The sequence below is a fragment of the Marseilla massiliensis genome (genome assembly GCF_016899955.1).
Taxonomy (GTDB): Bacteria; Bacteroidota; Bacteroidia; order Bacteroidales; family Bacteroidaceae; genus Prevotella; species Prevotella intestinigallinarum.
This window is the reverse complement of the sequence record NZ_JACJJL010000025.1, coordinates 1-56,241: the sequence shown is the minus strand read 5'-3', so window position 1 is coordinate 56,241 and position 56,241 is coordinate 1. Positions and strand designations below refer to the sequence as shown.

Here is a 56,241-nt window from a genome sequence, read left to right as displayed (position 1 = left end):
AGATGTGTATAAGAGACAGGGCTAAGGCTGCCGGGGTGAGAGCCGTGGGGGAAACCTTGGCATGCGCGCCACAGCTGCGGCATGTGGCTGCCACGGCGGCACTGCAAGCCGCGGCGGCCATGGCCCACGGCTGCGAATTTAAATTACACTTTATAAAAAAGGCCATATTGTCGGCCGAAACGGGCCGTGCTGCAACCCAAGACGGGCCGTTCCACAACGTGAAACCGGCCGTATTGCACAGCAAAAGCCGCCCTGCCCGGATGGCACACTGCAAACCAGGCAGTTGGCCAACGGGCGGGACGGCTTTCGGAAGGTGAAAAACATTTTACAGCCACGGGCGCGGCCACGGCCGGGCCGCCCCGCAGCTGTGGGTCAGAGCGGAGCGCACGCACGGGCCAGCCAGCTGCACTCGTCGGCGGTAAGCAACGGCGAGAGGCGCTCGTAGACCGTGGCGTGGTAGCCGTCGAGCCATTCGCGCTCGCCGGCGGTGAGCATTTCGACCACTATGGGCTCGCGGTCGATGGGGCACAGCGTCAGCGGCTCGAAGGCCAGGAAGCGGCCGCACTCGGTCTCGGCATGGGGAACGATGAGCAGTGTGTTCTCAGTGCGCACGCCGAAACGCCCTGCGAGGTATATTCCGGGCTCGTCGGTCACGGTCATGCCCGCACGCAACGGGGCCGGCTTCCACTCCATGCGTATCTGGTGGGGGCCCTCGTGCACGTTGAGGTACGAGCCCACCCCGTGGCCCGTGCCATGCAGGTAGTTGAGGCCCTCGCGCCATAGCGGCTCGCGGGCTATGGCGTCTATCTGCGTGCCCGAGGCCCCGTCGGGGAAGACGGCGCGCTCGAGGGCTATGTGGGCCTTGAGCACAAGGGTGTAGACTCGGCGCTGCTCGTCGGTGAGCGGGCCGAGGGCGATGGTACGGGTGATGTCGGTGGTGCCGTCGAGATACTGAGCGCCGCTGTCTACGAGCAGCAGCCCTTCGGGGCGCAAGGGGGCATCGGTGGCCGGTGTGGGCTCGTAGTGCACTATGGCACCGTGGTCGGCGTATGCCGAAATGGTGTCGAACGACGGCCCGCGGTACAGCTGCTGCCCGGCGCGCAAGGCCTCAAGGCGGGCCGCGGCGCTCATCTCGGTCTGGCCGCCGGCCTCGACAGCCGGGCGCAGCCAGCGCAGGAAGCGAACCATGGCCACGCCGTCGCGAAGCATGGCACGGCGGAAGCCCTCGATCTCGGCGCCGGTCTTCACGGCCTTCATGGCTGCCACGGGCGACGGCAGCCCTACCACCTCGACCCCGCGCACGGCGTTGAACAGCGTGTGGCAAGTGGCGGCGGGGTCCATGAGCAGGCTGTACTCGCCGTAGGCTCGCAAGGCCCGGGCCACGTCGGCATACGGGGCCACGCCCACACCGACAGAGGCAAGGTAGGCGGAAACCTCGGGCGAGAGTTTGGCCTGGTCGACGAAGAGCGTCGTGCGGTCGCCCTCCATCAGCAGGTAAGCCACGAAGACGGGGTTGCAGTGAACGTCGGTGCCGCGCAGGTTGAGCGTCCATGCAATGTCGTCGAGCGACGACATAAGCATGCCGCAGGCGTGGTCGGCGCGCAGGGCCGCGCGCAGCCTCGACAGCTTAGACACGGCCGTCTCGCCGGCCAGGCTCTCGGGGTAGATTTCAACGACACCGCGGGGCAACGGCGGGCGCGAAGTCCACACCGGCGCCAGGGCGTCGAAGTTGGTGCGCAGGGTGATGCCGCCCCGGCTGCGGAGCTCGGCGGCAAGGGCATCGACCATAGCGGCAGGCGCAGCCATGCCGTCGATGCCGGCCGCCGTGCCACCGCTCACGGCAAGCTTACGGGCTATCCACTCGGCAACGCCGGGAGTGCCGTCGACACGCTCGCGCATGAGCACATAGCCGGTGCCGCGAAGGGCCTCCTCGGCAGCTATGAAGTAACGCGAGTCGGTCCACAGGGCGGCAGCGTCCAATGTCACCACCGCCGTACCGGCCGAACCGCCAAAGCCACTCACCCACTCGCGGCACTTCCAGTGGTCGGGCACGTACTCGCCGCAATGAGGGTCGGTGCTGGGAAAGATGAAGGCGTCGAGCCGCTCGCGCCTCATCACCTCCCGCAACTCAGTCAATCTGTTTTCAATGTTATCATCCATCGCGTGAAATTGTAAATTAGACTTTACAAAGGTATTACTTTTCAGAATTAATAACAAATTAAAGCCCATATAAACACACAGCATACACTTTTTTTTCTTAACTTTGCGCTGAATTTGAGTGACCAGGAACGTTTAATCATTATATAATAAAGATTATGGCATTTTTAACTAACGAAAAACTGACAATCGTAGGCGCAGCCGGCATGATCGGCTCAAACATGGTTCAGACAGCCCTCACCATGGGCCTGACAAGTGACATCTGTCTTTACGATGTGTTCTCACCGGAAGGCGTTGCCGAGGAAATGCGCCAGAGCGGGTTCGGCGATGTGAAGATCACAGCCACCACCGACCCCGAGGAAGCATTCACCAATGCCAAGTACATCATATCATCCGGCGGAGCTCCACGCAAGGCCGGCATGACCCGCGAAGACCTCTTGAAAGGCAACTGCGAGATAGCCGAGGGTCTTGGCAAGAACATCAAGCAGTATTGCCCCGACGTTAAGCACGTGGTCATCATCTTCAACCCGGCCGACCTCACCGGACTCGTTACACTGCTGTACTCCGGCCTGAAACCATCGCAGGTGACAACGCTGGCCGCCCTCGACTCAACACGCTTGCAGAGCGCCCTGGCAAAGAAGTTCAACGTGATGCAGAGCGAGGTTAAGGGATGCGCCACCTACGGAGGCCACGGCGAGCAGATGGCTGTGTTCGGTTCACACGTGACCATCGACGGCCGCAAGCTGACCGACATCATCGGCACCGACGAGTTCCCCAAGGCTGAGTGGGAGCAGATGAAGAAAGACGTTACACAAGGCGGTGCCAAGATTATCGAGCTCCGCGGACGCTCTTCATTCCAGAGCCCTGCCTACCTGTCGGTAGAGATGATACGTGCCGTCATGGGCGGCGAGCCGTTCAAGTACCCTGTTGGCACATACGTAAGCAACGACAAGTACAACCACATCATGATGGCCATGGCCACCACGCTCGACACCACCGGTGCACACTATGAGGTTCCGCAGGGCACTGCCGAGGAGAACGCCAAGCTTGACGCAAGCTACGAGCACCTCTGCAAGATGCGCGACGAGCTGGTTACACTGAACATCGTTCCGGCCATCTCGGAGTGGAGCAAGGTTAACCCCAACCTGTAATCAACATCCAGCAAGATAAAACAACTAAAAAATGGCGCAGGCATCACATTGCCCGCGCCATTTTTTTTTGCCAACCGGCGCCCCCAATACGCCGCCCAAGTGCTCTAAGCCTCCTAAGCTTCCTAGGCTTCCTAGGCTTCCTAGGCTTCCTAAGCCTCCTAAGCTTCCTAAGCCTCCTAAGCCTCCTAAGCTTCCTAAAAATCCTAAGCTTCCTAAGCCCCCCATCCTCCCTAGTCTTCCTAAAATCCCCTCTTCACTTCCTCCCTTTTCGGCTCTGCAGCCTCACACGCGTCATCTCCTCCCTTATGCCACCCCGCTCAACGAAGTCGCATTTCAGCCTCTCTACCAAACCGCGCAGCAACACATCAGCCTGATAAATCAGCGTAATAGCAATGTTAGCGATGGCAGTATCGGTGCGCACAGCAATAGCCTTGCGATAAAAAGCGGAGTCATTGTGAGCCATGCAAGCCCTACGGCATTGCTCATATTTATCCGAGCCAGGCAACCATAAGTCAAGGTTGCGAACCCGCAGATAGTCCTTGTAGTCAAGTAGCAACTCCTGCAGACTGGCACGGGCCACATTCACAAGCTTAATGGCAGTCTCGCACGACGTCGCGCCGGCCTCAACGCCCTCAGCAATATTCTGCTTACCGCTGCGTGCAGCCTGCACCATCTGGTCGACAGTACGATCACCCCGGCCAAGAAAGCGATGTACAAAATAGTAAGTGACATCATATATACACTCACTCTTCTGATACGCCTTCAACCGGTCATAGTTTTGTGTCAGCGGAATAAAGTCACGCTTCGGGTCAATCATAGGCTTGTCATTTATCGGTAGGTATTTGAGTAATATCCGCGCACAGCAGACATCGAGATGCGCAAAGCGCCTTATAGCACAGAGGAAACATCCGGCCATATCAAGGAGCAAGCAACCCAACGCCCACTCAGCCGCCCCTCTCTCGCTCACAGGAGCCAAGGTAACGGGTGCCCCGCGCTTACAAACTACAAACAGCAGTCCTAAGCTTCCTAGGATTCCTAAGTCTCCTAAGAGCCCTAAGCCTCCTAAGCTCCCTAAAAGCCCCAGGCTTCCCAGGCCTCCTAAGCCTCCTACTCTACAGCTTCGCCATAAACCGCTCGCGGTCAACAATAAAGCGCAGGTGAGTTCCCTCGCCAATCACCTTGTCGCCCTGAAGAGCTATGACATTAAAGTAAAGCTTGCGGCCGTCTATCTTCTCGAGAGTGGCGCGAGCCCTCACCTCAGCCCCGACAGGCGACGGCGCAAGGTGTGAAGACGAAATCTGCCCGCCAACAGTAGTGCTACCCTCGGGCAACTCTGCTGCCACGGCAAGCATGGCAGCATTTTCCATCAATGCAAGCATGGCTGGTGTGGCTAATACCGGCATGTCGCCCGAACCAAGGGCGATGGCAGTGTTGGCGTCGCTGACGACCACACTGCTTGTGTGTGAAAGTCCTGTCTCTAACATAAGATAATATTCTAAGCAAACCCAAAATTAATAAATATCCCGAAAAGCGCAAAACAAAACGACACGCTTTTGAGGAAAATAAACTAATTTTGCAATATCAAACAAATAAACAACAACGCAAAAGAAATGGCACTGATAAAACCAATCAACGGACTGACACCCCATTGGGGTAAAGACTGCTACTTCAGCGAAAACGCCACCATCGTGGGCGAGGTGACCATGGGCGACGAGTGCTCCATCTGGTTTAACGCCGTGGTGCGTGGCGACGTGGCCCCCATAACCATCGGCCACCGCACCAACGTGCAAGACGGAGCCTGCATCCATGTGACCAACACCACAGGCCCAACTGTGATAGGCAACGATGTGACCATCGGCCACAACGCCACGGTGCATGCCTGCACCATCAACGACGGGGCCCTCATAGGCATGGGAGCCACACTGCTCGACGGATGCGAGGTGGGCCGCGGAGCCGTCGTGGCAGCCGGCGCCCTGGTTCTTCAGGGCACAAAGATAGGCGACCACGAACTGTGGGGCGGCGTACCGGCCAAGTTCATCAAGATGGCGCGCGAAGGACAGGCGGAAAGCTTCGCCCAACACTACGTGGAATACTCAAGGTGGTACCGCCCGGTGACGCCACAGCCCTGACAGGCTTGCGGCGCACACCAACAAGCACCGCCCATCACTTCAAGCCAAGCACTGTCCTGGCTGCATTGTTGTCGGGGTCTATCTCGAGAACCATCTCCCAGTAGACGCGGCCGCGGGCGCGCTGCTTGGCCACAAAGGTGTAGTAATAACCAAGGTAATGGCAGGCTGCCTTCATGCGCTCGTCGGCAAGGCTCGTGCGATCGGGCATAGCCTCGACAACGGCAATGAGACGTTGCGCATAAGGCACGCCAAGCCCCTTGGCCGACTCAGGGTCCTGGCCGTTGGCCAATGTAAGCTGGCGGTATAGGGCATAGTCGGCATTCGCAGGGAAACGCTCCGACATGACCGTCAGCACCGAGTCGGCACGGCGCCATGCCTCAGCGCGCCCCTCACCAGAAAGAGTGTCACCCTTCTCTATGTATATCTCAGCCAGCAGGTTAAGGTCGTAAGCAGAAAGCAGACTGTCTTTCTGGCGCTTGTCTATATAAGCCAAGCACGCAACCTCGGCCTTGTCGTAATCGCCAAGCTCCCTGTAGGCCTTCACAATCTCCTGCATGGCCGTGACCTTGTCTTTCTCTGTGGCATCGTCAAACGAAGCCACCTTGCCAAACATGTCTACAGCGTCGGCGTAACGCTGCTTGCCAAGGTAAGCATAACCGTAGTACAGATAGTCTTTCGACTGAATGTCGGCGGTGTCGGCATCATGAAACAGGAGACCGGCAAACTCCAGGGCCTCATCATATTTCTTCAAGTCGGTATAGTTCCAGAATGCCAGACGGTCAAGGGCCGCATTGCCCGGAAACCGGCCATGGCCATAAAGGGCCACGCCAAGGCTGCTGTCGAAATTGCCCAACAGGTAATGGTAGATGGCATAACTCACAAGGTCGTCGACATCCATGCTGTCCCTGTCGGCCTTGTCGTAAAAGCCGATGGCACGCCTCACGTCAGACCTCCGCTCGTAGGCCCGGGCAACAGCCAGCTCCACAGGGTAAGCGGGCAGGCAGTCGCGAATGGACGACATGGTCGAAACAGCCGCAGAAGAATCGGCATCGAGTGCCACGTCGAGGTAAGACAGGTAGCCGTCGGGCACAAACTTGTCGGCTGCGATGGCACGCCTGTACCAGTCGAGGGCTGCATCGCGGTTGCCCATGGTCAGCTGTATGTCGCCGCCGTGGATATATGCCGGCACATAAGAACGGTCGTTGGCTATGGCCAGGTTGATGTATTTATATGCGTTGGCACTGTCGCGCGTTACAAACGTGTAATACATCTGACCCTCAGGGCGCGAAAACGAATAATAAGCCTTCGCAATGCCGGTGATGACTTCGCTGTTGTTGTCAAACTTCTTGTATATCTTCTCTACGTACGGGTCAAGCACATTCTTGTAATGAGAGTATTTGCGCACCACGCTGTCTAAGGCTGCCATGGCGGCCTCGGGGTCGCTCTGGGCCGACAAAGGCAACGAAGCCGCAAACACGACTGCAGCCAATGATAATCTGAAGAACTTAATAATCATAACGCTTTGGAACAAACACGGAACTAAAAATCATACTGCAAACCGAGGTTTAACGTCTCGAGATGCTTTGTGCCAAGGAAGTTGATGCCGGGCAAGTCAAACTTGCGCCACACATAAAGGGTCGGAGAAAGATAGACACTCCAATTGGGCGTGACATGGGCAGTGAGGCGCACGCCTACGTTGGCGCCAAACACAGTCTTGTTGTCAACAGGCTTTGCCAGCGCAGTGCTGTGGCCCTCGGACAACGACTCTGACTGATGCAGCGAAGCCGACTCTCCCCAAAGCATAAACAGCGAGGGGCCGGCATATGCCACGGCACTGAATACGCGCCCGGGCATGTAGCCTCCCATAAGCTCGGTGAAATCGAGCGAATAGTCCAGCGACACTATGCCCATGCCATAGCGACGGCGCCATACGCCCGAACGCCACGTGCGACTGGAGTTGCCGGCGGCATCGGCAGGCGCATAATCGTAGAACCCTGTCTTGTGCAGTGTGGGCACCGACTCATAGTCAAACGATGCACGCACAGCCGACAAGCGGTCGATGCGGAACTCACCCCATAGCTGGGCGTTGAACCCCATGCCGGCGCCGTCGAGCGCCGAGCGCGTATATCTGAGGCTTGTCCCCATGCCGGCACCGACACTGAAGCGGCTGTCGAGCACCCCGCTGACACGGCGCGACTTAGGCAATCGGTTGGCCGTGGTCACGGTAAGGCCCATGTTAAGCGAGAACCCTGTGTCGGTACATCTCATGCTGCGCTCTGCGTCTGAATAAGGAATGTCGTACACATACCATGCACCACGCGGTTCCACAAAGAACTGAAGGCCGGGCGACAACTGTGCCCAGGCATGGGCGCCCAACGCCCACGAGCCGTAAAAACGGTTAAGGCGCTCGGATGGCTCGTAACGCAATACACGGCCAAGTTCTCCGCCGAACAGCACATAAAAGCCGAAACGGGAATCCCATGAGAACCGCTTGGAAAACCCAAGGGGATTGACAAGGGCATCGAGGCGGGCGCCACCGTAGAACTTGTGGTACAGTTCGTCGTACGAAGCGGTGCCACTCATCACCTCCGACTTTGACGACCGGGCCGAACGCAATGAAGCCGTAAGCCGTAGACCGAGCACCGGCGACAACCACTTGCCGACAGACACCGACGTCTCGTGACCCACAGAGACGCCTTCGTCACCCGACGCGTCCATGAAATGTGGCCCGGCCGACAGTTCCATGAACCACGGCTTTCGCCACGACGAAGGAGTAGAGTCGGGCTGCAGGGCACCGTCGCCGTGCAGCTCACGCGCCAGCTTGCGACGCAGTGACTCGGGTATGGTATTGCCAAGATAATAGACATAGCTTATGCCGGCGCCGTAGAAAAAGTCGTACTTACGCCAGTTGAGCGTCTCGCTGACATCCATCTGGTCGGTGCCAATGCCTACGTAAGGCTCGAATGTGATGAATGCCTGGGGCCCTGTGTAAAACTTAAACTGTATGCCGAAGTGACCTTCCAAAGACTTGCGCCAGCCCGGCTTGTAGCGCTGGCGTGACAACTGTGCGCCAAGGCCGATGACGGACGACACGTCGAGCGGGCGCGTCGGGGCATAGCCGTCAAAATAAGAAGACAAGCTGAAAAGGTAATCAAAGCGTCCGCCTCCCTTTGCCAACATGAGGTTGTTGCCCTGCTGGTAGCCTAAGTCGCCGTGTAGCATCAATCTCAATGTGTTCAGGCGGTCCAACCGCTTGCCCACTCCGAAATGCACCGACGCCAATGCGCCGAACCCATAGTCGTCGGTTGGCGGCACCATCTTCTCGACACCGATGCCTCCCTCAAGGAACACACGGCTGTACCATGGTGAGCTGAGCTCTGACCCACGGTCAAGGTAACGGCGTTCCATGACATAGTCGAGGGCATTGAAGCCTGTCCCCTTGCCACCGCGCCTCGATGCCACGGTGTCGGCGGCGGCGCCACTGCCGGCCACCGGCCCCGAAGCTTCGGAACCGACAGAGTCGGCCACGGTGCAGGGCAGCTTCCTTACGGCCGCAACGCCACAGCCATGGGCCGGCAAAAGCCCCGACACCGAGCCGGCCAACGCCATTGGGACAAAGCACGACCCAAATAGCATCACCACAGATACAGGAATATACATTAACTTCATCTTACTATTTTGTCTCCTCTGTTTGTTTGTCTTGAACGGCTGGCGCTTCAGCATCGCTGCCGGAAGAAGGCGCGCTGCCGAAGCCGGCTCCATTGCCGGCCGCCTTGCTGCGCGACGCTGCGTAAAGCATGTCGAACTTACGGCGGTAGGCGTCGGCCTTGTCGTCATCGTATGGATATTTCTCACGAATGTCGTCGCTAACGTTTCCCTCGTTGGCATAAAGGCTCTTGTACTTAGGCTCCAGGTCGAAGCTGTGCTGGAAATAAGCCAGGAAGAACGGCGTACGGTCGGTGCCGGCAGCCTCTTGCAACTTGGCATGCCTCTCAAGAGCCTCCGTGTATTTTACCGCTGCAGCGGGGTCGGTGTTCTGAAGTTTCATGAACTCTACGTCGGAAAGTTCCCTGAATCCGTCGTCGGCTATTCCCACGGGAGGCTCCTTGCCGGCCTCTTCGCTCCAAAGCAATCCCTTCAGATACCACTTCTTTGCATTCGAATCGTCCATCTTGTCGACCAAGGCCTCTGCCTCCTGTCGGGTCTTGTTAAGCTGAGAATGGAGCTCCGAAAAGATGATGGCCCTGTTGTCTGCGCTCGACTGCATGACATAAGCATAAGCCTCATTGCACATCTTTTCCTCCTCGGGGGTGCACTGCCCCTGTATATACTTGATGAAATAGCGCTCAAAGTGGATAAACTTTTCGAGCTTCGACGTTATTGAATCCTTGGGAGCCCAGTCTACAAGATACTGCGCAGTGTCGAGTTTCTGCTCCTGGAAATATATTATAGCCTGGTTGATGAGCATCTCGCGCAAGTTCTTGCGCACAGCCACGCCACCCTCATATTTGCTTGCTGGCACACGCCTGTCGGTGTAATCTATGAACGGGGCCAGTATTCTCGGGTCGGGCACGCCTCGCCTCATGCTGAGCAAAGCCATCCTGTTGGCCACGTACGGTGCGAAACGCAGCTTGTCGTATCCGGGCTGGGCGGTGATCTGGCGGTAAGCCATCTCCGTTATTGTGTCGAGTTCGGCCTTGTCCTTGACCGTAGCAAAGAGATTGTAATAATCTCCGTCAGAGAACCGTTTCTTCCCTGCGATGTAGTCGGGCTTGAAACTGTAATAAGCCTCGACAGCCTCGTCGGGAGTCATCACATGGTCGCGCTCGTATGAATAAGAGCACTTCATCATGCGCTGGCCCGCCAAGACGGGTTGAATGACAGAGGCGTAGAACGGCAAGTTGCGCAAAGCAAAGTTTACCCTGCGGCTGTCGGTCGTTGCGACAACGTTGCGAACCATCGACACAATGGCCGTGTCCGTGCCGTTGCCCTCGAGTTCGGCAACAACATCCTGCCACGTATACACCTTCACCGTCGGCGCCGGCAACTGCACGTCGGCGCCCGGGCCGAGGCCGCTCTTTATTATTGACAATGCACGGGCTGCACGCTTGCCTGCCAGCGCCTTGTTGCTCTCATAGATGCCATCGGGCGAGGCAGACCCCTCGACACGCACACGGAACAGCTTGTCGCCATACGACTTGAGCTCGTCGATGAGCTTGCGGAACTCAACGTCATTCAGCGAATCGGTAGTGAGCCTGTCGGTGCCAACCTCGAAAGTAAGCATAAGGTTGCGTGGCACTGTGGTAAACTGCGACTCGGCCTCAACCTTGAAGTCAGTTATGTCGAGTGGCGCCGAAGCCACAGACAGGTCGAGGAACTTGAACGGGCGGAAAGCCAGGCACGACCCCGTGCCCTCGCCACCATTATTATAATACTCACGATGGAAATCCTCGAGCACGCAGTAATAAGCCCCTTTGTAGGTCTTGTCCTTGTCGGGCTTCTTGAACGTCACAGTGGTGTCCATCGAAAAAGGCTCGCCATCGGCCAGCACCACGGCATCCTTGTAAGCAAAGGCCAGCGGGTCTTTGCCATAATAGTCAAAGCGCATGCGCCTGTCTTGCATCTTGTGGTATTCGCCGCCCTCATACACCATGGGCTCCAAGTAAGCTATGGTGTCTTCCGTCTGGCAGTCAATGGCCATGGGCTGTATGATGAGGCGCGAGTTGTCTTTGGTCCATCCTTCAGGCAACACTACGTTGACGCTAAACTGTGTCTCATAGCCGGTGTCCATGCTCGGCACCTTCTTGAATGTGGGCTTTATTATCCTACGGCGCCCGTCGACAATGATGTCGCGCAAGGCGCGCCGCATGCGCACCACGATGTCGTACCGCGTCTTGCCCTCAACAATCTCAAACACCTCGGCCTCTTCCTCGTCGCAGAACACCACGACGGCCTGGCCTGCCATGACCGAGAGGTCGAACGAGCCATTGGGGCGCGAGTCTTTCCACGAGGCCCCGCTGGCAACGATGGCATTGTCTATCTCTGCGCCCGTGGCACCGATGGCGTTTACGGCAGCCACGGCCTCCACAAGGCTGTTCTTCACCTTTATAGCCCGCTTCAACGACTTGAACGTGGCATACCTTACCTGCGAGTATGTCTTGCCGTTGTTGGTCAACTTGGCCACTTGGCACGACACATGCATGGGTGCATCCTGTGCGGCCGCATTGCCGACGCCAACGCACGACAGCACCATGGCGACAACGACAGCGTAGAATCTAAATACCTTTATCCCAAAAACCATGAAACTCATTTTAATATGTACACCACAGACACACCTATGCGCGTTGGCAGCAGGCAATAGCCGCTGGCGTTGGCCTGTGCCGTCCCGCCGTAGCTGTAGTCCTGGTCATAGTTGTCCGACTCAAAATACTCCTTCTGCCTGTAAGCCACCAATCCCACACCGGCGTGCAAATCGATGTTCACCCTGCTCGATAGTGGTATGACATAGCCAAACGTCAGGCCCAGGCCTACGGCATAACCGTCATACACCTTGCCCTTCCACGTGATGTCGTACTGGGTGCCCAATGCCCCGACGCCCACAAAATGGCGGTGCATGGGGCGCCCTGAGAAATAGTAACGCCACTCGGGCTGTATGCCGACAATCTTCATAGTCTTGCCCCAGGGGTTGTGGTTGCCAAAGAGGTTGAGACTGATGGAAGAGCGCTCGCACACCACCAGCTCGGCCCCTACGGACGGGGTCTGCAATGCATCCATCAACACATCTGTGCTCACTGCCACCATCTGCGCACGCGACGTGGTGCAGGCAAAAGCCATCAAGGCGGCAAAGACAAGTTTATTCATTTTTCTTTTTCAGTTATCTGTTTGTTATTTCCCGCCAGAGGGAACGCCGGCGGCCGGCATGATTTGCTCAGGCCTGGGGTAGTCACTGCCCCTGGGCCTCTACGATATCCATTATGCCGGCGCAGCGCCGGGCTTGCCTCGCGGCAGACAAGGTGTCGAGGCCCATGCCGACAACCAGTTTCACATTGTACGACTTGCCGGCCTCAAAGGCCCTGCCGCCGGGCAGCCCAACTTCTTGCGGGGCCCCATGGTACACGTTGCCCAGCCTGTCTCTCAGCGTCACGGCCACCTGGTAGCGGTGCTGTCCGGCCCCTGCCGGGGGCACCGGAAGCATGATGCCCTGTCCAACGGCCATCTCGACAGGCTTGCCGTCGGCCACCTGCATGAAGTAATCGCCATGCTCAAGCGGCCTGTCGCCTGTGTCGAGCAGCAAGAAGTCTTCCATCGCCGCTTTGTCGGCCCAGTCAAAAGACACCTTGCCATCTTCATTGCCGTCGGCCATGTCGGCCACCGTCAGCCGTGCCTCGGCCGGCACCCCTATCACCTTGACACTGTCTATAGCCATGTCGCAAACGGCATCAAACTGCCCGTCGGCGTCTGCCACGGGCTGGGCCGTAAACGTCAGGCGCATCAGCTTGTGCTCAAAATGCACCGATGGCACATTGCCCTCGTTGCCTGGCCGCCTGAAATAAATGGCGCTGAAAGCCTCCGGGTCGCTGCCCACGGCCTTGCCGTATATCAAGTCTTCCTTGCCCGTAAGCCTGATGACTGCCACACGAGTGGAGTCGGTTGCCTCTACGTTGCTGGTGCGAGGATGGTATGCATAGAACGAATAGCTGTAAACGCCATCGTTCGGATAGAAATATGGGCCGTCGGCAAATGCCATGTCCGTATGCGTGGCGTCGGGCGAGCGCCTGGCGTTGGCGGCCACGTTATCCAGCAGCACCGTGCTGCCACCCCACCCGCCGTCGGTGGCCCATGCCAAGCCGCCGTCGGCCGACACACCGGGCAAGACGCCGCTGGCCAAGGCAAACACTCCGATGCTGTCGGTCTCAAACAAGCCGTCGGCACCCGACTCTATGCTTGCGCGCGTCAGGCCCGCAGCGGCAAGGCTGACCGCCACGTCGCCCGGGTTGTGGCTGGTGCCGCCGCCTGCGGCCATGCCCTCATCGTTGCTGCACGATGAAAGCATGGCCACCACGGTCAGCGCCAAAGAGTAAAAACGTATGTTCATTTCAGTTGCAATGTTGTTTGTTGTAAGTGGGCCTGCAGGATAGCCGGTGGGGCACAGGCCCGGCCATCACCGTCACTCGCCCTGTGCGGCAAGAGACGCAGCACCGTCTATCGGGTCGAGGTAGATGTCTTCGCCCTCGGTCCATGGCGTCAGCGTTGCGTTGACGTTGACCTTCTCAAGGCCATACACCACAATCTTCACGTTATATGAGTTGCCGGCAAGGAAACCTGCTGCCGACGACGATGAAGACAGGCTTATCACATCCTTCACTATGAGTTCCTTGTCTTCCATCACAGGGCGGTCGCTGCCGTCTACCCCTGTCTGCACACGCTGCCTCAACGTGATCTTCACTTCATACGACCTGTCGGGAGCCACCAGCATGGCGTCGCCGGCCTGCACTTCGTTGCCGCTGTTGGATATCGAGTTCCACGTTGGCATCACCACATCCATCGGCTCGAGGTCTACATTGTCGGAAGCTCCCTCGGGGCGCTGCATGAGCACCAGCGTATCGACCTCGCTGTCAAACTGCAACGAACCAGCCGATGTCCTGTCGCCGCCGGCCTTTGCTATGGTCAGGCTTCCTGCCGACTTCGACAGCACTTCGATCTTTGTCACCCTCACGCATGTCTCCTGGCCGGCGGCCTCGCCTGCCTTGACGCACGATGCCTCGTTGCCGCCAATGATCTGGAAGTTGAGGCGTGTCAGCAAGTGACGGAACAGCAGGTTGGGGTTGACCCCGCGGTGTGCCGAATAAGAAGAGTAATACCTGTCGGGATACGACGACAGCAATGCCAGCTCCTCGTCGGAGGGCACGGCCACTGCACTCATGATGTCTTGCGTGCCGTCTATCTTCACCCCGATGACAATGCTGTCGGGGTTTGCCGGGTCGCTGCCCACGGCTGTGGGCACGGCCGGCGTACCTGTTGCATCGTCTATGCGGTAGGCGACGAAGTCAAACGAACCCGACGTAGGGTAATACTTCACCGACTGGTCGAAGGCAGTGGCAACGCCCGACTCGCCGGAGCCCGGCGCCCTGAAGTCGTAGTTTTCGTAAATGGCGGTATGCCCGTCAGACTCGGTGGCGGGCACCACCGTTCCCTTGTTGAACATATACAGCCTGAAGCTCTGCCCGGCCCAGTCGTTGTCGCCCTCGACGCCGCCGACCGTTCCCGTGCCGCGCGTGGCCACGGAACCGTGTGACGACACGCCAATCTTTATAGGCTCAAGGCCTGCCGAGTCGAGCGAACCTGATGTTTCAACATCATCTTGAGAGCAGCTGCACAACACTCCAGCAAAGGCGGCTGCAAATAAAATCGTTTTCTTCATAACGAGACTGTTTTAATAATTAAATAATATATTTATCATTACGAGTTGTCAATGGCTGGTCACCGTCAGACGGCAAAGCCCCGGCCGGTCATTCGAGCAGCACACCGTCGTCTTCCATCGGGTCGAGCACGATGTCTCCGCCATACTCCCATCCCTCGATGTTGGCCGACACCTTGATTTCCTGGAGCCCGTATACCACTATCTTCACAGAGTATACATAGCCCGGCCTGAAGATGTAAGCCCCCGTTTCGGGGTCTTTGAAGTAAGACGTCTCCTGGGCCTTGAGCAGGTAGCGCGATTTCAGGTCGCGCTGTTCGGTCTTGCCTCCGCCAACGTCGACAGTCTGAGTGTAATACAATGTCAGGGCATACTCCGAGTCGGGGGCAAGCATCAGGCTCTCTCCTATCTTCAGCCCGGGGCGCTCGTCCCACGGCAACGATGCCATGCTGCCGTCGTAGCTCACCACATATCCGTCTGAACTGAGCGGCGGGCACGGCGACACTCCGTCGGGCGACGCCTCCCTGAGTTCGAGCTCGCGCCTGTCGCTGTCAAACTCTATGCCTGTCTCGTCGGTGTTACGGGCTGCCACGGTAAGCCTGCCGCGATAGCGGCTCTCAACGCTGATGCCCTTGATGACCACGTTGTCGGCCGACTCGTCGCCGGGATAAGCCAGAAACTGCATGCGCGTTAGCCTGTGCTTCATGGCCATGACTGGGTAGACCCCGCGGTGGGCGGCAAACGTGCAGTAGTTGCCAATGTCCAGAATCTGCTCCTGGTCTGACTTTGTGATGGTAAGCTTTCCGTCTCTTATCTTCTCGTCAAGCACGTCTCTTGTCAGTTTTGGGGCCATTCCGCTCATGATGTCCTGCGAGCCGTCAATCTCCAGGTCATAGTATATCCTGTCGGCTTCGCGGTGTGTGTTTGCGGCCGTGGGCTCAAAGTCGTCGATGTGGTATACGAAGAAGTCGTAGCCAACGTCTTGGAACGCCGAGCTGAAATATAGCTTCTGCGTTGTTTGAGGCTCCAGCGTGCCGTTACGGTCGGCGGTCAGCTTGGTTGGCATACCGAAGTTGTAGTCTGCCCCGTCGAGCAAGCAGTCGGCAGCGGTGAGCCTGTCCTGGTCTGACGCCGTTCCGCCCGAAGACGTCTCGCGGTAGTCGGTATTGTGCACAATGTTGCCGTCGGCATCCTCGGCGGCTCGGAAAGCGTAGACGTAAAACAACGAGTTGGCCAGCTTCCCGGCATGTTCGTCGTCGAACACCCCGGTGCCCCTGGTGGCAATGATTGAGAAATAGTCTTGCTCGTTGACAAACATCATCAGCGGCACCCGGTCGTACACCTCGTCATTGCCTATAGTGCTGCCGTCGTTGTGTATAAGCGTCGGGTATGAGTCGGTGCAGGCTGCAAGCACCATCAGCGAGGCAGCCGCCGACATTACGCCCTTGAGCAAGGCGGTTGTCTTCGTTTTATGTAAAACATTCATCGTCATAATATTTCTTCGTTTTGTGGGTGGCGCGTCACCCGTTTTCACATTTTTGCATATTGACAAGGGCCCAAGGCCCGGCTACCGCGGCCATATCAGATGTCGACCACGATGTCTGAGCACGATATCCAGCTGTCTATGCCCCAGTCGTTGTCGGGGTTTTCTATTATGGTTTCGCCGTCTATTATCAGGTTGGCCTTGATGTTGAGCACCCCGTGTGAGGCTGTTCGCCTGACAAACGACATGTCGTCGGTATAGTCTATCAGCCGCGCGTCGCGCAGGGTGTTGTACAGGTTAATCTTGCCTTGCAGTTTCTTCACGAGTGTTTCGGCAGGGTCTGCGGGGTTGGTTGTGTGCACATATATTATTACCTGCATGATGCCCGGCCCCGTAGTCACGTCTGCCGACCTGCCCGGCACCAGCCCCGGCACGTTGATGTTGCCATGGCACCTCACGCTGCTTGCCGAATAGGTGTCGTCAATGTGGGCTCCCGATGCGTCGACGCAGTCCATGCGGAACATCATCTTGTATGTCTTTGATATGTCGAGGTCGCCGGTGACGAGCCTTATCCTGTAGGGCAGGCCCGAAATCTCGCCCATCACCGAGTCGACGATGAACGGCGCCGCCCCTTCTTTCTTCTGTATGTTGAAGTACAGGTCGATGTTCTGGGTCTTGGGCACCGGCCTGAAGTGGCACGACAGGTGGCGCCCCACGGATACCGGCGCCGCCACGGTGTCAAGCAGCACGGAGCGCATGTTGGGCTGTATGTAGCCTGAATACGGGTTGTAGTCTTGCCAGTCGGGCAGCGTCTCGCGCAAGCCCGGCTCCTCCTTGTCGTACGAACGGTATTCCACGTATATCTCGTCCATGCCCATGTCCGTGTCGCCGCGGGCTATGAACCGGTAGAGGTCGTCGTACTTCAGCTCTGTGGTGTCAAGGTTGAAGGTCATGAACCGGTAGTCGCCCACCGGCAGGTCAAACGACGACAGGGCCGCCGCTGCCGTGCTGTCGCCGGCCGCCACCGTGTAGGCAGAGGCTTCTGTCCCGCCAAGCAGAAACTTGCCATCGCCCGTGGCCGAGCTGACCACCATGGCGCTGAGCCTGCGGTTGACTATCCTGTTGGCTATGACAAACATCGAGTCGGTGGCATCCTCGTCGGCATCAAACGCATACGAGAAGCTCACGCCGCCCGAATGCGGGTGGCTGCCCATGCGGCACAACTCCACATCTGTGGTGCACGACATTGCCGTCAGCACCATCCAAGATACAAGCGCCACTGCGCGCACACCGTCAGCGAGCCTCATCCTTGTCCTCCTTTCTTTCATTTGCTCTCTTGTCATTGTCTTTGCCTGCAGATGCCTTCTTCTCTTTTTTCCGCTCGGCCTTCTCCTTGGCGCGCTGCTTGCGCACGGCCTCCTTCTGCGCTTTCTGCCTGGCTTCTGCCTCGCGGCGCACCGAGTCGGCGTGGATTCTGTTCACGCGCGCGGCGGCGTTGTACACCTTCCAGAACTCCGCGTCTATCACCTTGCCCACGCTGTCGGCATAATGCTGGTTTATCTTGGCCGTCTCGCGGGCGGTGTTGATGCTGTCCTGCAAGGCTGCAAACGTGTAGTCGCAATCGTAACGCCAGCGGTATTTGTGGGTCGACGGGTAGTCGCCCAGGCGGTAGACCAGGCCTACACGCAGGTCTCTCACAACCGGGAAGGGCACTATCTTCCAGTCGCCGGTCGACACCAACGGGTAGCAATCGCTCTCGCGGTCATGCCGGTAGGTGTCGTAGCGCGCATAGCACACGCCCACGCTAAGGCCGAGCTCCATATCGAGGCTGCTGCCGTTTGCAAAAACGTAGAGCGGGCGCACGGCACCAAGGCTTAGGCCGGCCGAAAGAGCCGTGCCCTGCTTGCCTTCCGAACCGAACTTGACGGAAAAATCTGAGTATGATGCGTAGAGACCGCGATAGTATGTCACCGTGGGATGCTTTACCCTGTCGCGGCGGCAAGAGAAGAGCTTGTCTACAAAACCGGTGTGACGCTTCACGCCGCGCCCGTCTATCTGGCGAATGCGCCAGTAATTGCGCAGTTCGACATTGACTTCGGCCAGGTTGAACACTATGCCGGGCTTGAACGTATGCGAGCCCCCGACATTGCCGCTGACGTCCACGCCCAAAGCCCACCGGCTCCAGTTCTTGTTGCCAAGGTCGAACTCTATGCCGACGCCCGGCATAAGCAAAACCCAGTCTAAGGCATTGAACCTCAACGAGAGCCTGTCCTTGAATGCCAAGGTGTCCGTCTGGGGACTCTTGTCTACGACTTGTGCCCGAATGGGTATCCCTGCCAACAAGGCAAGGGAACACACTATCACCTTCAAATTTATCAGTTTCACTTTCCCACGCATATTGGCCTGCACAACAATCAGGCTCTATCGCGAATGTAAACAACCACTTGCGACAGGCCGACCTTAAAAAGCACAGACTTTGCTATTAAACATATAGAGTGGTGCAAAGGTAGATATATTATTTAGCACAACTTTGCACCGCCGTGTTAACGTATATAAAATTCCAATATTTTACGACGAGTTCCGTTTACCATATTTTAGAGTTGACACGCCATACCTTAATATATATAAAATGAAAAAGGATTAAACCGGCGTGTCAAAACTGTTAAACGTAAATGAATATCGGCAATTTGCCCATGCCCGCAGACAGGGCAACCGCAAGCAGCGGCAACACCGCCGATTTCGCGCTGTTGCCATACCGCGCCTCAAAACGGCCCGTATCGGGCTGCCATACGGCCTGTTTCAGGGCGCGAAACGGCCTGTTTCAGAGTAACGGGCAATGGCGCTTGCAACTCGCTGTAGGCCAGCCTGTTCACGGCGAAGCCTCTTGCCGTTGCCTTAGGTTGGCCTGCCATGCGCCGCATGGCGCGTGGGCTGCCGGCCTACATTCGCACAAAAGCACATCAGTCCAGGCATCATGCCACCATAGCCCATTAGGCGGCATGATGAAACGTAGGTGACAACAAACATTGCCGGCATGGCTTTGGAAAAGGGCCGGAGGCTCTACCGGCCCGCCGTGGCGCCGACGTCAGCGCCCGCCGCTGGTGGTGACGAGCAGCAGCGTGTCTACACCTATGCGCGCCTTGAGCCACCCGCCCATGCGGCTGCGCTCCTGCGGGCTGAGCGTGGCGCGGCCTTTCAGCTCGACCACGGCCACGGGCAGGCGGCGCACGGCCGCAGTGTCGACGGCGGCCTGCGACGACAGCGAGAGGCTAACCGCCCCCACCGCGGGGAAGAGCTGCCCCATCTCGCGGGCCACTTCGGGCGCCACGGCGTCATAGCGCACGTAGGCGTTGAGCCGGTCTTGCAGGTCGGCCACCTTGGCGGCCTCTTCACGGAGCATGGCCGAATAGTTTTCCGATGTTGTGCGCATGGTGGTAAGGCGGTCGTTGAGCATCATCACCGAGTCCGACTCAGTGCCCTGTATCACCCGCAGGGCATACTTGCCCATCTTGTAGTCGCCCAAGCGGCGGCCTGCCGCGGCTATGGCGCTGTCGGTGAGCTCGCGGCCCACGGCCACCACGCGCAGGGCCAGGCTGTCGTCGTCGACGTCGTACGACACGATTCGTGTGCCGGCGTTGTCGAGCTGCTCGCTGACAAACCGCCGCGCGTTGGCCTTGAGCACGGTGTCGCGCACTATGTCGTAGGTCATGATGGCCGCCGGAATCATCGTCACCACCACTATCATGGCCATGTAACGGCGCAACTCCGACTGCCGGCGCCCTCCGTCGGACGGCCGTTGGCCAAACCGCAGCATCCTCACGCCTACGTAGGTGGCCAGCGCTATGAACACGGTATTGATGAAAAACAGGTAGAACGCACCGAGGAAGTAAAGCACATTGCCCGTGGCCAGGCCGAAGCCCGCGGTGCAAAGCGGGGGCATCAGGGCCGTGGCTATGGCCACGCCGGGCAGCACGTTGCCCTTGCCTTTGGTGGCCAAGGCCACTATTCCGGCTGCGCCGCCGAAGAGGGCAATGAGCACATCGTAGAGCGTGGGAGCGGTGCGGGCCAGCAATTCCGACTGAGCCTCGTCGAGGGGAGTGAGCAGGAAGTAGACCATGGCCGTGATGACGCTTATCACCGTGGCCACGATATAGTTCTTTACCGAACGCTTGAGCAGCTCGAAGTCGTTGATGCCCACGGCGAGGCCCATGCCGATGATGGGGCCCATGAGCGGAGATATGAGCATGGCGCCTATGATGACTGCCGTGGAATTGACGTTGAGACCGAGCGAGGCTATGAATATGGCGAACACAAGCACCCACAGGGTGGCACCGCGAAACGACACGCCGGCACTGATGGCGCGCACCGTCTCGGCCTCATCCTCCTTGTCGGGCATGGCATTGAAATATCTGCGCAACGTGGCCATGGCGGCCTGCAAGAAGCGCTTGGCCAGCACGGCCAACTGTTGTTCTTCTCTTCTTCTGTCCATCTCTTTATTGCATTTTGTGGTTATGGGCAGCGCGAACCGCTCGCGCCACATTCGGCAAATATACACAATTATCTGCAAAGCGATGCCCCATCTATGTTATTTATTGGCAACGGGCATCGACTTACGGCTCAAACAGACGGCTCACAAGGCCGGCACCGCCACGACAAGGAGCCGCCCCCTGCCGATGGAATGGGCAGAAAACGCTCGTTTTATTGTCTTTTCGGCGGTTCTGCCACCATAGGCACCTGTGACGGCATGGCCTTCGACGGGGCGCAACGGCCTGCCAACGCCACCGGCGACAACAACCCGCAGGGGGCAGAATGCACGCAAAAAACGCGCAAGACGTGCTGTTTTTGCCCATTCCATCGGCAGCAAGGGCTCTGTAGGGCCGGCGCGCCACGGGGCCTCTACACCGCCACGGGCCGGGCCTGGGTGCATCGGGAAATGGTGGCCCGCGCGTTTCGGTACTGCCACCCGGCCACGGCCAACGGCCAACATGGGCCTTGCATTCATGCCAACCCGGCGCTCCTACAGGCCGGCACATACGTACATGCCGAGAAGCAACGGGGACGTCACGGCCGGAAATAACACTAAAAACGGTGGCGGAACAGGCTATACTGACCACATCTGTACGGTTTCTTAATGGTTATTAAGCATCGGCAGACATCGGCTTATGGGATTTTTGAGTACCTTTGCAGCACATGACATACGCCGACATCATACTGCCCGTGCCGCTCGACGGCCTGTTCACCTATTCTGTGCCTGCACCCATGGAGGGACAGGTGCGCTTCGGCGTGCGCGTACTGGTGCCGTTCGGGCCCAAAATCACCCATGTGGGCGTGGTGGCCAGAGTGCACGGCAAGGCACCCGAGGGCATAGCCGTGCGCGACATCCTGCGCGTGCTCGACACCGAACCCGTGGTCACCGCCACGCAGTACAGGCTGTGGCAATGGATGGCCGACTACTACATGGCGCCCATAGGCGACGTGCTCAAGGCCGCGCTGCCGGCAGGGCTCAAGGCCGAAGAGGGCTACAAGCCGCGCACGGAGCTTTACGTAAGGCTGCGCCCCGAGTTTGGCAGCGCCCGTGGACTGCACGTGGCGCTCGACATGATTGGCCGGGCCGACAGGCAGCGGGCGGCATTCGAGACATACCTCTCGCTGTCGGGATGGGCCGCGGCGGCCGACAGCGGCAATGGCGGGACGGTGGCGGAAGTGACGCGCGACGAGCTTCTAAACGCCAGCCACACCACCACGGCCATCGTCAACGCCCTGGTGAAGCGAGGGCTGCTCGAGACCTACACCCGCGAGGTGGGCCGGCTGAACACCGGGGGCGAGCCCGACTTCACCCGAATGAAGCAGCTGGGCGAGGCGCAGCAGCGGGCTTACAACGAGATAATGTTTTCTTTCCTCAAGAAAAACGTGGTGTTGCTCCACGGGGTGACGTCGAGCGGAAAGACCGAGATATACATTCACCTCATCAAGCAGGCCATCGAGAGCCACAAACAGGTGCTCTACCTGCTGCCCGAGATTGCACTGACGGTGCAGATAACCGAGCGGCTGCGCCGCGTGTTCGGCGGGAAACTGGGCATATACCACTCGCGATACTCTGACAACGAGCGCGTGGAGATATGGCGAAAGCAGCTCTCGGCAGCCCCATACGACGTGATTCTGGGGGCGCGCTCGGCGGTGCTGCTGCCGTTTGCGCGCCTCGGGCTGGTCATTGTCGACGAGGAACACGAGCAGTCGTTCAAGCAACAAGACCCCGCACCGCGCTACCATGCCCGCAGCACGGCCATCATGCTGGCGCAGATGACGGGTGCCAAGACGCTGCTCGGCACCGCCACGCCGAGCCTGGAGAGCTACCACAGCGCGCAGACGGGAAAGTATGGGCTGGTGAGGCTGGCGCAACGCTACAAGGGAATAGAGCTGCCCGAGATACGCATTGTCGACGTAAAGGACCTGCGCCGGCGCAAGATGATGAAAGGCCCGCTGTCGCCTATGCTGATGGCCAAGGTGCGCGAGGCCGTCGAGGGGGGCCGACAGGCAATACTCTTCCAAAACCGACGTGGCTTCGCTCCCATGGTTGAGTGCCGCCAGTGCGGGTGGGTGCCGCGATGCGAGCGGTGCGACGTGAGCCTGACGCTGCACCGGCGCACAAACAAGATGACGTGCCACTACTGCGGGGCCGCCTACGACGTGCCGCAGGTGTGCCCGGCCTGCGGCAGCAGGGAGCTGCACACAAGGGGGGCGGGCACCGAGAAGATTGAAGACCGCGTGTGCGATGCCTTCCCCGAGGCGCGGGTGGCGCGCATGGACCTCGACACGACGCGCACCAACGGGGCCTACGAGCGCATCATCGACGACTTTGCCGAGGGGCGCACCGACATACTGATTGGAACGCAGATGATTGGCAAGGGGCTCGACTTCGACCGTGTGAGCGTGGTGGGCATACTCGATGCCGACTCTATGATGAACTATCCCGACTTCAGGGCCTACGAACAGGCTTTCATGATGATGGCGCAGGTGAGCGGCAGGGCGGGCCGCAAGGGTGGGCGCGGACTGGTGATTCTGCAGACGAAAAGCCCCGACGCGCCGCTGCTCGACTATGTGGTGCGCAACGACTACGGCGCGCTCTACCGCGAAATGATTGCCGAACGGCAGGCTTTCCGCTACCCGCCGTACACCCACCTTACATATATATATATGAAGCACCGCGACGAAACAGTGGTAGACCATGCCGCCAACGAGATGGGCTCTATGCTGCGCCGCTGGTTCGGCGACCGCGTGCTGGGCCCCGACAGGCCCGCCGTGGCACGGGTGAAGACGCTCTGCATACGAAAGATTGTGCTGAAACTGGAACTGGGCATCGACATGGCCAAGGTGAGGCAGTATCTGCGCGCGGCGCAAAAGGCTATGGCCGACGACCCGCGCTTCCGCTCTGTGCAGACATACTTCGACGTAGACCCGATGTAATCGCAGCCTGCTTCAAACCTAAATCACGACCCGGCAACGGGCATGCAGGCCTCCGCCAGGGGGCCCCAACACCGCACCGGCCCAATGCCGGTGCCCAGGGCAGGATGCCATTTGGCAAAACCCTATGTGCAAAAAACAAAATACATTGAATCATTATGCAACAACCACCCGCCCCATTGCACCGCAAACACAGTCTGCCAAAGTGGATCATAGCCGTCAATGTAGTGATGATGCTGCCCATATTGGCGGCACCGCTTGTGTTCTACGCCTCTATTTTCATATTCGACAACCCGCACAACATGACACTTGCGATGCTGGTATTTTTTGCCATCAACTCCTACTCGCTTGTGCTTGCGGGCTGCGCAGCACTAAGCATACGGCTGTACAGGCGCACGGGCAAGGCCGTCTTGGCATTGCTCCCGCACGTGCTTTCCACGGTGGTAATTGTTCTTTTGTTTGCCTGAACAAAGAAAACGAGGCTGCAAAGGCAGCCCCACATTACAGCTACGGCTTGCCTGCAACCCGCCACCGCAGGCTGCAGGCAAGCCAGACACACTGGCTTATGGCTCAGAACTTCAGGTCGACGCCCAGGCCGATGACGCGGTTTGAGCGCGTAAACGAGTTGGTGGTGACTGCCGGGGCCGTGCCCGACGTCATGTCGTAGTCGTCGTAGAGGGTCTGGAAATAGGCCGCATTGACCTTCACGTTTTTCGCAACAGTCACACCGACTCCCAGTCCGAACGAGTATGAATCTACGTTGTAGCTTATGTCGTTCATGCCCGTATCGTTGAAACCGTACTTTGTGCGCTGCCCGCCGGCGCTCACTTGGATGCGGTCGGTGATGTCGTATTCGGCGCCGAACAGATACTCGTTGGTGTCGCCGAGCATCTCCTTGGTATACTGCTCGGTGTCTACGTCGAAATAATGGTGCCAACCGGCCATGACGCGAAGCTGCGGGATAATCTCCCACTGCGCACCGACGGCGAGCAGGGCAGGCGAGTCTTCGGGCACGCGGCGGCCGTCGGCAAACTTGTCGAGCATGGCTATGCCCTCGGCACTGAGGCTGTTGGCCGACTTGTTCTTGAGCCTCATGCGCGTCTTAAACTCATATTTGGCAGCCAGGTTCACCTTGCCCCACTTGTAGTCGACGCCAATGATGGGTGCCACGCCCCACCCCGTCTGGTCGCAGTTGAGCTCGATGTCTTGCGTGGCGGCACTGAGAAGGGCCGTCGTGGCGGCAGCCTGGCGCACCCCGGGCAGGGCCTGCTCGGCAATGGCGGCAAGCGTCGGGTCGTCGCCCTGGGCCATGGCTTCGAGCCGGCCGACGTGCTGGTTGAGCATGGCGCTCTCGCTTGCGAAATGGCGCGATGCGCCCACCATCTCCGAAGAGCCGTTGTATGTGTGCTCCACCTGTATGTTCCTGACATAGCCGTAGTAGTTTGACGTGCCGTAAAGCATGCGCAATCCGCCGTAGACGGAGAGGCGGTCGGTCACCTTGTAGGCCGCGCCGAGCGTGAAACCATAGTAATACTGGCGGCCGCGCATGTATGAGTCGTAGCCATAACTGCTGCCCATGCCGTGGCCGGCAAGGTCGCCCATGCCCGGAATGCGGCTCAACTGGTCGTACATGCCGGTGATGGCCGAGGCGTATGACGTTACTCCCGAAACCACTTGTTCAAACGATCCGAGGCCGCCGTCAAACTCACATTTGCCGCCGCCACCGGTGATGGCAAAGCCAAACTGCAGGCTCCAGCGCCCCTTGTTGTAGGCAGCCTGGAGCGAGGGAACTACCGGGGCGTCGGCCTCTCCCTTGAATTCGTGAACGCTGTTGCCCGGGTTTTTCACGTTGTTTACAAACAGAGGGTAGCCCGTAAGTATGGTTCTCGTCTGGTGAACGTTCTGGAGGTTGATAGACAGATGGAATCCCTCGTCGAGGAATGCCACCCCGGCCGGGTTGCTGTAAACGCCGTCGATGCCGATGGCGGCATCGCGGGCGGGGTTGCGCAAGAACACAACGTTCTGGTTGGTGTTGGTGAGCAGCCCTCCGGCAAGGGAGTTGCCGGCCACGGCCACCGCCGCGGCAAGAAATGCTAATCGCTGTTTTACCATTATAAATAAAAATTAAAGAACAGGCTGCAAAGTTAAAAACACCATTCAAAAAACGCTGAGTAGCAGGTTAATTATTAATATTTATTAACCACAAAACACATTTTCCTTGCACAAACTCTGCCATTTGTGCAAAGAAAAATGCAGCATTCCGCCTCTTTTAACCAACACCACTTGAAAACTGTTCGCATTTTACCAACTGCCGGCATGAGCCATACCATCGGGGCGGAACAGCCTGCTTGCAGTGTAACGCCATTGGCATGGCGACACCACAAACTGCCGGGAACGGCCAGGAAGCCCTCCTACCCAGCGCCAGTAAAATACGGCCCCGGCAGCGTCAAGACTGCTTCTTGTCGTCGGCCGAGGGCGCTTTCTTCAGTTCCGGGTAGCTCACACGGGTGTGATAGATGGTCTTCAGCTTCTCGATAAGCACCGTCTTGGAGTAAGCTATGTCGCGGAAGGTTATCGGACACTCACGGAAGAAGCCGTCGGCAAGCTGCCCGTCGATGATCTTGTTAACCAAGTCGCGTATCGACTGGTCGGTGTATTCGGCCAGCGAACGTGACGATGCCTCTACCGAATCGGCCATCATCAGTATTGCCTGCTCGCGTGTGAACGGGTTGGGGCCGGGATATGTGAACAGCAGTTCGTCGACATCGTCGCCCGGGTGCTCGTTCTTGTACTTCACGTAGAAGTACTTGGTCTTGCCCTGTCCGTGGTGCGTGCTTATGAAATCGCGTATCACAGACGGCAGGTTGTACTTGTCGGCCATCTTGAGCCCGTCGGTGACGTGGCTGATTATTATCTGCGCGCTCTCTATGCACGACAGGTTTTCATGGGGGTTGACGCCCGACTGGTTCTCGGTGAAGTATATCGGGTTGTTCATCTTGCCTATGTCATGGTACAGAGCGCCCGTGCGCACGAGCTGGCTCTTGGCCCCTATCTTGTTGGCAATGGCCGCCGCGAGGTTGCCCACCTGTATGGAATGCTGGAAAGTGCCTGGCGCCACCTCGCTCATGCGCTGCAACAGCTCGTTGTTGGTGTTCGAGAGCTCTATCAGCGTGATGTCGGAAATGAAGCCGAACGTCTTTTCCACCACGTAGAGCAGCGGGTAGGCAAAGAGCAGGAGCACACCGTTGACGATGAGGTAGTTGTAGTTTGTCATGTCGAGGCCAGCCAGTTCCGACGCGTGCATGAGGTCGAAGGCGAAGTTGATGGCCGCCGCCGCCAGCGTGACCACTATGGCAGCCTTGAACAGCTGCGAGCGGTACTGCAGTTCGCGCAGGCTGTATATGGCAGTCATGCCGGCCACTGTCTCGAGCACAATAAACTCAAACGGGTTCTGCAACATGCAGGCGCACACCAGCACCATGGCCAGGTGGGTCATGAGGGCCGTGCGCGAATCCATGAACACACGTATGAATATTGGCACGATGGCGTAAGGCAGCAGGTAGACATGGAACCACGTGTTGCGCACCAACAGCGATGTGAGCAGCGCGAAGATTATGATCAGGCAGTAAAGCATGGCTATACTGCGCGACTTGTCAAAGTAATCCTTGCGGAAAAGGCTAAGGTAAACCGTGAACGCAATGATGACTATGAGCACATAGAGCGCCTCGCCGGCCGTGGTCATGCGTATCTGGCGCGTGTCGCGGCTGCGCCGCTCGTTTTCCTTCTTGAACGAGTCAAGAATGCGGTACACCTTCTCGTCGACGATGCCTCCGCGGTCAATGATTTTCTGTCCCTTCTGAACCACGCCCACGGCCAGTGGTATTCCGTTCATGAGGTCGTTGAGCGCAGTGCTGCTCTTCTCCCTGTCGTAAACCACGTTGGGCGTGATATAGTCGTTGAGGTCGCATTTTTGCAGTATCTGCCTGTGCTGTTCGAGCGTCTCGTCGATGAACAGACTCTCGTAGGCGGTCTTCGTAGTATACAGCGAGTTGAGCCTCACGCTGACGGCGCTCTTGCCGCTTACTATGCGTATGGTGCGCGAAGTGTCGGTGTTGAGCTTCTTGTAGTCGGCCGCACTTATTATCCCCCGCCGGTAGAGAGCGTGCAGCCTGTTGGCTATAATGCTTATGTAGTCGTCGCTGAGCCCGGGAATCCCGTTGCTGAAGTCGGACACAAACTTGCGCACCTGCTCCCCCTCGGCGTCGCTGTTCAGCCGGTAGTATGGCTCATAGGCGCCCAGTATGCTGTCGCGCTGCTGCCTTATGGCCTCCTCCGACTTGTATATCGGGAAGTCGAAAGGCGCCGTGAGGTCGCCATACTTCCACGGCTTGCCCTGCTCCACGCGGAAATAGTTGCGGCTGTCGTTGGGCATGGCCCACACCGTTATGGCCACGGTGCAGATGATGACAGCAGCACGCACGAGTATGTCGCGCCACGTTATGTCTTCCCTATTGTTGAATGTGCTCATAAGCCATGAATGATTTCAAGTCTGGTTTGCGATTGCGAAAATACGAAAAAAAACTGATACGGCAAAGTGGCTGTGTGATTATTTGGCCTTCAAGCCCGCCAGCGACGTGTGCCGGGGTGCAGAAGCCGGTTGATAGCGTGGCGCTGACACATGGCGCCGGGCTACTGGCCGCGGCCTGCCACGGGCGGCCTTTTTGTTTACAACCGATGGCACGGCAGGGCCGGACGGGGTGCCGGGGAATGCCGTACAGGCCGCGCCACGCCACAGGGCCGCCCGTCAGGCCACACCTGGCCACCTTTTCTACGAGGCAGTCATATCGCCGGCGCAACCCGCTGTAGCACAAAGCGTTGCAAATCGGCACCGCGCCCACCGGCGATTTTCTGGCAGCCCCCGTACCCGCCCCTGCCGCCCGGCGAGCCTGCCGCAGGCTGCTTTTATGCAGGAATAAGCTGATAAATATGGTGGAAAAGTATAAATAGTGAAAAATTTATTGTAATTTTGCACAAAAATATTTGCTGATATAGATTTTATTATAATGGCGGAGAGAAGAGTAAGGGTGCGCTTCGCGCCCAGCCCAACCGGGGCATTGCACATCGGCGGCGTACGCACCGCACTTTACAACTATATGTTTGCACGCCAGCACGGCGGCGACTTGGTGTTCAGGATAGAAGACACCGACTCGAACAGGTTCGTGCCCGGCGCCGAGGAATACATCATTGAGTCGTTCAAGTGGCTCGGCATAACGTTCGACGAGGGGGTTTCCTTCGGAGGCGACAAGGGCCCGTACCGCCAGAGCGAGCGCCGCGACATATACAAGGAATACGTCAGGCAGCTGCTCGACGCAGGCAAAGCCTACATTGCCTTCGACACGCCCGAGGAGCTGGAAGCCAAGCGCGGGCAGGTGCAGAACTTCCAGTATGACGCCCACACGCGCCTGTCGATGCGCAACTCGCTCACCATGAGCAAGGATGAAGTGGACAGTCTCATAGCCCAGGGGGCCCAATACGTGGTGAGATTCATGGTTGAGCCGGGGCGCGAGGTGCATGTCGACGACCTCATTCGCGGCGACGTGCGCATAAAGAGCGACATCATCGACGACAAGGTGCTATACAAGAGCGCCGACGAACTGCCCACCTACCACCTGGCCAACATCGTAGACGACCACCTGATGGAGATAACCCACGTGATAAGGGGCGAGGAATGGCTGCCCAGCGCCCCGCTCCACGTGCTGCTCTACGAGGCTTTCGGCTGGGCCGACACCATGCCCCGGTTCGCCCACCTGCCACTGCTGCTCAAGCCCGAGGGCAAGGGCAAGCTGAGCAAGCGCGACGGCGACAGGCTCGGGTTCCCCGTCTTCCCGCTCGAGTGGCACGACCCCAAGAGCGGAGAAGTGTCGGCGGGGTTCCGCGAAAGCGGCTATTTCCCCGAGGCCGTCATCAACTTCCTCGCCCTGCTGGGCTGGAACCCGGGCACGGAGCGTGAGCTATACAGCCTCGACGAGCTGTGCCAGCTGTTCGACATAACCAAGTGCAGCAAGGCCGGAGCCAAGTTTGACTACAAGAAATGCATCTGGTTCAACCATGAATACATGCTCATGAAGAGCGACGACGAGGTGGCCGCGCTCTTCGCCCCCATAGTGAGGAGCCACGTGCCGGCCGCCACCGACAGCCAGGTGCGCGCCGTGGTGGCCATGATGAAAGACCGCGTGAACTTCGTCAGCGAGCTGTGGCCGCTCTGCTCTTTCTTCTTCGTGGCGCCTACGGCCTACGACGAGAAGACCCGCCGCAAGCGCTGGAAGGAAGACTCGGCCCGCGTAATGGGCGAACTGGCCGCCCTGCTCGAAGCCACCGACGACTTCTCGATACAGGCACAGGAGCACACCGTGGAGCAATGGATTCAGGACAAGGGCTACAAGCTGGGCGATGTTATGAACGCATGGCGCCTGACGCTCGTGGGCGAAGGCAAAGGCCCGGGCATGTTCGACATCTCGGCATTCCTCGGCAAGGATGAAACCATTGCACGCATGAGGCGTGCCATCGACACACTCGGCTGACAAGCGCAATGTACGACATAGCGATATACATCTACATGCTTGGCGTGGCAATAGCCAGCCTGTTCGACTCGAAGGTCAAGAAGATGTGGCACGGCGAGCGCGAAGCCTTCGACGTGCTGAAACGCAAGGTCGACCCGGCGGCGCGCTACGTGTGGTTCCACGCCGCCTCGCTCGGCGAGTTCGAGCAGGGCAGGCCTCTGATGGAGCAGCTCAGGCGCGAGCATCCCGAGTATAAAATACTGCTCACGTTCTTCTCTCCGTCGGGCTACGAGGTGCGGAAAAACTATTCTGGCGCCGACATTGTGTGCTACCTGCCCCTCGACACGCGCCTCAACGCCATACGCTTCCTGAGGCTCGTGAGGCCGGTAATGGCTTTCTTCATCAAGTACGAGTTCTGGTACAACTACCTGCACATACTCAAACACCGCGGCATACCGGTCTACAGCGTGTCGAGCATATTCCGGCCGGGCCAGGTGTTCTTCCGCTGGTACGCCCGCAGCTATGCCGGCGTGCTCAAGTGCATCACCCACTTCTACGTGCAGAACGAGGTGAGCCGCCAACTGCTGGCCTCGCTCGGCATCACCGAGGTGACCGTCGCGGGCGACACGCGCTTCGACCGCGTGCTGCAGATAAGGGAGCAGTCGAAATGCCTGCCCATTGTGGAAGCATTCGCAAAAGGCAGCAACGTGTTTGTGGCCGGCAGCAGCTGGCCCCCCGACGGCGACGTGTTCATACCCTACTTCAACAGCCGCGACGACTGGAAACTGGTCATTGCGCCCCACGAGATAGGCGAAGACCACCTCAGGCAGATAGAGCAACGCGTGGAAATGAAGACAGTGAGGTACACCCAGACCACGCCCGACGAAGCCGCCCGGGCGCGCTGCCTCATCATCGACTGCTTCGGACTGCTGTCGAGCGCCTACCGTTACGGCTGCGCAGCCTATGTGGGCGGCGGCTTCGGGGTGGGCATACACAACGTGCTCGAGGCCGCCGTGTGGGGCATACCGGTGATTTTCGGCCCAAACAACAAGCACTTCCAGGAAGCGCAGGGGCTGATGGCCGCCGGCGGCGGATTCGAGGTGGGCTCGGCCGACGACTTTGCCTCGCTCATGGACGGATTCGCCGGCGACGGCAACAGGCTGGCCGAGGCCGGCAAAGACGCCGCCAATTTCGTGGCGGGATGCACCGGGGCAACTGCCAAGATACTGGCCGACGTACCGCTGTGACAACGGCACCGCCGCCCAGGCCATGCATCTTCGCTCGGGCGGCAGGGCAACGGCGCGGCGCACGGCTAACGCAACAGCAGGCCGTGAGCCGCGCCGACTTCTCTTGCTGCGGCACCAACAAGCCTGCACGGTGGCAGACGCAACGCCGCCTACGGCATGGGACGGCCTCGGGGCAAACAGGCCATCGGCCACCAATGCGGCTGCATCACGCCGCCGGCCCGGCATGCCGGCACACATTGCCGAAAGCAAGGCGGGCGGCTGCGTGGCCGGGCTGCGGGCAAGATGCCGGCATGACGGCGAAAGCGCCCGGCAGGCGCGGCAACGACACCTAAACGACATACTGCGGCCTGGCGCCCGGCATGGGCTGAAGCCGCGGCCAACGAAACCAACTACTAAAGCATAAACAGACAACCGACATGTGGATAATTATCTTTTTCGTGCTGCCACTGGCCGGGCTGGCATACGCCCTGTGGCACATCTGGTGCCTGCTGCCGTTCGGGGCACCATGGCGCGGGGCTATAGTGGCAATGTGCACCCTGGCCTTCCTCACCCTGTTTCTCAACTTCTCGCGGCTCATCGACAGGCTGCCGCTCGGACTGGCCTCGGCATGCTATGAGACAGGCAACTCTTCGATATTCATACTGCTCTACACCGTGATGGCGTTCCTGCTGCTCGACATCGGCAGGCTGGCCCACGTGGTGCCGAGGTCGTGGCTGCACGCCAACGGCTACACAGCAGCCGCCCTGCTGGCGCTGATGGCCGTAACGTTCACCTACGGCTACTTCAACTACAGGCACAAGGTGAGGCAGCCGCTGGAGCTTGCCACGGCCAAGGACATAGGCCGCGACATGAAGGTGGTGATGATGAGCGACCTGCACCTGGGCTACCACAACCGGCGAAAGGAACTGGCCCGGTGGGTGGACATGGTAAACGCCGAGCGCCCCGACCTGATACTCATCGCCGGCGACATCGTGGACGGAAGCCTGAGGCCGCTCGAAGAGGAAGGCATGGCCGACGAGCTGAGGCGTCTCAACTCCCCGGTGCTGGCCAGCCCGGGCAACCACGAGTACATAGGGGGGATGGCCGAGGCCGAGAGGTTCATGGCCGAGGCCGGCATAACGCTGCTGCGCGACAGCGTGGCAACGGTGGGCGGACTGTGCGTGATAGGGCGCGACGACCGCTCGAACCCGCGGCGCAAGAGTGTGGCCCAGCTCATGGGCATGGCCGACAGCAGCAAGTTTACCATCGTAGTAGACCACCAGCCATACCACCTGGAGCGCACCGAGAGGGCCGGAGCCGACTTCCAGCTCAGCGGCCACACGCACCGCGGCCAGCTGTGGCCCATATCGTGGATAACCGACGCCGTCTACGAATGCTCCTTCGGACAATGGCAAAGGGGCGGCACGCGCTACTATGTGAGCTCGGGCATGGGTATATGGGGCGGCAAGTTCCGCATAGGCACTCGCTCGGAATATGTTGTGGCAACTATAAAGAGGGCCACCCGATAAACACAGGGGGCTTAAACGTACATGGAGTTAGGGAGTTATAGGACAATGGCATTATTCAATGAATTGTTTTAGGAGTTAAGGAGTTAAGGGGAGTAAAGGAGTTAAGACAATGGTTTAGTGGATATTTTGGAGACAGGAGGCAGGAGACAGAAGTGCAGACAGTTGTCCTCTAACTCCATATAACTCCAAAAATCCCGCAAGAAGAACCATTGCCTTAACTCCTTTACTCCCCTTAACTTCCTAACTCCTAAATATACCCTAAACTATTGTCCTCTAACTTCTTGTAACTCCTTCTACCTTCCTCTAACTCCAAAATACACAAAAACTATTGTCTTAACTCCTTTACTCCCCCTAACTCCTTAACTCCCCAAAAGCCCCCTGGATTTATCCAGTGAGCCCAAAAGAGGCTATAGCTTTACGCCTACGAACATGCGGGCGCGCCACTTGGTGTTGCCAACCGACAACTGGCGGCTGTCGCCCAGGTGTGAGGTGTTGACCACGGCGGTCATGCCAACGAAGTATCTGTCGAAGTGGCGCACCACGGCCATGCGCCCCACGGCTATGACGTTGGGAAACCGGTAGGGCATCTTCTCGCGGCCGCCGGGCGTGGTGAGGCGGCTGCGGCTGAACACCACGAGCTCGGGCAGCGTCGAGAGGTGCAGCAACCACTTGCCTCCCACCACCCAGTTGTAGCCGTAGCCCGCGCCTATGCCGGCACAGATGATGCCCAGCGTGCGCTCGCCCGACAGCCCGTCGGCACCCTGGGCCGACTTGAGGCGGCCGCCCATGAGGGTAAGCCCGAGCATGAAGCTGCCGCTGCTGCGCAGTTGCAGCCACGACTGGGTGAACGCGGCGGGAAACGAGAAGCGCCGCCCGCTGAACACATAATATGCGTTTACCGTCAGCATGTCTTGGCTGACGCTGCCCACAGGCACGTCGCGGTCGCCCACCCCGCCGCCGAGCGTACCCTCGTATGTCTTCGACGACTGCAGTATGACGTCGGCACCACAACGGTTGCCGTAGGCGTTGAGGATCAGCTCGTAGTCTCTGTCTTCGCCCGTAAGCTTGGCCGGGTTGAGCGCCACGCCCACCGACAGGCCGCGGTATGAGGCGCCGAAGCTCAGGGTTGTTCTCAGCTTGGCCTCGAGCCTGGCCTCGTAGGGAGCGCCGCCGTACACGCCACGGGTGTCGATGTCGGAGCCCGAACAGTTGATGCGCACCTTTAGCCTCAACCGCTCTGGCGCACGGCGCAGGTAGGTGGTGTCCACGCGCGCGCTGTCGCGCGTGTCGCGGCGGTTGAGCATGCTGTCGATGGCATGCCTGACTCGCGCCACACGCACGGGCAGGCCGCCGTCGCGGCCAAGGGTGTCGGCAGCCACCGACGCGCGCACAGGGGCGACGCACAGCACTGCCAATACGGCCAAAGCTATTGTCCTCATACTTTTCATAACGCAAGGGCGGCCCGATTATTTTGCACTGTCGGGCGTTTTTGCTATCTTTGCAGCCATCATCAACACACGACGACAATGAGACCAACCACAAAGACGGCATGCGCCCTGCTGGCGGCAGCCCTGCTCACGGCAGGGTGCAAGACGGCAACGGGCAACAGCGACAGCAGCAGCAACACACAGACGCAGACCGACGCCCGCACGGGGGCATCGCCCGGAGGGGGCGGCGGCAGGTAGGCAAAAACCGGCCGGCTGGCTGCCGGAGGCTTCTTGACGCAGCCGATGCCCCATCAGACAGGGCGTTTTCCACAAAAGCAAATGCACACGCCTTAACGCGCACACCGGTTGCAGCCTCTGCATAAGGCCCAGCGTGGCCAGCCGAGGCAAGGCGGCAACAAGGCTGCAAGGTGAGGAGGGATGTGGCTGCAAAGCCAAATGCAAACACAGAGACCACTGTTTCGCTGCCTCGCAGGCCATCGGTGGCCATGCCATACAAAGCATTAGGCATCGTGCAGCCGCAGCAACTAACCCACGGCCGTGGCCCAACGCGCCACGCTCCAGGCGGTGGCCGAGGCCTGTGAGCGCTGAAACGGGGAGTGGCTTGGCGGCTGCATGATCATGCAGTTGGGCCTGACGGCCCATGCCCTAAGCCGACCGGTGACAGGCCGCCAGCCATGCGGCCATGCGAAACGGGTCGTTTCACAATGCGAAACAGGCCGTCTTGCAATGCAAGACGGCCTGTTTTGCCGTATGGAATGGCACTGGCGGCCAACAGCCTCGGCCTCAGCCATTTAGGCAGGCATAGGCAACGAGGTGGAAGGAGGGCACAAACCATTGCACTGAAGCAACGGGCGCGGTTGCCCAACCCGCTACATTGGCCATCGCTGCAGGGCCATCAGAAATAGTAGGCTGCCGACACCTGCCATGCGTTGGCACGGCCTTTGGTAACCTGGTTCCAGGTGTTGTCGACCACGTCCAGCACGTTCACCTCACCCGTCTTGCCGCAGGCAATGTTGTAGGTGAAGCCAATTTCGAGGTGCTGGATGAGCGACACGCCCGCACCGACGTTGATGCTGAAGTTGGTCTTGCTCATGTCGTAATTGATTCCATCGTCAAACGAGAACGTCTTGTCGCCGATGTTGAAGCCGAACTGCGGACCTGCAGCAAGGTAAATGCCGGCCATGCTGCCCAGCCCGATGTTGTAGCGCAGGTTGATGGGAATGTTTATCGCGCGCTGCTTCAGCGTAAGCTCGTCGCCTTCGTCGCCCACCTTGGCGTCGCGCTGGTCATACAGGGCGGCGGCATCGATGCCCAGTCCCACCAGCGGCAGGGTGAACTTTACCGTCGGGCCTACGAAGAATCCCGTCTGGTTTGACTTGTCAATCACGTCGGTGCTGAAACTCATGTTGGTCACGTTGAGTCCGCCCTTTAGTCCGAACTTAATCTGTGCCTGGGTGGCCGTGGCCGTCATGAGAGCCACGACGAAAAGAATGGCTGTAAAAACTCTCTTCATAATTGTTATTGTTTGATTGATAATAGTAGGCTACGGCTGCACCGCGGCATTGCGACCGACACAAGCCGACCGCCGGCAAGCGCGGCCGGCGGGCCGGCCACAGCCACGTGCCGTCAGTGGCGCTGGCGGCGCACGGTGACGCGCGGGGCCGACGAACCCGACGACACAGGCGTCGACGAGCCGACCGACGAGCGGCGCGAACGGCGGTTGCGCTTCTTCTCTGCCTTCTTGGCTGCCTTGACAGCCTTCGGGTCGTTCTTGGCTATGCTGTCGAGCGAGTCTTTGCGCTCCTGGTCGCCGAATATGTTCTGCTCAAACTTGGCCAGCTCGGCCTCTATGCGCCTCTGCTCCTTGGTGAGCGCAGAGTCGGTGGTGCAGTACTGGGCGAGCGTGCGCCCGAGCATGTTGTTGGTCTTGTAGATGCTGCCCTCGTAGCGATTGAGCGTGAAATAGTCGGCCATGCTCATCGTGGCGGCGTTGTTTAGGTTGCTGGTCATCACCTCCTGGCGGCTGAGGAACGGCTCGAGGTCGGAATACTTCACCCAGAACAGCGGATACTTCGACGGTTCCCCGCCGAAATCGTCGTCGCGGGTCATCACCGGGCAGATGGCTATCACCTTGCGGTGGAACGACGAGTTGGCCTGATCGAAATAGGCGCTCTCCTTCAGGTAGTACGACTTTACCTCGGCCGACGGTATGTCGCTGTTGTCAACCCTTACCTTGCCGTTGCTCTCTTCGTAGAATATGTGGTAATTGTCGAGCACGGTCTTCATCTGCACCTTGGCCGAGTCGGTGAACGCCTCGTTGCCGTCGAGCCTGTATTCGTAGACGGGTATGTAGCCGTTGAGTGCCAGCTTAAACACGTAGGTAAACAGGTTCAGCTGCCTGCCTATGGGCTCCACGGGGTAATACAGGCCTGCGTTGGCATCTTTCATGAGGTCTATCTCGCGGTAGATGTCGCGCCGCCACACCACGTCCTCGGGCATGTCGATTGTTGTGGGGAACATCAGCTGTGCACGCCTTGTCATCTGCCCCGAGGCCTGCTGGGCCTGCTTGGCGGCAGCCTGGCTGCGCCTCATCTTGGGTTGTGCCGATGCCGCCCCCGCGGCAAGCGCTATGATTGTAATGAACAACAGTCGTTTCATATCTTAAAAGGCTTTATGTCTGGTTTTACTTTACAATGACCTCCATCGACGTGGGCAGCGTGCGCTGGAGCCCGTCGGGGCCTACGGCCGTGACGCGCGATATGTAGAACCGGCGGTTGCGGGCCAGGCGGCGGAACGTTGTCTTCTGCCTGTCGGAGAACTTGTCGCCGTCGCTCACCATGGGCACGGCGTTGCCCATGTTGTCGAAGAACACCGTCTCGAAGCTGAGCACGCGGAACCCTATGTCGAGTATGCCGTCGTCGATGGCCGCCCCGATGCCGTCGGCAGCCATGAGGCTCGCCTTGGGCAGGCCGCCGCCCTTGTATCGCGTGGGGTTGCCGTGCTCGTCGGCCATGGCTATGTATGCCGTCGGGTCGGGCAGCTTGCGCACACGGAACGTGAACTGGCCCATCTGCTGCACACGGCCGGTATTGGTCGACGACACGGTGATGGTCACGTCCTTGCCGATGGCGGTGGGACGGGCTATGTAGCGGCCCGGGCCCACGGGCTGCAAAGTGCCTCCGGTCATCGTCGCCGTCACCTTGTTGAGCGGCACACCGGGCACGCTGACGCTTATCGGGTTGCTGTAGCCGGCATAGAGCATGTTCATGAGGTCGGCCGAGACGGTGGCGCTGGGGTCGACAACGGTGTATTTCTGGCTGAAATCGCGGCGCACGCGCTCTCCGTTGCCGTTGAGCATCTCGATGTATCCGGCCAGGGTGAAGTCGCCGGTACGCGAGCATACCGTCTCGTAAAGGCCGTCCTTGAGGTTCATCTTGCGGTTGCCGATGTATATCTCGGGCACCTGGGTGGTATCGACGGCGGCCATTACGATGTGAGCCGAGAACTTGTCGCCCCGCACGATGGTCTGCGAGTTGGGTATAACGAAGGCATTTAGCGAGTTGACACGTATGTCCTTCAGGTCGATGTTCGACACGAGCGTGTGCAAAACTTCGCCCTCTGCGTAGCGCACATCGCTCTGGAGCTTCGACAAGAGCGTGACGGCCGCGGCCACGGGCATGTCTTCAAACATGTACTCCTGCCAGTTCTTGCCCATGGTCTGTATGTTGTGGGGCACGTCGGTAGACAGGTTGCTGCTGATGATGGCCTTCTGCGTGGGGTCGGTAACCATGGCCAGGATGCGCTCGCGGAACGAGTTGATGGCGTCGTAGAGCTTGCGGCCGCGCCCGCGCCCGGGGGCAAGCATCACTTGGTTGGCTGCCTCGAGGTCTTCCTTGCCCACGATGTTCTTCACATCTCCGTCTTCGCCGTCGGCCTCTTTCACTATGGCCACCTTCAGTTCGTCAGCAAAGTTATACAGCGAATCGCTCATGCGCCTGACGGCCTGGGCCTTGTCGAACCATGCCTTCACCTTAGCCGGGTTGGCCTTGAGCTGCTCGCTGAAATCATCGTATATGACCTGGTTCTCCTTCGCGGAGTTGGCCGTTGTGCGGCTCAGGCTCTCCTCCACGATGGAAAAGCCGTTGAGCACCTCTGTCGAGACGTTCAAGGCGAGCATGGCCATAAGGACGACATACATAAGGTTTATCATCTTCTGGCGCGGGGAAACAGGTCTTTTCTTTATTGCCATATCGTTATATTTTCCAATCGGGCGGCCGCCGCGTCACGGCAGGGGCCTCCCATGTAAACAAAAATGCCTCGGCACGCTCGCCGCCGGCCGTCAGTCCTTGAGCGGCGCGGCTGCCTTCATGTTGACAGTCATGGCTTCTATCATGCGCGAGTAGATGGCGTTGAGCTCGGCTATCTGCTCTGCCATGCGGCGCGACTGCTCGTTGATTTGGTCGATGGTGCCAATCTGTGCGCTCGCGCCCTTGAGTTGCATCTCGTAAACCTTGCATATTCCGGTGAGGGTGCGGTTGAGGTTTTCCATCTCCTCGGAGTCGCGGGTGAGCCGCTGGCTCTGTTCCGACACCTTGGCGAGCATCTCCGTGAGGTTGCGCAGCTCGTCGATGTAGTTGGCGGTGGCCTCCTCCATCTCTTTTGCGGCCTCCTCCATCTCGGGGGTGACCTGTGGTTGCGGCTGCACAAAGGCCATGCCGCCCAACGGTACGGCCACCGAAGCCCCCTGCGGGCCCTGAGCCACCGACGCCACGGCGCCCTCGGTGGCGCCTTCTGCGGCTGCGGCGCCATCGGCTGAAGCCGCCGCGACAGCGTCGGACGGCGAGCCCAATATCACCGTACCGCCGCCACCGTAGACCACGGGGCCGGCACCGGCCGCCTGGGCAGGCTGCCCGACAGCGCCGGCAGCGCTCTCCTCGGCTTCTTCTTCGCCGAAAGCGTGGGTAGGCAAGTCCTTTCCGTCGGCCGTCTTGTCGAACGGTCGGTCGAAGGCCGAGATGAAGAACACAATCACCTCGGTGCCCATTCCGATGTAGAGCATTATGTTTGCGCCGGGCAAGTGAGTGAGCTTGAAGAGCGTTCCGAGGATAACGATGGATGCACCCCAGCTGTAAGCGTAATTAAGGAACGTCTGGCCGGGCACGCTGTCGAGCCACTTCTGCAGGCGGTAGATTATGTTGAACTTGCTGTATTCAGTCATCTCTTCTTCGATTTTTTGATTTTCTCACTTGTGGTATTGGCCAGGCTGCGCACACACCTGAACCCGATGTACGACCGCGGCTGGTTTTGGTACTCGTAGGAGCGCCATGCCGAGCGTATGTAAGACTCGGGGTCTTTCCACGACCCGCCCCTAACGCTCTTGCGCTTCAGGCGGTACGGGTCTTCGAGGGCGGCCTTGTATTCGAGCTGCGGGTTGATGTCGTTCATCATTTCCACCCCGGCCTCGGTGTAGACGGTGCTTGTCCATTCGGCCACGTTGCCCGCCATGTCGTAGAGCCCGTTGGTGTTTGCCTGGTAGATGCCTGTCTTGCTGGTTATCAGGTTGCCGTCTTTGGTGTAGTTGCCGTTGTCGGGCTTGAAGTTGGCAAAGAAGCATCCGTCGCCGCTCGCGGTGTTTTCCATTTCCCATGGGAACTCGTCTTGGTTCTTCCCCCTGGCGGCATACTCCCACTCGGCCTCGGTGGGCAAGCGGTAACGTTGCACGAACTGTGCGGCGCGCCCCAGGCCCCTGAGCAGGAACTCTGTGCGCCATACGCAGAAGGCGTTGGCCTGTTCCCACGTCACTCCTACCACGGGGTAGTCGTTGTAAGCCGGGTTGCTGAAGTAGAGCCTCATGTACGACTCGTTGTCGGCATTGGGGAAGTCGTTCACCCAGCATGTGGTGTCGGGGTAAATGTTTACGATGTAAGTGTTGAGGAAGTCCCACGGGCCGCTCCTGGGGCGGTTGATGGTCTGCCTCACCACCCTTCCCTCGTCGTCGATGTATGCAGTGTCCTTCGATATCCACACCTGCTCGTCGGGGTTTACGCGCACGTCGGTGTTGAGGTTACGCTGCGCCGGGTCGGTGCGGTACTTGCGCTTGGCCGCCTCGGCATAGTCGTAAATCTCGTATCGGTAGTTCATCTGGCTGGCGTCGAGCATCTTCTCGCCGGTCACGGGGTTGGTGGTATATACGCTCTCGATGGCCCTCAGCTCGTCTTCGTTGGGCTTGCGCGGGATGGCTTTCTTCCAGTTGAGGTACGGCTTTACCGGGTCGCCGTTTTCGTCTTCCTCTATCTTGTATGTCTCGTCGCCCCCGTATGCCGGGTCGGCCAGCCGTTCGCGTATTATGGAGTCGCGCACGTAGTACACGAACTGGCGGTACTGCGAGTTGGTGATTTCCTTCTCGTCCATCCAGAAGCCTTCGACAGAGATGTCCCTTACGGGAGTCTGCTTTCCCCACAGGCTGTCTTCCTTTTCCAAGCCCATCTTGAGGTGGCCCCTCGGTATCATCACCATCCCGTAGGGCGTAGGCTCCGAGAAGGCCTTGCCGCCCGTGCCGGTGACCTCGCCTCCCGACGCCATCGACGCCTTGCCGCCGAAGCATCCCGCGAGCGAGAGCGTCGCCACGGCGCAGAGTGCCGTTATGATTGTTCTCTTGTCCATATCTGTTACAGTAATCTCACACTTTTATGCTTGTTCCGTCCCTTCTTTCCCAGGTCCATGTCGGTTTGGTAGCCAATGAATATCTCGTGGCTTCCGTTGCCGATGCTTATGGCCGAGGTGTACACTTCGTAGCTGTAGCCGAGGCTTACGCCGTGGAAGTTGCCGCCAACCATCACCGTCACCGAGTTGGTTGGGCTGTACGACAGTCCGCCGTACATCATTTTCTTGCCGTTGGTATATTTCACCCGCCCTGTCACGTCGGCCCTGTAGGCTGTTCCGTCATACCGTGCCATGACGCTCGGGTGTATTGTTAAGAACGGGTTTCTGAGCTTAATATTGTATCCTCCGGTCAAATAATACGTGCGGTCTATCTTGAAACTCTGCGTCTCGCCGATGTCTATGGTGGGCGCATTGACGTGCAGCACGGAGAAGCCTGCCCACCAGTTGCGGTGCATATAGTACAGCCCCACTCCGATGTCGACGCCCGTGCCGGTGGCGTCTGACGACGGGAACGCCGGGTCGTCGGGCTCGCCGGTGTCTACCCCGCTGCCGTCGAAGCCCTCGCTGAGCAGCCCCAGGTTGACCCCACCGCTTATGTTGCCTCCCAGCAGAGGGTACTTGAGAGCATACTGCAGCGCGAAACGCTTGTGGGAGAACAGGCCTATGGCGTCGTTCATGAACTGTACGCCTACACCGTGATAGAGCTTTAGCAGGTAGAATGGTATGTCGGCGCCGGCATACATGGTGCTCGGGCTGTTTTCAAAGCCCGACATCGTCTTGGCGTAAGCGGCGGCGATGTTTATCTTCTGCTCCTTTCCGACCGAGGCAGGGTTGAACGACGGCTCCAGCGCCCAATAATGAGAGAAGGCCGGGTCATACTGGGCCTTGGCCGAAATGACGGCCAACACCACCATGGTCAATATTACGCTACTTCGCTTCAACACATCTGTTATAACGCTCCGACGGCTGTTTTTATTGTGCCTGGCGGCAGCTTTTCGACTTTTTTGACGCCCGATGCGCAACAGCCTCGCCGTCAGCGGTTTCGCAGAGATGCCGTTTTGCGTTGCGATACGGCCTGTCTTGGCCTGCCGAACGGGCCGTTTCTCACGCCCGTACGGGCCGTTTGGCAATGGGGGCGCGCCTCCGGCATCTGCCGGAGGCCCAAACGCCTGCCGACGATGCCGCCGCTTCGCCACCCGGGCGGCCGCCCAGTACCGCCATTGCCCCTGTGCGCATGCCTGCGCCAAGGCCGCCGGCAGCCCCGCGACAGCGGCCCCCGCAAGGCCGCGTAGGCCCACGGTGGTGGCGCCATGCCACAAAAAAAAGGAGGGCGCCCGGCTGATGATGGCGCCCTCCCTGCCTATTGCTACCGGCCTGTGCCGGTGACGTCATTTCACTATTACCTTGTATGACTCACCGGAAACCCTTACGACATAAAGGCCATTGGCAAAGGCATGCGATGCCATGTTGCCCACGGTGCCCGAGTAAACCAGCGCTCCGGCAACGGTGTACACCTCGGCTACGGTGGCTGCGTCGGCGCCGGCAACGCTTATCGTGCCGCCCGACGCTCCCACTGCCATGCCTGCGGCCTTCGGCGAAACCATGCCTGTGGCATACTTGTCCAGGTCGACAACGGGGTAGCCGTCGTTCTCATTGCCTGCGCCCAAGGCCCAAAGCTCGGCGCCCTCGGTCTCGTTGTTCAGGCGCGTCACAAAGTCTTCAGACGTCATCAGGCCGGTGGTGAATCCCTTGGCGTTGTCTATGGTATACGAGGCGAACACGTCGTTTGAAACGGCGATGGCCGGGCCACCAAACAGGTTGATGTCGAAATAGACGTTGCGCATATTAAACTTGTTGGGCTCGATAAACACCAGGTAGCCCAAAATGCCGCCGCTCTGGTTGGCCTCATACGACATCAGCGACGCTGCCGAGTAGCTGTTGTATATCTCGCAATCGCCCTCACGGCCTGTCACCGCTCCGCAAATGCCGCCCACCATCATGGCCGACTCCACCTTGCCGCGGTTGTAGCAATGGCGTATCACGCCGCCTTCCATGGATGCCGCAATGCCGCCGGCACCGCTTGTGGGCGATTCAACCGAGCCGTAGTTTACGCATCCCTCCACGACAGCCGAGTTTGCGCCTACTATGCCGCCTGCCGATATTCCGTTGATGCCGCCTGCCCCGGCCACCACGCTGCCGTAGTTGACGCAGTTCCTGATCCGTGATGTCATGCCATCGGTCTTGCTGTTGCAACCAACGATGCCGCCACAATAGAATATGATGCAGCTTACCTGGGCATAGTTGGTGCAACCGTCAACCAGGCCGCGGTTGTAGCCGACGAACGCCCCGACCATCGAGTTGCCCTTGACCGAACCGCTTTCGATGGTGAGGTCGTGGAGCTCGAAGTGCTCTCCTGTGGTGCCCAACAACCCGGACGATATGATGTTCTCGCCTGTGTTGACGTTGAGGTTGCGTATCTTGTGCCCATTGCCGTTGATGATGCCGTCAAACACGAACTCCCTCATTTGCGTATCTTTATAGCCTATGGGCAGCCAGTCGTAGCCGGCGAGGTCGATGTCGGCAACAATGTCAAAATAAACACCGCTGTAAGTCTGGGTTCCCATGTCCACATCGTTGGCAATCTTGGCCAGCTGCTGGGGTGTTTCCACTTGGTACGGGTTCTGCTTGGTGCCATCGCCGCCGGCAAAGGCGTCGGCAGCCAGCTCGCTCCACAACGGCAGCACCTCGAAGGTGGCTGCTATGTCCGTGGGTTCCTTTACCTGCAACGAGAGCTTGCCCTTGACCTCGGCCACCATTTCTACGCCGTTCACCGTAAGGCTTGTGAGGCTGTAGCCCTTGGCCATCATCGGCTTAATCTCTATATAGTCGTCTTTCACCACCTTGTCGCCCGACTGAAGCACCTTGTTGCCGCAGCGAACGCTCAGGCTGCCTTCGCCCGTAACGGTCCATGTCACGGCGCACTCGTTGTCGGGTTTCTCCTCGCCGGTGAACACGGCGGTGAATATTGTCTTCTCGCTGAGGGTCAGGGTGACTTGGTTTTCGCCTAACTTCAAGTCGGACAGCATGTCGCGGTCGTTGGCCTTGAACTCTACGATGCTGTTTCCAGGATCGGCGACAGCCTTGACCGTCACGCTCGAACCGATGGTAACCAACTCGCCCGACTCTATGGCCCGGCCCTCGCTGTCGTACAGCTCGAGACGGCCGTTGCCCGAAACGCTGCTTATCACGGGCACCTTCTTCAACTCGGCCAGTGCCTCGATATGGATGTCGCCGGTCACCCGGTACATGTACTGGAACTCTCGCCCGCTCCCATCGCTGTCGCCGAGCTTGTCTGTGCAGTCTTCACCATTTATCGTAAAGCTCTTCAAGCCATAACCATTCTTGCACGACAGGGCTATCATTATGTTTTTGCCTTCTGCCACATAGCCTCCGTTGTCAACCGTGTTGAACTCGGAGTCGATAACATACATAACAAGGCCCTCGTCAAGGGCGTAAGTAACTTTACAATCATTTGCGTAAACACCGCATAAGTTCGCAAACAACAAGACAATTAACGTAACAAGATTTCTCATAACTTTAATTATTAAAATTTCCGTAAATATACATATTATATAAGTTGCAGAACGCGCCAAACACATAATTTATCTTAATTTGATACAACGAGAGCGATATTTCCATCATACCCACTAATTAATGTTGCATAACGAACAGCACCAAGTCGGCACGGCGGGCGGTTGGGCCCAATGCGCCGGACAGAAGCCAAACCGATGACCCCATGACGCCGTGGATACTGTCGGCTGCCCCTGGCAAAGGCGCATCGGGCGGCCGGGAGCCACGACCAAGGCCGGGATGCGGGCAATAGACCGGCTGCGCCCGGCCAGCGCTACGCTTTATTCAACACACATTCAGGCAACATTCAAATGCCTGCGAATGTGCTGCCAACAAACAGCCGCCTCTTTCCTGTTTTCACGCATGCGCCGCATGGCGCCACGAAACGGCCTGTTTCGCACCCTGGAATGGCCTGTTTCGGGCTGCAAAACGGCACATTCCGAAAGCCCGAACGGCACCTGTCGGCAACTCGCTGAATGGCAGCGGGTTGTTGGGGTGGCAGTATGGTGGCACAGAAACACCGAATTGCAACGGCCACAGGCCCACAGCAGCGCAACCAGACGGCGGCCGCCGGGCCGGCATCACAACTTTTGGGGAGATGCAAACCAAAAAAAACCTAAAATCAAAGACTTTATAACATGGTATAGGTATCACTTCTGCAAAAAATGATTACCTTTGCTTACAGAACGAATACCTAAAATAATTTAGCAAGAACAACAAACTAACGCGCCACGCAAGCGCAACTCCCTACCTACGGCAAGCGCCGCAATGCAACCGCGGCAGACCGGAATGGCAGAACAATGCGAAGGAACTAAAACGAGTCAACGGGCACAATCCCGTAACGCAGCAACCGATGCTGCTCACGACTACCATACAAACAACATATTATATGTAATGTAAATGGAAGACAAGAAGAGACTATCTATCAAATTGGCAGAGGACATTGGCGTCGACGTCAGCCGCTGCTACCAGTGTGGCAAGTGCACTGCCGGTTGCGTGCTCGCGCCCGACATGGACATTGCACCGAGCTTCCTGATGCGCCTGCTGCAGACGGGCACGGAGAAAGCCGACGCACGCGTGCTTGGCTCGACGGCCATCTGGCTGTGCCTGAGCTGCGAGAACTGCGTGGCACGATGCCCGATGGAAATAGACCTGCCGGCCATAATGGACCACTTGCGCGAACTGTCGCGCACCGGGGGACGGGTAAACGAAAAGGCCAGGCCCATAGTTGCATTCCACAAGTCGTTCCTCGACATGGTGAAGCACAACGGCCGGACATACGAGATAGGTCTCGTGGCCGAGTACAAGATGCGCACGATGCGGCTCATGCAAGACGTGGACATAGCACCGACGATGATGGCCAAGGGCAAGCTGAACATCGTGCCGGAAAGGCTTAAGGACAACGGCGACAAGGTGGGGCGCATATTTGCGAACACCATCGACAAGAAAGACTGAACCTAAAACTAAACATCTATACATGAATACAGGTTTCTATCCGGGATGCTCGCTCAACGGCACATCCCGCGAATATAACGAATCGGTGAGGGCCGTGGCCGCTGAGCTGGGGCTGAAACTTACCGAGATTGACGACTGGAACTGCTGCGGGGCCACCGCGGCCCACTCGATGAGCCGCGAGCTTTCGGTGGCACTGCCGGCACGGGTGCTTGCGCTGGCCGAGCGGCAGGGCTTCGACGAGGTGCTGGTGCCATGCGCCTCGTGCTACAACAGGCTCAGCGTGGCCGCCCACGAGCTGGCCCGCGACGAGGAGCTGGCCGCCAAGGTGGGCGCTGCCGTGGGCATGGCATACTCCGGAAAGGTGAGGATTGTCAACGTGCTGCAGTACCTGCAGGAACACGCCGCCCAACTGCTGCCCGGCAAGATAAGGCATAACTTCGCCCACCGAGTGGCCTGCTACTACGGCTGCCTGCTCGTCAGGCCACACAAGGTGCTCGGCTTCGACCGGCTGGAAGACCCGCAGTCGATGGACGGGATGATGCGGGCCATTGGCGCCGAGCCCATAGACTGGGCCTTCAAGACCGAATGCTGCGGGGCCGGCCTGTCTGTGTCGCGCACCGACCTTGTGGGCAAGCTGTCGGCAAACATACTGGGCGACGCCCGCGACCGCGGTGCCGAAGCCGTCGTGGTGGCATGCCCCATGTGCCACTCTAACCTCGACATGCGCCGCACGGCCATCAACAAGTGCCTCGACGAGCCTACGGACATACCCGTATTATACATCACACAGGCCATCGGGCTGGCCCTGGGGCTGAGCCGCAAGGCGCTCGGCCTGCAGCGCCACATCGTGGAAGTCAAACTACAATGAAACATGAAGTATGTCAAAAATAGGAGTTTTCATCTGCCACTGCGGCGAGAACATCGGCGCAACGGTTGACTGCGCCAAGGTGGCCGAGGCCGCCGCGTCAATGGAGGGAGTGGCCTTTGCCACCGATTACAAGTATATGTGCTCCGACCCGGGGCAGACGCTGATAAAGAACGCCATACGCGAGCACAGGCTCGACGGCGTGGTGGTGGGCGCATGCTCGCCACGGATGCACGAGCCTACGTTCAGAAAGGCATGCGCCGAAGCCGGGCTCAACCCCTACCTGTGCGAGATTGCCAACCTGCGCGAGCACTGCTCGTGGGTGCATCCCAAGGGCGACGACACCACGGAGAAGGCCATCGAGATTGTGCACGGGCTCGTGGAGAAGGTGCGCCGCAACTCTCCGCTGACGCCAATCCACGTGCCCATAACAAAGAAGGCACTGGTAATAGGCGGCGGGATAGCCGGCATACAAGCCGCGCTCGACATCGCCAACTGCGGCCACAAGGTGATATTGGTTGAGAAGGAGCCGTCGATAGGAGGCCACATGTCGCAGCTTTCCGAGACGTTCCCTACGCTCGACTGCTCGCAGTGCATACTTACGCCGCGAATGGTCGAGGTGGCACAGCACCCCAACATAACGCTCTACACCTACGCCGAGCTCGACTCGCTGAGCGGGTTCATAGGCAACTTCGAGGCAAAGATACGCCTCAAGGCCAAGAGCATAGACGAGAGCCTGTGCACGGGCTGCGGACTCTGCACCACGAAATGCCCACAGAAAAAGATTCCGAGCGAGTTTAACGCCGGACTGGGAAGGCGCACGGCCATCTACGTGCCGTTTCCGCAGGCCGTGCCCAACAAGCCCGTCATCGACAAGGAGCACTGCACCCACTACCGCACGGGCAAGTGCGGCGTGTGCGAGAAGGTGTGCCCAACCCACGCCATACGCTTCGGCCAGGAAGACCGGATAATCAACGAGCAGGTGGGGGCGGTGGTTGTGACCACCGGTTTCAACGTGCTCGGCACCGACTTCTTCCCGGAATACGGCTACGGGCGCTACGCCGACGTCATCACCGGGCTGCAGTTTGAGCGCCTGGCATCCGCATCCGGGCCCACGCTTGGCGAGATACGGCGGCCGTCGGACGGCAAAGTGCCGGAGAAGGTGGTGTTCATCGCCTGCTGCGGGTCGCGCGACCCGGCCAAGGGAATACCCTACTGCTCGAAGATATGCTGCATGTATACGGCCAAGCACGCCATGCTCTACCAGCACAAGGTGCACGGGGGAGAGTCTTATGTGTTCTATATGGACATACGGGCCGGCGGAAAGAACTATGAGGAGTTTGTGCGCCGGGCCATCGAGGAAGACCACGTCAACTACGTGCGCGGCCGCGTTGCCCGCATATACGAGAAAGAAGGCAAGCTCATTGTCAAGGGAGTCGACACGCTGCTCGGGGCCACTCCCGTAGAGATTGAGGCCGACATGGTGGTGCTGGCCACCGCGGGAGTGTCGAACCAAGGCTCTGAGGAGCTGGCGCAGAAGCTGCACATATCCTACGACCCCTACAAGTTCTTCGCCGAGGCCCACCCAAAGCTGCGCCCCGTCGAGACCAACACGGCTGGCATCTTCGTGGCCGGGGCATGCCAGGCACCCAAGGACATACCCGAGACCGTGGCCACGGCGTCGGGCGCGGCGGCCAAGGTGGCCGCGCTGTTCTCGCAGCCCGACCTGGTGCGCGAGCCGCTCGTGGCTGTGGTCAACCGCTCGGCGCCGCCCGTGTTCAGCACCTGCGTGGGATGCTTCATGTGCCAGACGGCCTGCCCCTACCAGGCCATCGAGCGCGAAGAGATAAAAGACCGCAGCGGCAAGGTGATAAAGGTGGTGGCAAAGGTCAACCCCGGCCTGTGCCAGGGCTGCGGCACCTGTGTGGCCTTCTGCCGCTCCAAGTCGATAGACCTGCAGGGATTCTCAAACCAGCAGATGTTTGCCGAGGTGGAGGCCCTGCTCGAAACAACCAACTAACAGCAAGTGAATAGCATCAATGACAATGAGCAATGACAATAATTCTGCGTTTGAACCGCGCATAATAGCATTCGTCTGCAACTGGTGCACATACGCCGGGGCAGACCTGACAGGCACGAGCCGCATAAAATACGCCACGAACGTGAGGATAGTAAGGTTCCCCTGCACGGGCCGAATCGACTTCCTGCTGCTGCTCAAGGCGTTTGCATCGGGGGCCGACGGCATCATAGTGTCGGGGTGCCATCCCAACGACTGTCACTACACCTCGGGCAACTTCCACGCCCGCAGGCGGTGGATGGTGTTCCGCAGCCTGCTCGACACGCTGGGCATCGACACGAGGCGCATCCGCTACTCGTGGGTGTCGGCGGCCGAGGGGGCCAAGTGGGCCGACCTGGTCAACGATACCGTGGCCACGATACGCGAGCTGGGGCCTTACAATGAATACAAGAAAGTGGCTGATTATCTCGGAAAGGAGGCTGGCGATGAATAACCTTACTGAACTTGCCAACAAGTTGCTGGGCGACGGAACGGCAACGAAAGTGATTGGATACGAAGAGGCCCACGGCAAGACGAGGCCCTGTTTCTGCACCGAGGCCGCCGACACGGGGCGGCTGGTGCTCGACGAACGCTGCACGAACAACATAGCCGTATACCTCACCAAGCCCGAAATAGTGGGTGGGCACAAGGTGGCCGTCACGGCCACGCTGCCGGTGCTGCGCACCATGGTGCAGCTGGCCATGGAAAACCAGCTACCCGACGGCACCACGGCCATTGTGAGCACAGAGAGCGGCGAGGGCCTTGCGGTGCTACCGACGGTCGGGGACATGGAGCGTGTGGTGGCCGGCACGCCGCTCGACATCAGCGGCAAGGAGCGCGAGCTGCGCGAGCGGCTCAAGGCCATGAGCCGCGAGGAGCGGTGGCAGTTCTGGCTGGGCGAGATGTCGAGGTGCATAAAGTGCTACGCCTGCAGGGCCGCATGCCCGCTGTGCTACTGCACGCGCTGCATCGTCGACAACAACTGCCCGCAGTGGATACAGCCCTGGGCGAGCCCTCTGGCGAGCATGGAGTGGCAGATAAGCCGGGTGATGCACATGGCCGGAAGGTGCGTGGCTTGCGGGGCATGCAAGCAGGCCTGCCCCATGGGCATACCCATCCACCTGCTCACGCTGTCGCTGGCCGAAGACATACAGAATGAGTTCGGAGTGGCACCGGGCAGCGTGATGGACCACGGCAACGTGCTGTCTACGTTCAAGCCCGGCGACAAGGAAGACTTCATACGTTAAACATCATACCCTGACAATATGGAAAACCTACATATAACCAACGGGCAACTGGCCCAGTGGCTCGATGACATGAGGCGCGACGGGCTGCGGATTTTTGCGCCGGTGGCACAGGGAGGCAAGACCGACTTCAAGTTCCTGGCCGAGGGCGACACCGTGGCCGAGGACTACGTGCAGACGGCACAGTCGGCCAAGCGCATAGTGCTGCCCATGGCCGAGGTACTGTTCTCTTACAGAAAGCACGGCAAGGACATCGAGGTGGCCAACCCCGGCACCGACCGATTCAATGACACCATTATATGGAAAGCGCGCCCGTGCGACGCAAGGGCGATGAGGCAGGTGGCCGAGGTGTTCACCCGCGACTACGACGACGCCATATTCGAAGCGCGACGAAGCCACACCACGATAGTGGCCTTCAGCTGCAACACATGCGACGACTGCTGCTTCTGCACATCGGTGGGGGGCAGCCCGGGCGGCACCGAGGGCAGCGACATCCTGGTGACGACGCTCACCGACGGCGGCGGGGCGCTGGTCGAGGTGCTCACGCCTAAGGGCGAAGGGCTGGCGGCCAAGTACCTGGCCGGGGCCGCACGCGCCGATGGGATTGACAAGCAGGCCCACCTGGCCGACGTCAGGGTGCTGTTCAGCGCCGACGAGGTGAGGGCCAAGCTCGACGGGGCTTTCGACAGCCCCGTGTGGCAGGAGCAGTCGGAGCGGTGCCTCGGCTGCGGGGCATGCGCCTTTGTGTGCCCCGTGTGCACGTGCTTCGACATACAGGAAGATGCCCACGGAGCCAGGGGCAGGCGAATAAGGTGCTGGGACTCTTGCGGATTCTCGATGTTCACGCAGCACACGTCGGGCCACAACCCGCGTCCGACGCAGGCCGCGAGGTGGCGGCAGCGCATTCTGCACAAGTTCTCGTACATTCCCGAGAAACTGGGCGAGGCCGGGTGCACCGGCTGCGGGCGGTGCTCGAGGGCCTGCCCGGTGGACATGAACATTTCGGAACACTTAAAAGCTATTGCAGGACATGAGTAACAAGAACATATACCTTCCGTACCTGATGCGGATTGAGAAGATAACTGACGAGGCGCCGGGGGTTAAGACTTTCAGGCTGGCGTTTGAAGACAAGGCCGAGGGCGAGGCCTTCAACTTCCGCGCGGGGCAGTTTGCCGAATACTCGGCGTTCGGCGAGGGCGAATGCACATTCTGCATTGCCTCGCCACCCACACGGCGGGGCTACGTGGAGTGCACATTCCGCAGGGCCGGGCGCGTGACCACAGGGCTGGCCAAGCTCGAAGAGGGCGACACCATGGGCTTCCGCGGGCCGTTCGGCAACTCGTTCCCCATAGAGCAGTGGCAGGGAAAGAACCTCCTGTTCGTGGCCGGTGGCATTGCATTGCCGCCGATGCGCTGTGTCATAGAAAACGCGCTGGACATGCGCGAGAAGTTCAAGGACATCACCATCATCTATGGTGCCAAGTCGGTGGGCGACCTTGTCTACAAGGAAAAGCTCAAGGAGTGGGAAGCCAGGCCCGATGTCAACATGGTAACCACGGTCGACCCGGGCGGCGAGACTCCCGACTGGAAGGGCAAGGTGGGCTTTACCCCGACGGTGCTTGAGCAGGTGGCACCGTCGTCGGACAACACTGTGGCCGTGGTCTGCGGCCCGCCGGTGATGATAAAGTTCTCGTTCCCGGTGCTCGAAAAGCTGGGATTCAAAGACACCGACATCTACACCACGCTCGAAAACAGGATGAAATGCGGACTGGGCAAATGCGGGCGCTGCAACGTCGGCAAGATGTATGTCTGCAAAGACGGCCCTGTGTTTACCAAGGCTCAACTCAACGGGCTGCCGCCAGAATACTGATGGGGGCGCCCCGATTCTGCCCGGGGCCCTCTGCCTGCACCGTCTGAAACCCTGCGCCATTGCGGCGCGGGGTTTTATAGTTTATTGAAAAACAGGCTGAAGCGCCCACAGTATATTGCCTGCCATGCCGGTTGGCGCCACAGGCGAAGCCGCTGCGGGCTATGGCGAGACATGGCTGGATGCAATACTACGGCAAGTGAATGCAGGCGGTGGTGGGTAATTGTCGATATATAATGAATAAATGCCGGTGCCCGCATGGCCTGACTGGGGCTGTGTTTCGCCCTTGATGCCACCGCCAAAGGCTCGCAAGCGGAATCAAGCCCCACTGGCGGGCATTGGGCCGGGGGCATGGTTGACGGCAGTTGCACCGTCGTGCCCAACCCACTGTGCCACAGCCTGTTGGGAAAACGGGCCGTATGACGCTGCCAAACGGCCTGTATTGCATTGCCATACGGCCTGTTTCACAAGGCAAAACGGCCTTTGCCGCCTATTCAAAAAGACACGCACACGGCACCGCAAGCCGCCCATACTTTTGCCCCGCGACAAGGTTTCCGCCCATGGCCTGCGTTCCGGCCGACTTACAAGGGCTGAAAGCCAATTGCCATCCACAGCATGCCCCATTCCGGGGATGGGCTTTTGCCATTGCACTGCCGACGGTTTGGGCCACTGGCCAGGCCGCGGCGTGGCATGGCCACACGCGGCTTGGGGTTTAAGTAGTTGTTCAAAATTAATTGCCATCAAATTGTGCTCTATTTCAGAGATGCATGCCAAAGTCCGAAGAGAGAGCGTAGCGGGCTACGCGACCGATGAGACTTTGGTATGCGGCCCGAAAGAGCACACAAGATGGTGGCAAAGATATAGCGGACAACTGCAAGGTCTATTGTATCGGTTAATTTTGAACAGCTACTTATTAATCCGCCACAACGATTGCATCTTGCAGGCTTTTATGCCGGCTGGCCCCTGTGCCGCAGGCTTTGCGGCCTGCGCCGAGAGAAAGCGAGAACAGGGGGCATGGCCATGGAATCTATGCGCATGGGCAAGCAACAGGACAAATGCCACAAACGGCATAGGCGCATTGAGGCCCGGTGGCAACGTAACGGGGCATGCAAACGCATGCATGCTCAAACCTGCTTCGCTACGGCGCATGTGCAGGGACACCCGATAAACATAGGGGGCTTAAACGTTCAGGGAGTTATGGCGTTAGAGTACAATGGCATTATTCAAGGAATTGTTTTAGGAGTAAAGGAGTTAGGAAGTAAAGGAGTTAAGACAATGGTTTTGGGTTTGTTTTGGAGGAGGGAGACAGGAGTACAGACTATAGTTATGGAAACATGGGAGCTATGGGAGCATGGGGAAAGTGTTGCTGGAAGAGACAGTCAAATACTATTGTCCTCTACCTCCTTGTAACTCCTTCTACCTCCCTCTAACTCCATTGTACACAAAAACCATTGTCTTAACTCCTTTACTTCCTAACTCCTTAACTCCTAAAAAGCCCCCTGGATTTATCTAGTGAGCCGCTATGCAAGGCAGGCAACAAAAAAGGGGATGACGGCATCAGATGCAGTCATCCCCAAATGTCTTATTCATTCAAAATCATACTCCTGCGGCTATAGCACGGCAGCCGGCGGACTGTCAGTACTCGTCCTCGTTGAACAGAAAATCCTCCTTTGTGGGATAGTCGGGCCAGATGTCCTCTATGCTTTCGTAAACATCGCCTTCGTCCTCAATCTCCTGCAGGTTTTCAAGAACCTCGAGGGGTGCGCCCGAACGGATGGCATAGTCGATTAGCTCATCCTTTGTGGCAGGCCAGGGGGCGTCTTCCAGCTTCGATGCCAATTCAAGTGTCCAATACATAGTCGTTGATATTTATCAGTTATAAATCAGCCGCAAAAATAATAATTTTATTCTTATTTGCAAGAATTATCCCATATTTTTTCTCTCACACCGTCAACAAAGTTTAATTTTCTCGCCAAGACAAAGAGATAGTCTGAAAGGCGGTTCATGTACTGCAGCACCTCGGGGTCGAGCTTGGTGCTCTCGGCAAGGAAGAATATGCGCCTTTCGGCCCGCCTGCACACCGTGCGGCATACGTGGGCAATGGCCGCCTCGTGCGAACCACCGGGCAGAATGAAGTTCTTCTGCTGCGGTATGCTGGCATTGATTGTGTCGATGGCCTCCTCGAGCCGGGCAATTTCCGACGGGTCGAGTGTGTACGACGGGGCGAGCGGTGTCTTAGTCTTGTCTGTAGCCAGGTATGAGCACACTGTGAACAGGTTGCGCTGTGTCCTCACCACAAGATTCTTGTCGGCGCCGTCTTTCATGAACGAAACGAGCAGTCCGAGCTGCGAACTCAGCTCGTCGACCGTACCGTATGCCTCAATACGCGAATTGGTTTTCTTCACTCTTTGGCCGCCTACCAGACTGGTGGTGCCCTCGTCGCCTGTCCTTGTATAAACCTTATTCAACTTCATGGCCGTAATGTTTTAAAAATTAACGATATAATTCTGTCTGTAACGCTTCTTGTCAAAGCAGACTATACCGCAGTAGTACAGGTCGAAGGTCACTGCCGTGCGGCCGTCACGCTGTATCGCGGCCCACAGCCTGCGCCCATGACGGCTGCTGTGGATGCCCTCGACAACAAACATCGAGGCCGAACCGGCATGGGCCAAAGCCCGACGGTAGAGGTCGGCACAACAGGCCTCTGGCGTGAAACGGGCCATGTCGATGGTGGCCGGGCAGCTAAAGGCTGCAGAGGCTCCGCCCCGGGTGGGGCCGCGCGACACCTCGGCCCTGCGGCAACCGGCGCTCACGTAGGCCCTGAACGGCTCGAAGGGCGACCCGAAGTCGACCACGCTACGTGGCTGCAGATAGTTGGCCATGCGGAAATACAACTGGCACAACCGGCGCTCCGGCCCCGAAACGGCCTTTACCTTGCTTTCAAGCTGTTTGTAGGCATAATACGGATAATGCTCATTCACTACATATCGTATGAAACTATATGCCCATGGAGACTGTACACCAAAGCCGCGGCTATGACGGCATCTCCACGCCCAAACAATCATCCGCCTTATATCATACATATCAACTGCAGAATGGAAATACTTACAAAAAACGTCTCTTGTGCAAATCTACAAAAAATATCTGATAATAAAACAAAACCAAAAGAAAATATATTCAATAAAAACAAATTGGTCACAATAGTGCCTCGTGAGTTAGCTTCTATGCCTTGCGGATTGCTCACTGATTCGGCATGAGGGCCAAATGCAGACGAATAGCCGGATAACATGTGCAAACTGGATTTAGTGGGCCGCTGGCGTGCAGACGGCTTCTTGCAGCACTTAAGGCGCATCACGGTCGGCGGGCCTCGTGTTGAGTGTCCATGGTGTTAACGGTTAATGGTTGCGGCAACTGCTCATCGGCTGCCTGGCGCTACCTGGATTCAATGCTCCATCGGTAGTCCGCCACCAACACTCGTCAATGCCGAAGCACACATTATTATATAAGGGGGCCACAGGCTCGTTTTGACATTGCCCGTGCCGCGGCAGCAAACGCCGCAAGCAGAAAGCCGCTGCAAGCAAAAGCCGCAATAAATATAAGCGCCCTACAAGCCCCTGAATGTTTCTGCCATTTGCATTCAAGCCGCCCCTGCCATTGGCAAAGGGCACGGCGGGTGGCAAAACTGCGAAGCGGCAGCATGGTATGTGGGAAAGCGGGTTGTGGGGATTGGCCGGCATGGCGAGACAAAAAACCAATAACATGCAGAATGACGGCAGGGAGGCATTGAGCTTTCACGCCACCCCGGCCCAACGTACTATGCGCATGGGGCAGGCCGCTGCCCGACAGGGCGCGCAGCGGCGGCGTCCGCTGCCTGCACGGCTGCCGGCGCAATGGAGCAA

44 protein-coding genes are annotated in these 56,241 nt (G+C 58.7%); 18 read left to right on the top strand and 26 right to left on the bottom strand.

Annotation, left to right across the window (positions count from 1 at the left end):
* Nucleotides 1–372 precede the first annotated feature (372 nt).
* Nucleotides 373–2,160, bottom strand: a complete 1,788-nt coding sequence (locus H6B30_RS12900; RefSeq protein ID WP_205111255.1) for an aminopeptidase P family protein — start codon at nt 2,158–2,160, stop codon at nt 373–375.
* A 155-nt stretch (nt 2,161–2,315) separates the two neighbouring features.
* On the opposite strand from H6B30_RS12900, the gene H6B30_RS12895 reads away from it, so the two are divergent.
* A complete protein-coding gene (locus H6B30_RS12895; protein WP_205111253.1) occupies nt 2,316–3,308 on the top strand; it encodes a malate dehydrogenase in 993 nt (330 codons plus the stop codon).
* Between the two features lie 253 nt (nt 3,309–3,561).
* Here H6B30_RS12895 and H6B30_RS12890 read toward each other — a convergent pair whose 3' ends face one another.
* Together H6B30_RS12890 and H6B30_RS12885 are read right to left on the bottom strand one after the other, a co-directional pair.
* On the bottom strand, nt 3,562–4,125 hold the full coding sequence (locus tag H6B30_RS12890) for a four helix bundle suffix domain-containing protein (RefSeq protein ID WP_205111251.1): 564 nt from the start codon (nt 4,123–4,125) through the stop codon (nt 3,562–3,564).
* Between the two features lie 295 nt (nt 4,126–4,420).
* Nucleotides 4,421–4,792 carry a thioesterase family protein gene (locus tag H6B30_RS12885; RefSeq protein WP_205111249.1) on the bottom strand — a complete coding sequence of 124 codons (372 nt, stop codon included), beginning with the start codon at nt 4,790–4,792 and terminating at the stop codon, nt 4,421–4,423.
* Between the two features lie 126 nt (nt 4,793–4,918).
* Here H6B30_RS12885 and H6B30_RS12880 point away from each other — a divergent pair, with 126 nt between their 5' ends.
* The gene (locus H6B30_RS12880) at nt 4,919–5,437 is read left to right on the top strand and encodes a gamma carbonic anhydrase family protein (RefSeq protein ID WP_205111247.1); all 519 of its coding nucleotides are present in this window, start codon (nt 4,919–4,921) and stop codon (nt 5,435–5,437) included.
* Nucleotides 5,438–5,471: 34 nt separating this feature from the next.
* On the opposite strand, the gene H6B30_RS12875 is transcribed toward H6B30_RS12880, so the two are convergent.
* The 10 genes from H6B30_RS12875 to H6B30_RS12830 all read right to left on the bottom strand — a co-directional run bounded on the left by H6B30_RS12875 (nt 5,472) and on the right by H6B30_RS12830 (nt 20,764).
* Nucleotides 5,472–6,953 carry a tetratricopeptide repeat protein gene (locus tag H6B30_RS12875; protein ID WP_205111245.1) on the bottom strand — a complete coding sequence of 494 codons (1,482 nt, stop codon included), beginning with the start codon at nt 6,951–6,953 and terminating at the stop codon, nt 5,472–5,474.
* Between the two features lie 23 nt (nt 6,954–6,976).
* On the bottom strand, nt 6,977–9,106 hold the full coding sequence (locus tag H6B30_RS12870; RefSeq protein WP_205111243.1) for a hypothetical protein: 2,130 nt from the start codon (nt 9,104–9,106) through the stop codon (nt 6,977–6,979).
* Nucleotides 9,107–9,110: 4 nt separating this feature from the next.
* Nucleotides 9,111–11,738 carry an OmpA family protein gene (locus H6B30_RS12865; protein ID WP_205111241.1) on the bottom strand — a complete coding sequence of 876 codons (2,628 nt, stop codon included), beginning with the start codon at nt 11,736–11,738 and terminating at the stop codon, nt 9,111–9,113.
* Between the two features lie 5 nt (nt 11,739–11,743).
* A complete protein-coding gene (locus tag H6B30_RS12860) occupies nt 11,744–12,298 on the bottom strand; it encodes a DUF3575 domain-containing protein (RefSeq protein ID WP_239484022.1) in 555 nt (184 codons plus the stop codon).
* 82 nt (nt 12,299–12,380) lie between these two features.
* The gene (locus tag H6B30_RS12855; RefSeq protein ID WP_205111239.1) at nt 12,381–13,532 is read right to left on the bottom strand and encodes a fimbrillin family protein; all 1,152 of its coding nucleotides are present in this window, start codon (nt 13,530–13,532) and stop codon (nt 12,381–12,383) included.
* Nucleotides 13,533–13,604: 72 nt separating this feature from the next.
* Nucleotides 13,605–14,858, bottom strand: coding sequence for a fimbrillin family protein (locus H6B30_RS12850; protein ID WP_205111237.1), 1,254 nt, complete (start codon nt 14,856–14,858; stop codon nt 13,605–13,607).
* An 88-nt stretch (nt 14,859–14,946) separates the two neighbouring features.
* On the bottom strand, nt 14,947–16,341 hold the full coding sequence (locus H6B30_RS12845; protein ID WP_205111235.1) for a hypothetical protein: 1,395 nt from the start codon (nt 16,339–16,341) through the stop codon (nt 14,947–14,949).
* 95 nt (nt 16,342–16,436) lie between these two features.
* A complete protein-coding gene (locus tag H6B30_RS12840; protein ID WP_205111233.1) occupies nt 16,437–17,681 on the bottom strand; it encodes a hypothetical protein in 1,245 nt (414 codons plus the stop codon).
* On the bottom strand, nt 17,632–18,723 hold the full coding sequence (locus tag H6B30_RS12835) for a DUF3575 domain-containing protein (RefSeq protein WP_205111231.1): 1,092 nt from the start codon (nt 18,721–18,723) through the stop codon (nt 17,632–17,634). The genes H6B30_RS12840 and H6B30_RS12835 overlap by 50 nt, the downstream gene beginning before the upstream one ends.
* 700 nt (nt 18,724–19,423) lie before the next feature.
* Nucleotides 19,424–20,764, bottom strand: a complete 1,341-nt coding sequence (locus tag H6B30_RS12830; protein ID WP_205111257.1) for a TIGR00341 family protein — start codon at nt 20,762–20,764, stop codon at nt 19,424–19,426.
* 764 nt (nt 20,765–21,528) lie between these two features.
* Between H6B30_RS12830 and priA the strand changes: the two genes are divergently transcribed.
* A complete protein-coding gene (gene priA / locus H6B30_RS12825) occupies nt 21,529–23,802 on the top strand; it encodes a replication restart helicase PriA (protein ID WP_205111229.1) in 2,274 nt (757 codons plus the stop codon).
* A 155-nt stretch (nt 23,803–23,957) separates the two neighbouring features.
* Nucleotides 23,958–24,266 carry a hypothetical protein gene (locus H6B30_RS12820; protein WP_205111227.1) on the top strand — a complete coding sequence of 103 codons (309 nt, stop codon included), beginning with the start codon at nt 23,958–23,960 and terminating at the stop codon, nt 24,264–24,266.
* Nucleotides 24,267–24,369: 103 nt separating this feature from the next.
* On the opposite strand, the gene H6B30_RS12815 is transcribed toward H6B30_RS12820, so the two are convergent.
* Together H6B30_RS12815 and H6B30_RS12810 are read right to left on the bottom strand one after the other, a co-directional pair.
* Nucleotides 24,370–25,911, bottom strand: a complete 1,542-nt coding sequence (locus tag H6B30_RS12815; protein WP_205111225.1) for an OmpP1/FadL family transporter — start codon at nt 25,909–25,911, stop codon at nt 24,370–24,372.
* A gap of 334 nt (nt 25,912–26,245) precedes the next feature.
* Nucleotides 26,246–28,327, bottom strand: a complete 2,082-nt coding sequence (locus tag H6B30_RS12810) for an HD family phosphohydrolase (protein ID WP_205111223.1) — start codon at nt 28,325–28,327, stop codon at nt 26,246–26,248.
* A gap of 535 nt (nt 28,328–28,862) precedes the next feature.
* Here H6B30_RS12810 and gltX point away from each other — a divergent pair.
* From gltX to H6B30_RS12795, 3 genes are all read left to right on the top strand, one after another.
* Nucleotides 28,863–30,380 (top strand): glutamate--tRNA ligase, encoded by a 1,518-nt coding sequence (gene gltX, locus H6B30_RS12805; RefSeq protein ID WP_205111221.1) that lies wholly within the window; start codon nt 28,863–28,865, stop codon nt 30,378–30,380.
* 8 nt (nt 30,381–30,388) lie between these two features.
* Nucleotides 30,389–31,606 (top strand): 3-deoxy-D-manno-octulosonic acid transferase, encoded by a 1,218-nt coding sequence (locus tag H6B30_RS12800; RefSeq protein WP_205111219.1) that lies wholly within the window; start codon nt 30,389–30,391, stop codon nt 31,604–31,606.
* Between the two features lie 416 nt (nt 31,607–32,022).
* Entirely contained in the window at nt 32,023–33,114 is a 1,092-nt protein-coding gene (locus H6B30_RS12795) for a metallophosphoesterase (protein ID WP_205111217.1), read from the top strand.
* A 407-nt stretch (nt 33,115–33,521) separates the two neighbouring features.
* On the opposite strand, the gene H6B30_RS12790 is transcribed toward H6B30_RS12795, so the two are convergent.
* Nucleotides 33,522–34,553: a DUF4421 family protein gene (locus H6B30_RS12790; protein WP_205111215.1), complete on the bottom strand. Its 1,032-nt coding sequence runs from the start codon at nt 34,551–34,553 to the stop codon at nt 33,522–33,524.
* An 87-nt stretch (nt 34,554–34,640) separates the two neighbouring features.
* On the opposite strand from H6B30_RS12790, the gene H6B30_RS12785 reads away from it, so the two are divergent.
* Entirely contained in the window at nt 34,641–34,799 is a 159-nt protein-coding gene (locus tag H6B30_RS12785) for a hypothetical protein (protein ID WP_205111213.1), read from the top strand.
* Between the two features lie 658 nt (nt 34,800–35,457).
* Here the strand turns inward: H6B30_RS12785 and H6B30_RS12780 are convergent.
* The 7 genes from H6B30_RS12780 to H6B30_RS12750 form a co-directional block, all read right to left on the bottom strand.
* Complete coding sequence (locus H6B30_RS12780) at nt 35,458–36,075, bottom strand: porin family protein (RefSeq protein ID WP_205111211.1); 618 nt, start codon at nt 36,073–36,075, stop codon at nt 35,458–35,460.
* Nucleotides 36,076–36,188: 113 nt separating this feature from the next.
* Nucleotides 36,189–37,220 (bottom strand): type IX secretion system ring subunit PorN/GldN, encoded by a 1,032-nt coding sequence (porN, locus tag H6B30_RS12775; RefSeq protein WP_205111209.1) that lies wholly within the window; start codon nt 37,218–37,220, stop codon nt 36,189–36,191.
* A gap of 25 nt (nt 37,221–37,245) precedes the next feature.
* Complete coding sequence (porM, locus tag H6B30_RS12770; RefSeq protein ID WP_205111207.1) at nt 37,246–38,811, bottom strand: type IX secretion system motor protein PorM/GldM; 1,566 nt, start codon at nt 38,809–38,811, stop codon at nt 37,246–37,248.
* A gap of 90 nt (nt 38,812–38,901) precedes the next feature.
* Nucleotides 38,902–39,780 (bottom strand): type IX secretion system motor protein PorL/GldL, encoded by an 879-nt coding sequence (porL, locus tag H6B30_RS12765; RefSeq protein ID WP_205111205.1) that lies wholly within the window; start codon nt 39,778–39,780, stop codon nt 38,902–38,904.
* Entirely contained in the window at nt 39,777–41,225 is a 1,449-nt protein-coding gene (gene porK, locus H6B30_RS12760) for a T9SS ring complex lipoprotein PorK/GldK (protein WP_205111203.1), read from the bottom strand. Before porK ends, porL begins: the two co-directional genes overlap by 4 nt.
* Before the next feature lie 5 nt (nt 41,226–41,230).
* A complete protein-coding gene (locus tag H6B30_RS12755; RefSeq protein ID WP_205111194.1) occupies nt 41,231–42,169 on the bottom strand; it encodes a PorP/SprF family type IX secretion system membrane protein in 939 nt (312 codons plus the stop codon).
* A gap of 444 nt (nt 42,170–42,613) precedes the next feature.
* Entirely contained in the window at nt 42,614–44,716 is a 2,103-nt protein-coding gene (locus tag H6B30_RS12750; RefSeq protein ID WP_205111192.1) for an InlB B-repeat-containing protein, read from the bottom strand.
* Nucleotides 44,717–45,755: 1,039 nt separating this feature from the next.
* Between H6B30_RS12750 and H6B30_RS12745 the strand changes: the two genes are divergently transcribed.
* The 8 genes from H6B30_RS12745 (at nt 45,756) to H6B30_RS12710 (ending at nt 53,752) form a co-directional block, all read left to right on the top strand.
* Complete coding sequence (locus tag H6B30_RS12745; RefSeq protein WP_205111190.1) at nt 45,756–46,310, top strand: 4Fe-4S dicluster domain-containing protein; 555 nt, start codon at nt 45,756–45,758, stop codon at nt 46,308–46,310.
* 22 nt (nt 46,311–46,332) lie between these two features.
* Nucleotides 46,333–47,178, top strand: a complete 846-nt coding sequence (locus tag H6B30_RS12740) for a CoB--CoM heterodisulfide reductase iron-sulfur subunit B family protein (protein WP_205111188.1) — start codon at nt 46,333–46,335, stop codon at nt 47,176–47,178.
* Between the two features lie 10 nt (nt 47,179–47,188).
* Nucleotides 47,189–49,195: a CoB--CoM heterodisulfide reductase iron-sulfur subunit A family protein gene (locus H6B30_RS12735; RefSeq protein WP_205111186.1), complete on the top strand. Its 2,007-nt coding sequence runs from the start codon at nt 47,189–47,191 to the stop codon at nt 49,193–49,195.
* 25 nt (nt 49,196–49,220) lie between these two features.
* A complete protein-coding gene (locus H6B30_RS12730; RefSeq protein WP_205111184.1) occupies nt 49,221–49,685 on the top strand; it encodes a hydrogenase iron-sulfur subunit in 465 nt (154 codons plus the stop codon).
* Nucleotides 49,678–50,478, top strand: coding sequence for a LutB family protein (locus H6B30_RS12725; RefSeq protein ID WP_205111182.1), 801 nt, complete (start codon nt 49,678–49,680; stop codon nt 50,476–50,478). Before H6B30_RS12730 ends, H6B30_RS12725 begins: the two co-directional genes overlap by 8 nt.
* A gap of 18 nt (nt 50,479–50,496) precedes the next feature.
* Nucleotides 50,497–51,513 carry a 4Fe-4S dicluster domain-containing protein gene (locus H6B30_RS12720; RefSeq protein WP_205111180.1) on the top strand — a complete coding sequence of 339 codons (1,017 nt, stop codon included), beginning with the start codon at nt 50,497–50,499 and terminating at the stop codon, nt 51,511–51,513.
* Nucleotides 51,506–52,345, top strand: a complete 840-nt coding sequence (locus tag H6B30_RS12715) for an FAD/NAD(P)-binding protein (RefSeq protein ID WP_205111178.1) — start codon at nt 51,506–51,508, stop codon at nt 52,343–52,345. Before H6B30_RS12720 ends, H6B30_RS12715 begins: the two co-directional genes overlap by 8 nt.
* Nucleotides 52,346–53,539: 1,194 nt before the next feature.
* A complete protein-coding gene (locus H6B30_RS12710) occupies nt 53,540–53,752 on the top strand; it encodes a hypothetical protein (RefSeq protein ID WP_205111176.1) in 213 nt (70 codons plus the stop codon).
* Between the two features lie 225 nt (nt 53,753–53,977).
* On the opposite strand, the gene H6B30_RS12705 is transcribed toward H6B30_RS12710, so the two are convergent.
* Genes H6B30_RS12705 through H6B30_RS12695 form a run of 3 tightly spaced genes read right to left on the bottom strand, consistent with a single transcriptional unit; the run spans nt 53,978 to nt 55,323 of the window.
* Entirely contained in the window at nt 53,978–54,199 is a 222-nt protein-coding gene (locus H6B30_RS12705) for a DUF2795 domain-containing protein (RefSeq protein ID WP_021852076.1), read from the bottom strand.
* A gap of 53 nt (nt 54,200–54,252) precedes the next feature.
* Nucleotides 54,253–54,816, bottom strand: a complete 564-nt coding sequence (locus H6B30_RS12700) for a cob(I)yrinic acid a,c-diamide adenosyltransferase (protein WP_205111174.1) — start codon at nt 54,814–54,816, stop codon at nt 54,253–54,255.
* 12 nt (nt 54,817–54,828) lie between these two features.
* Nucleotides 54,829–55,323, bottom strand: a complete 495-nt coding sequence (locus H6B30_RS12695; protein WP_205111172.1) for a hypothetical protein — start codon at nt 55,321–55,323, stop codon at nt 54,829–54,831.
* 114 nt (nt 55,324–55,437) lie between these two features.
* On the opposite strand from H6B30_RS12695, the gene H6B30_RS12690 reads away from it, so the two are divergent.
* Both H6B30_RS12690 and H6B30_RS12685 read left to right on the top strand, forming a co-directional pair.
* Nucleotides 55,438–55,599: a hypothetical protein gene (locus H6B30_RS12690; protein ID WP_205111170.1), complete on the top strand. Its 162-nt coding sequence runs from the start codon at nt 55,438–55,440 to the stop codon at nt 55,597–55,599.
* Nucleotides 55,600–55,960: 361 nt separating this feature from the next.
* Nucleotides 55,961–56,241, top strand: a 281-nt coding sequence (locus tag H6B30_RS12685) for a hypothetical protein (RefSeq protein WP_205111168.1), incomplete at its 3' end; no start/stop codon positions are given.

Bases quoted from the DNA above. Each gene is read 5' to 3' on its own strand.
- H6B30_RS12895 (WP_205111253.1), top strand. From the start codon at position 2,316: ATGGCATTTTTAACTAACGAAAAACTGACAATCGTAGGCGCAGCCGGC.
- H6B30_RS12710 (WP_205111176.1), top strand. From the start codon at position 53,540: ATGGCGTTAGAGTACAATGGCATTATTCAAGGAATTGTTTTAGGAGTA.
- gltX (WP_205111221.1), top strand. From the start codon at position 28,863: ATGGCGGAGAGAAGAGTAAGGGTGCGCTTCGCGCCCAGCCCAACCGGG.
- H6B30_RS12875 (WP_205111245.1), bottom strand. From the start codon at position 6,953: ATGATTATTAAGTTCTTCAGATTATCATTGGCTGCAGTCGTGTTTGCG.
- H6B30_RS12840 (WP_205111233.1), bottom strand. From the start codon at position 17,681: ATGACAAGAGAGCAAATGAAAGAAAGGAGGACAAGGATGAGGCTCGCT.
- H6B30_RS12705 (WP_021852076.1), bottom strand. From the start codon at position 54,199: ATGTATTGGACACTTGAATTGGCATCGAAGCTGGAAGACGCCCCCTGG.
- H6B30_RS12850 (WP_205111237.1), bottom strand. From the start codon at position 14,858: ATGAAGAAAACGATTTTATTTGCAGCCGCCTTTGCTGGAGTGTTGTGC.
- H6B30_RS12745 (WP_205111190.1), top strand. From the start codon at position 45,756: ATGGAAGACAAGAAGAGACTATCTATCAAATTGGCAGAGGACATTGGC.
- H6B30_RS12880 (WP_205111247.1), top strand. From the start codon at position 4,919: ATGGCACTGATAAAACCAATCAACGGACTGACACCCCATTGGGGTAAA.
- priA (WP_205111229.1), top strand. From the start codon at position 21,529: ATGACATACGCCGACATCATACTGCCCGTGCCGCTCGACGGCCTGTTC.
- H6B30_RS12790 (WP_205111215.1), bottom strand. From the start codon at position 34,553: ATGAGGACAATAGCTTTGGCCGTATTGGCAGTGCTGTGCGTCGCCCCT.
- H6B30_RS12900 (WP_205111255.1), bottom strand. From the start codon at position 2,160: ATGGATGATAACATTGAAAACAGATTGACTGAGTTGCGGGAGGTGATG.
- H6B30_RS12725 (WP_205111182.1), top strand. From the start codon at position 49,678: ATGAATAACCTTACTGAACTTGCCAACAAGTTGCTGGGCGACGGAACG.
- porK (WP_205111203.1), bottom strand. From the start codon at position 41,225: ATGGACAAGAGAACAATCATAACGGCACTCTGCGCCGTGGCGACGCTC.
- H6B30_RS12735 (WP_205111186.1), top strand. From the start codon at position 47,189: ATGTCAAAAATAGGAGTTTTCATCTGCCACTGCGGCGAGAACATCGGC.
- H6B30_RS12830 (WP_205111257.1), bottom strand. From the start codon at position 20,764: ATGGCCACGTTGCGCAGATATTTCAATGCCATGCCCGACAAGGAGGAT.
- H6B30_RS12750 (WP_205111192.1), bottom strand. From the start codon at position 44,716: ATGTATGTTATCGACTCCGAGTTCAACACGGTTGACAACGGAGGCTAT.
- H6B30_RS12855 (WP_205111239.1), bottom strand. From the start codon at position 13,532: ATGAACATACGTTTTTACTCTTTGGCGCTGACCGTGGTGGCCATGCTT.
- H6B30_RS12690 (WP_205111170.1), top strand. From the start codon at position 55,438: ATGGAAATACTTACAAAAAACGTCTCTTGTGCAAATCTACAAAAAATA.
- H6B30_RS12785 (WP_205111213.1), top strand. From the start codon at position 34,641: ATGAGACCAACCACAAAGACGGCATGCGCCCTGCTGGCGGCAGCCCTG.
- H6B30_RS12890 (WP_205111251.1), bottom strand. From the start codon at position 4,125: ATGATTGACCCGAAGCGTGACTTTATTCCGCTGACACAAAACTATGAC.
- H6B30_RS12730 (WP_205111184.1), top strand. From the start codon at position 49,221: ATGAGCAATGACAATAATTCTGCGTTTGAACCGCGCATAATAGCATTC.
- H6B30_RS12715 (WP_205111178.1), top strand. From the start codon at position 51,506: ATGAGTAACAAGAACATATACCTTCCGTACCTGATGCGGATTGAGAAG.
- H6B30_RS12865 (WP_205111241.1), bottom strand. From the start codon at position 11,738: ATGGTTTTTGGGATAAAGGTATTTAGATTCTACGCTGTCGTTGTCGCC.
- H6B30_RS12845 (WP_205111235.1), bottom strand. From the start codon at position 16,341: ATGAATGTTTTACATAAAACGAAGACAACCGCCTTGCTCAAGGGCGTA.
- H6B30_RS12795 (WP_205111217.1), top strand. From the start codon at position 32,023: ATGTGGATAATTATCTTTTTCGTGCTGCCACTGGCCGGGCTGGCATAC.
- H6B30_RS12740 (WP_205111188.1), top strand. From the start codon at position 46,333: ATGAATACAGGTTTCTATCCGGGATGCTCGCTCAACGGCACATCCCGC.
- H6B30_RS12720 (WP_205111180.1), top strand. From the start codon at position 50,497: ATGGAAAACCTACATATAACCAACGGGCAACTGGCCCAGTGGCTCGAT.
- H6B30_RS12810 (WP_205111223.1), bottom strand. From the start codon at position 28,327: ATGAGCACATTCAACAATAGGGAAGACATAACGTGGCGCGACATACTC.
- H6B30_RS12860 (WP_239484022.1), bottom strand. From the start codon at position 12,298: ATGAATAAACTTGTCTTTGCCGCCTTGATGGCTTTTGCCTGCACCACG.
- porM (WP_205111207.1), bottom strand. From the start codon at position 38,811: ATGGCAATAAAGAAAAGACCTGTTTCCCCGCGCCAGAAGATGATAAAC.
- porN (WP_205111209.1), bottom strand. From the start codon at position 37,220: ATGAAACGACTGTTGTTCATTACAATCATAGCGCTTGCCGCGGGGGCG.
- H6B30_RS12815 (WP_205111225.1), bottom strand. From the start codon at position 25,911: ATGGTAAAACAGCGATTAGCATTTCTTGCCGCGGCGGTGGCCGTGGCC.
- H6B30_RS12820 (WP_205111227.1), top strand. From the start codon at position 23,958: ATGCAACAACCACCCGCCCCATTGCACCGCAAACACAGTCTGCCAAAG.
- H6B30_RS12700 (WP_205111174.1), bottom strand. From the start codon at position 54,816: ATGAAGTTGAATAAGGTTTATACAAGGACAGGCGACGAGGGCACCACC.
- H6B30_RS12885 (WP_205111249.1), bottom strand. From the start codon at position 4,792: ATGTTAGAGACAGGACTTTCACACACAAGCAGTGTGGTCGTCAGCGAC.
- porL (WP_205111205.1), bottom strand. From the start codon at position 39,780: ATGACTGAATACAGCAAGTTCAACATAATCTACCGCCTGCAGAAGTGG.
- H6B30_RS12870 (WP_205111243.1), bottom strand. From the start codon at position 9,106: ATGAAGTTAATGTATATTCCTGTATCTGTGGTGATGCTATTTGGGTCG.
- H6B30_RS12800 (WP_205111219.1), top strand. From the start codon at position 30,389: ATGTACGACATAGCGATATACATCTACATGCTTGGCGTGGCAATAGCC.
- H6B30_RS12780 (WP_205111211.1), bottom strand. From the start codon at position 36,075: ATGAAGAGAGTTTTTACAGCCATTCTTTTCGTCGTGGCTCTCATGACG.